The sequence below is a fragment of the Pseudomonas sp. UBA6315 genome, assembly GCF_002438125.1.
Lineage (GTDB): Bacteria > Pseudomonadota > Gammaproteobacteria > Pseudomonadales > Pseudomonadaceae > Aquipseudomonas > Aquipseudomonas faucium.
Genome location: NZ_DJTF01000028.1, coordinates 6,781 through 62,724 on the forward strand (window position 1 = coordinate 6,781; position 55,944 = coordinate 62,724).

Sequence of the window (55,944 nt, forward strand, 5' to 3'; positions counted from 1 at the left end):
CCTGGGGGAGCCGGCTTGCCGGCGATGGGGCCGGAGCAGGCGGATTCGGTCAGCCTGTTGGGGCCCCATCGCCGGCAAGCCGGCTCCCACAGGGGGGGGTAGGAGACTTCAGAGATTGCGGGGGGCCTCATTGCTGCTGGGCAAACGCCTGCTCTGCGTCCCAACCACCGCCCAGCGCGGCGATCAATTGCACACTGGCCACCAAGCGCCCCTGCAGCAGGTTCAGCACGCTGCGCTCGTTGCTCAGCGCGGTGGTCTGCACGTTCACCACATCCAGGTAGCCGATCAGCCCGGCGCGGTACTGGTTCTCGGTCAGGCGCAGCGATTCACGGGCTGCATCCAACGCTTCCTGGCGCACCCCGGCCTCGTCGGCATACACCTTCAGTTGCACCAGGTAGTTCTCCACCTCCTTGAAGCCATCGAGCACGGTCTGGCGATATTGCGCCACGGTCTGGTCATACACCGCGACGGTACGGTCCACTTCGGCGCTGCGCTTGCCGGCATCGAACAGGGTCAGGGCGAGCTGCGGGCCCACCGACCAGTAGCGGTTGGGCAACTCGATCCAGTTGCTGAAGCTGCTGCTGGAGTAGCCGCCGCTCATGCTCAGGCTCAGGTCCGGGAAGTAGGCGGCGCGGGACACGCCGATGTTGGCGTTGGCCGCCATCACGTTACGTTCGGCCGAGGCAATGTCTGGCCGCCGTTCGAGCAGTTGCGACGGCAGGCTGACGGGGATCTGCGGCAAGGCCGGGATGTTCTTGCTGTCGGCTAGGGCAAAGTCTGCCGGCGCCCGGCCCAGCAACACGGCAATGGCGTTCTCGAACTGCGCGCGCTGCCAGATCAGGTCGATCAGGTCGGCCTCGGTGCTCTTGAGCTGGGTACGCGCCTGGGCAACCGCATCCGGCCCGGCAACCCCGGCGCGGTACTGGTTTTCGTTCATCCGCAGCGAGCGCTGGTAGGCCGCCACGGTGGCCTCCAGCAGGCGCTTCTGCTCGTCGATCACGCGTAGCTGCAGGTAGTTCTGCACCAGCTCGGACTGCTGGCTGAGGCGGATGGCGGCCAGGTCGGCAAAGCTCGCTTCGGCGCTCGCCTCATTGGCGTTGAGGGTCTCGCGCAGCTTGCCCCACAGGTCGATTTCCCAGCTCACGCCCAGTTGCGTGTTGTAGGTGTTGCGAATGCCGCTGCTGTTGTTCGACAAGCTGGAACTGGAGCTGCCGGTGCCCTGGGCCGAACGGTTCTTGCTCGCGCTCAGGTCCAGGCTTGGGAACAGCGAGGCGCGGCTGCTGCGCACCAGCGCTTGGGCCTGGCGGTACTGGGCTTCGGACTGGGCGACGGTCTGGTTGCTGCGGTTGAGCTCCTCGACCAGGGCATTGAGCCCTTTGTCACCGTACACCTCCCACCAGGCGCCACGGGCAATGGCATCGGACGGGCTGGCCTGGGTCCAGCCTTCGGCCTGCTTGAACTGCGCCGGGGTGCTCAGCTCGGGGCGGTGGTAGTCCGGGCTCAAGGTACAGGCGCTGAGCAGCGCCACGCACAGCCCGGCGCCGACCAGGCGCGAGCCACGCCCGCGAGTCAGCAGCTGCAGGGCACGGTGAAGTGGGGTCTGGGCAAAAGTCATAGCGGAGTTTCCAGGGCGGCGTCGGTGCGCACGCCGCGCCAACGGTTGAATCGGTGGCGCAGGCGGTCGAGGTAGAGGTACACCACCGGCGTCGTGTAAAGGGTCAGTACCTGGCTGAAGACCAGCCCGCCAATGATGGTCAGGCCCAGCGGCTGGCGCATCTCGGCGCCCTCGGCGCTGCTGAGCAGCAGCGGCAAGGCGCCGAGGATGGCTGCCAGGGTGGTCATCAGGATCGGCCGCAGGCGCAGCAGGCAGGCGCGGCGGATCGACTCTTCCGGGGTCAGGCCCTGGTGGCGCTCCAGCTGCAGCGCCAAGTCGATCATCAGGATGGCGTTCTTCTTCACCACGCCAATCAGCAGGAACAGGCCCAGCAGCGAAATCAGGCTGAACTCCCCGCCCGTGGCGTACAAGGCCAGCAAGGCGCCAACCCCGGCCGAGGGCAAGGTGGAGAGGATGGTCAGCGGGTGGATGTAGCTTTCGTAGAGGATGCCCAGCACCAGGTACACCAGCACCAGCGCGCCGAGGATCATGAACGGCTGCCCTTCCTGGGTCTTGGCGAAGGCATTGGCGGTACCGCCGAGCTTGGCGATCACTTCCTCGGGCAGGCCGACCTTGGCCACCGCCCGCTCCACCGCGGCCATGGCCTGGTCGGTGCTGTAGCCTTCGGCAACGTCGAAGGCGATGTCTTCGGAGGCGAACTGGCCCTCGTGGCTGACCCGGTCGTTGGCCAGGCTGTTCTCGTAGTGGGCGATGGTCGACAGCGGCACCCGCGCGCCGTCGCCGGTGATCACCTGCACCTGTTCCAGGGTGCTCGGGTCCCAGGCGTACTTGGGGTTGATCTCCAGCACCACCTGGTACTGGTTGAGGCTGTCGTAGATGGTCGAGATCTGCCGCTGGCTGTAGGCGTTGTTGAGCACCGAGGTGACCATGTCCATGTCGATGCCCAGGCGCTTGGCCTGGTCGCGGTCGACCACCAGGGTCACCTGCTGGGTACCGGAGCCGTCGCGGGCGTCGATGGCGGTGAGCTCGGGCAGCGCGCGCATCGCCGCCACCACTTTCGGGAACCACTCGCGCAGGGCCGCGAGGTCGCCGCTCTGCAGGGTGTAGAGGTACTGCGAAGAAGTCTGGTCGCGACCACCGCCGCCCAATTGCAGGTCCTGGTCGGCCATCAGGAACAGCCGCCCACCCGGCACCTTGGGCATTTCCTTGCGCAGGCGCTCGATGACCTTCTGCGCGTCGAGCTTGCGCTCGCTGATCGGCTTGAGGCGCACCAGCACCATCGCGTTGTTGGTGCCGCTGTTGCCACCGATGAAGCCGGCCACGCTCTGCACCGCAGGGTCGGCGAGCAAGGCGCGGCGGTAGATTTCCATTTTCGGCTGCATCACGCTGAACGACAGGCCGTCGTCGCCGCGGATGAAGCCGATCAGCTGGCCGGTGTCCTGCTGCGGCATGAGGGTTTTGGGCACCACCACGTACAGCGCGATGTTCAGGCCAATGGTCGCCAGCAGGCTGAGCAGGGTCAGGCGCTTGTGGCGCAGGGCCCAGCCCAGGCTGGTGTCATAGGCGCCGACCATGCGCCGGTGCAGGTTGTCGCTCCAGCGCTGCAGGCGGGTCGGTTCGGCCCGGTGCGGCTTGAGCCAGCGGGCGCAGAGCATTGGCGTGAGGGTCAAGGACACCACCAGCGAGACGATGATCGCCGCAGCCAGGGTGATCGAGAACTCCTGGAACAGGCTGCGCACGATGCCGCCCATGAACAGGATCGAGACGAACACCGCCACCAGCGAGACGTTCATCGACAGCAAGGTGAAGCCAACTTCCTTGGCGCCGAGAAACGCTGCGCGCATCGGCGGCTGGCCATCCTCGATGTGCCGGGAGATGTTCTCCAGCACCACGATGGCATCGTCCACCACCAGGCCGGTGGCGAGGATCAGTGCCATCAGCGACAGGTTGTTCAGCGAGAACCCGCACAGGTACATCACCGCGAAGGTGCCCACCAGCGACACCGGCACCGCCAGGCTCGGGATCAACGAAGCGCGCAGGCTGCCGAGGAACAGGTAGACCACCAGGATCACCAGCGCCACGGCGATCAGCAAGGTGTGCTCGGCCTCCTTGAGGGTGGCCTTGATCACCGGCGAGCGGTCCATGGCCACGTTCAGCTGCACGTTGGCCGGCAGCAGCGACTGCAGCGCCGGCAACTGCGCCTTGATCTGGTCGACCGTCTCGATGATGTTGGCGCCGCTCTGGCGGTTGACCACCAGCAGCACCGCGCTCTGGTCGTTGAAGAAGCCACTGTTGTAGCGGTTCTCGACGCTGTCGGTGACGGTCGCCACGTCAGACAGGCGCAGGATCGTGCCATTGGCCTGGCGGATCACGATCGGCTCGTAGTCCTTGGCGGTTTCCAGCTGGTCGTTGGCGCGTACCTGCCAGCTGCGCTCGGGGTCTTCGACATAGCCCATGGGCCGGCGCTGGTTGGCATTGGCCACCGCCGTGCGTACTTCGTCCAGCGACAGGCTGTACTGGTTGAGCAGCTGCGGCTCCACCGCGATGCGCACCGCCGGCAGCGAACTGCCGCCGATCTGCACCTCCCCTACCCCGATGACCTGGGCCAGGCTCTGGGCCAGGATGGTGTCGGCCAGGTCGTACAGCTGGCCCTTCTGCAGCACGTCCGAGGTCAGCGACAAGACCATGATCGGTGCCTGGGACGGGTTGAACTTCTTGTACGTGGGCATGCTGCGCATGCCGCTGGGCAGCAGGTTGCGGGTGGCGTTGATGGCCGCCTGCACCTCGCGCGCCGCACCGTCGATGTCACGCCCCTGGTCGAAGCCGATGATCACCCGGGTCGAGCCCTGGTTGGAGCTGCTGGTCAGGGTGCTGACCCCGGCGATGCTGCCCAGCTTGCGCTCCAGCGGCGTGGCCACGGTGGCGGCCATGACCTCGGGGCTGGCGCCGGGCAAGTTGGCCTGCACCACGATCACCGGGAAGTCCATCTGCGGCAGCGGCGCCACCGGCAGCAGGCCGAAGCTGACGCCACCGAGCAGCATGATCGCCAGGCTCAGCAGCATGGTCGCCACCGGCCGGCGAATGAACGGGCCCGACAGGTTCATGCCTGGGCCTGCTGGGTGTCGGTGGCCGGGCGCCAGCGGCGTGCCAGGCGGTCGAAGTACAGGTAGATGACCGGGGTGGTGAACAGGGTCAGTACCTGGCTCACCAGCAACCCGCCGACCATCACCAGGCCCAGCGGCTGGCGCAGCTCGGCGCCGGAGCCGGTGGCGAGCATCAGCGGCACCGCGCCGAACAGCGCGGCCAGGGTAGTCATCAGGATCGGCCGGAAGCGCAGCAGCGCGGCCTGGTAGATGGCATCCTGCGGGCTCATGCCCTGGTGGCGCTCGGCCTCGAGGGCGAAGTCGATCATCATGATCGCGTTCTTCTTGACGATGCCGATCAGCAGGATGATGCCGATGATGGCGATCATGCCCAGGTCGTTGCCGCTGATGATCAGCGCGAGCAATGCGCCGACCGCCGCCGATGGCAGGGTCGAGAGGATGGTCACCGGGTGGATGTAGCTCTCGTAGAGCACGCCGAGCACGATGTACATGGTCACCACGGCCGCCAGAATCAGCAGCAAGGTGCTCGACAGCGACGCCTGGAACGCCTCGGCGGCGCCCTGAAACTTGGTCTGCACGCCGATCGGCATGCCGATGTCCTGCTGCACCTGCTCGATCACCTGGACCGCCTCGCCCAGGGACGCGCCATGGGCCAGGTTGAACGACATCATCACCGCCGGGAACTGGCCGATGTGCGAAATGGCCAGCTGAGCCTGGCGCTGCTCGATGCGCGCCAGCGCCGACAGGCGCACCTGGCCGCCATCGGCCGACTTGACGTGGATCGACTCCAGCGCCTGCGGGCCGATGGTGGCCGCGTCGCGTGCCTGCAGCACCACGCGGTACTGGCTGGCCTGGGTGTAGATGGTGGAAATCTGCCGCTGGCCGAACGCGTCGTACAGGGCGTTGGTGATCTGTGCCACGTTGATGCCCAGGCGGCTGGCCATGTCGCGGTCGATCACCAGGTACACCTGCAGGCCCTTGTCCTGCAGGTCACTGGCAACGTCCTGCAGTTCCGGGCGTTGCTGCAGGGCCTCGACCAGCTTGCCGCTCCATTGCGCGAGCAGGTCGGCGTCGGGCGAGGACAGGCTGAACTGGTACTGGGTACGGCTGACCCGGTCTTCGATGCTCAGGTCCTGCACCGGCTGCATGAACAGGCGGATGCCGACCAGCTTGTCCAGTTGCGGCTGCAGGCGGCCGATGACCTCGGCCGCGGTCACGTCACGCTCGCCGTGGGGCTTGAGGTTGATCAGCAGGCGGCCACTGTTGAGCGTGGCGTTGTCGCCGTCGACACCAATGTAGGACGACAAGCTCTGCACCGCCGGGTCCTGCAGGATCACCTTGCTCAGGGCCTGCTGGCGTTCGCTCATGGCGGCGAACGAGGTGGACTGCGGCGCCTCGGAAATGCCCTGGATCACGCCCGTGTCCTGGGCCGGGAAGAAGCCCTTGGGCACCGCCAGGTAGAGCACCACGGTCAGCCCCAGGCTGGCCACGGCCACCAGCAGGGTCAGCGGCTGGTGCCTGAGCACCCACTGCAGGCCACGGCCGTAATGCTCGATCAGCCAGTCGATCCAGGCGCCGCTGGCGCGGTAGAAGCGGCCCTGCTCTTCTTCCTTGGGCTCGCGCTTGAGCAGGCGCGCGCACATCATCGGCGTCAGGGTCAGCGACACCACCAGGGAAATCAGGATCGCCACCGCCAGGGTGATGGCGAACTCGCGGAACAGCCGGCCGACCACATCGGCCATGAACAGCAGCGGAATCAGCACCGCGATCAGCGAGAAGGTCAGCGAGATCAGGGTGAAGCCGATCTGCCTGGCGCCCTTGAGCGCTGCCTGCAGCGGCGTCTCGCCTTCTTCGATGTGGCGGGAGATGTTCTCCAGCATGACGATGGCATCATCGACCACGAAACCGGTGGCGATGGTCAGGGCCATCAGCGTCAGGTTGTTGATCGAGAAACCGGCCAGGTACATCACCCCGAAGGTGCCGATCAGCGACAACGGCACGGCGATCGAGGGAATTAGCGTGGCGCTGAAACGGCGCAGGAACACGAAGGTGACCATCACCACCAGGACGATGGCGATCAGCAGTTCATGCTGCACGTCCTTGACCGCGGCGCGGATGGTCTGGGTGCGGTCGGTGAGTACCGAGACATCGAGGCCGGCCGGCAGGTTGTCGGTGATCGAGGGCAGCAGTTCCTTGATGCGGTCGACCACCTCGATGACGTTGGCCCCCGGCTGGCGCTGGATGTTCAGCAACACCGCCTGGTTCTGGTTGGCCCAGGCGGCCAGGCGCTCGTTCTCGGCGCCATCGACGATTTCGGCAACGTCCCGCAGGCGCAGCGGCGCGCCGTTGTTGTAGGCCAGGATCAGGTTGGCGTACTCCTCGGGGGAGCGCAGCTGGTCGTTGGCGTCGAGCATCGACACCCGGGTCGGGCCATCGAAGTTGCCCTTGGGCTGGTTGACGTTGGAGGCACCGATCAGGGTGCGCACGTCGTCCAGGTTCAGGCCGTTGGCGGCCAGCGCATCGACGTTGACCTTGACCCGCACCGCCTGGCGTTGGCCACCGGCGATGCTGACCATGCCCACCCCGCTGATCTGCGCGAGCTTCTGCGCAACGCGGGTATCGACCAGGTCGTTGAGCTTGGGCAGCGGCATGGTCTTGCTGGAAATCGCCAGGGTCAGCACCGGCGTGTCGGCCGGGTTGACCTTGTTGTACACCGGCGGCGCCGGCAGGTCGCTGGGCAAAAGGTTGCTGGCGGCGTTGATCGCGGCCTGCACCTGCTGCTCGGCCACGTCCATGTTCATGTCCAGGCTGAAGCGCAGGGTCAACACCGAGGCGCCGCCGGAGCTGGTCGAGGCCATCTGGGTCAGGCCGGGCATCTGGCCGAACTGGCGCTCCAGCGGCGCAGTGACGGCACTGGTCATCACCTGGGGGCTGGCGCCGGGGTACAGGGTCATGACGCGGATGGTCGGGTAGTCGACCTGGGGCAGCGCGGCGACTGGCAGCAGCTTGTAGGCGATCAGGCCGGCCAGGACGATGGCCAGCATGCTCAGCGTGGTGGCGACCGGGCGAAGGATGAACAGGCGCGACAGGTTCATGCGCCCGCCTTGCCTGCTGCTTTGCCGGGTTGGGCTTCATCGGCCTGGGCCGAGCCTTTGGCGTCCTGGCCTTGCAGGTGCTGGCCGGGGGTGGTCGGCACTTGCGAGCTGTCTTCGACCACTTCCACCTTGGTGCCTTCGCGCAGGCGGTCGGTGCCTTCGAGCACCAGGCGCTCGCCGGCCTTGAGGCCTTCGACGATCACGCTGTTCTGGCCGTCGCTGGCGCCGACCTTGAGCTTGCGAATGTTGACCGTGTTCTGGTCATTGACCACATAGGCGAAGGTACCGTCATTGCCGAACTGGATCGCCGCCGCCGGGGCCAGCACCACCTGCTTGAGGGTGTCGGCCAGCAAGCGCACGTTGACGAACTGGTTGGGGAACAACGCCAGGTCCTTGTTCTCGAAGCGGCCCTTGAATTTCAGGGTGCCGGTGGTGGTGTCGATCTGGTTGTCGATGCTGCCCAGCACGCCCGTGGCCTGCATTTTATTGTCGCTGCGGTCCCACGCCTCGACCGGCAGGCTGGCGCCGCTGCGGTAGCGCTCGAGCACGGTGCTCAGCTCGGTTTCCGGCAAGGTGAAGGCCACGCTGATCGGCTCGGTCTGGGTGATCACCACCAGGGCGGTGGCGTCGTTGGCCGCCACCAGGTTGCCCAGGTCGAGCTGGCGCAGGCCCACGCGGCCATTGATCGGCGAGCGGATCTGGGTGAAGTCGAGGTTGAGCTTGGCGTCGTTGACCTGGGCCTGGTTGGTCTTGACCAGCCCCAGGAACTGCGCCACCTGGGCCTCGGCGGTGTCGAGGGTCTGCTTGGCGATGCTGTCTTCGGCGAACAGGCCCTTATAGCGCGCCAGGTCGACCTGGGCGTTCTTCAGCTGGGCCTGGTTCTGTGCCAGGGTGCCTTCGGCCTGCTGCAGGGCGATGCGGTAAGGGCGTGGGTCGATTTCTGCGAGCAGGTCGCCCGCCTTGACCTGCTGGCCTTCCTTGAAGTGGATCTTGACCAGCTCGCCGGCAACGCGGCTGCGCACGTTGACCGTGTTGAGCGCGGTGACCGTGCCCAGGGCCTTGTAATAAAGCGGGAAGTCGCCCACCCGCACCGGGTCGACACGCACTGGCACAGGGTCAGTGGAGCCGCCGAAGCCTGGGCGCCCGCCCATGCCCATGCCTTTGCTCGGGCGCCCGCCCACCGCCTCTTTATGGGCAGGCGTTGCAGGCCACAGCCACCAGGCCAGCAGGGCCACCAGCAGCAGGATCAGCAGGCCGACGAGCCAGCGACGGGGGGATCGGGAGACAGAAGCTTGCATGGGTTGAACGAACCTTGTTCGAGATGACGGCTTGGGGAGGGTGAACGATAAGCACTGGCATCGTTTTAGCAAAGGGCCTTTACCAGAGGTTTACCTTTGCCTGACGTTGCCAAGACGCTGAACTTTAAATGAAAACGGCCCGGAAAGTATTCCGGGCCGTTTCAGGGCGTTGCTTTGAGAGAGGAAGGCCTGGAGAGTTCCGCGCCAGAGCCGGCCCCTTCGCGGGGCAAGCCCGCTCCCACAAGATCACCTCAACGTTGAAGACTTGCGCGATACCTGTGGGAGCGGGCTTGCCCCGCGAAAGGGCCAGTGCAGACGAACCGTCACCGCCCGCCCCTGCACACGCCTTACTTCAGAACAGCCAGCGCTGCTTCGTAGTTCGGCTCGTCGGCGATTTCGCCAACCAGCTCGCTGTGCAGCACTTTATCGTTCTCGTCCAGCACCACTACCGCGCGGGCAGCCAGGCCAGCCAGCGGGCCGTCGGCGATGGCCACGCCGTAGGTTTCGAGGAACTCGCGACCGCGCAGGGTCGACAGGTTCTTGACGTTTTCCAGGCCTTCGGCGCCGCAGAAGCGGGCCTGGGCGAACGGCAGGTCGGCGGAGATGCACAGCACCACGGTGTTGGCCACGTCATTGGCCTGGGCGTTGAACTTGCGAACCGAGGTGGCGCAGGTCGGGGTGTCGACGCTTGGGAAGATGTTCAGCACCTTGCGCTTGCCAGCGAAGTCCTTGAGCGACTTGTCGGCAAGGCCCTCACCTACCAGCGAGAAAGCAGGCGCCTGGGCACCGGCCTGCGGCAGGTTGCCTTTGACTTGCACCGGGTTGCCTTTGAGAGTCACTTGAGCCATGGACGAAATCCTTATGCGGGGTTTGAAAAAGACCCTGAGTTAAGCATGAAGGCGGCCGGGTGCCTATGGGGGGCGATAAAATTGTTCTATTGCCAGACAATTATTGTGGACAAAAAAATGCCCGGGTGGCGACAAGCCAAACGGGCATTGCTTGCATCAGGGCGGGTATCAGGCCAGCAGGCCGTACACCACCGAGGTCAGCGCGACCAGGCCGACCACCGTGACGAACACGTTGGACAGCGCACCGCTGTACTTGCGCATCGAAGGTACGCGACGGATGGCGTACATCGGCATCAGGAACAGCAGCACCGCGATGATCGGGCCGCCGAGCGATTCGATCATGCCGAGGATGCTCGGGTTGAGCGTGGCGACGATCCAGCACACCACCAGCATCAGCGCCGCGACCACTCGGTCCAGGGCCTTGGCCCCCGGGCGCGCGCCGGTCTTGGCGATGATGCCCTTGAGGCCCTCGCTGGCACCGATGTAGTGGCCCAGGAACGACTTGGCGATGGCGACGAAGGCAATCAACGGCGCGGCGAAGGCGATGGTCGGGTTGCTGAAGTGGTTGGCCAGGTAGGACAGGATCGACAGGTTCTGCGCCTTGGCCTCGGCCAGCTGGGCGCTGTCGAGGGTCAGCACGCAGCTGAACACGAAGAACAGCACCATGGCCACCATCAGCAGGTGCGCACGGGCCAGGATCTGCCCGCTGCGCTGGTCGGCGTGCTCGCCGTAGCGGCGCTTCTGGTCGACGGCGAAGGCCGAGATGATCGGCGAGTGGTTGAACGAGAACACCATCACCGGAATCGCCAGCCACACGGTGTGCAGGAAGGCCGAGCCCGACGGCAGCTGGCTGGCGCTGTCGAGGATGCCGCCGGTCCAGTGCGGCACCAGGTACAGGCCCAGCAGCGCCAGGGCGACGATGAACGGGTAGACCAGCAGGCTCATGACCTTGACCGTGGCCTGCTCACCGCAGCGCACGATCGCCAGCAGGCCGAGGATCAGCACGAACGACAGCAGCGCCCGCGGTGGCGGGGCCATGTGCAGCTGGTGCTCCATGAAGCTGCTGACCGTGTTGGTCAGGGCCACGCTGTAGATCAGCAGGATCGGGAAGATGGCGAAGAAGTACAGCACGGTGATCAGCGCACCGGCAGTGATGCCGAAATGCTCTTCGACCACTTCGGTGATGTCGCCGCCATTGCGCCCGGAGAGCACGAAGCGGGTCAGGCCACGGTGGGCGAAGTAGGTCATGGGGAAGGCCAGCGCGGCCAGGATCAGCAGCGGCCAGAAGCCGCCAAGCCCGGCGTTGATCGGCAGAAACAGCGTGCCGGCGCCGATGGCGGTGCCAAACAGGCCAAGCATCCAGGTGGTGTCGTGACGCGACCAGCTCTGCAGCGTTGCCGGGGTCGATTCTTCAAAGCGTTGTTCAACGCTTGGGGCCTGCTCATTCATTCCGGGTGAAGCTCCACTCGCAAGACTGCAACAGGCTGAGAATGGCGAAATAGACCTTCCGCCCTACTCAACCGAATAAAGAAGGGCGCGATTGTGCGCTGATGGTTGCACTTTGGAAAGCCCCACCCGAGGGACGGTTGCACTTGTCATGACAACTGGATAAGCAAAGGGGCCGCTTCGCGCCCCAATCGCCGGCAAGCCGGCTCCCACAAACAGCCCTTGGTGCGGCGCCTGTGGGAGCCGGCTTGCCGGCGATTGGGCCACCAAGCGGCCCCTTCTTCACATCACTTCTGAACGGCGGCAAACGCCTCGGCAACCCGTTGCAGGTTGGCCGGACGCAGGCCCGACATGCACACCCGGCCGCTGTCGATCAGGTACACGCCGAACTCGTCACGCAGGCGGCGTACCTGCTCGACGCTGAAACCGGTGTAGCTGAACATGCCGCGCTGGCGCAGGAAGAACTGGAAGTCCTGGCCCGGCAGCAGCACGGCCAGGGCATCGACCAGCGCCTGGCGCATGTCGAGGATACGCTTGCGCATCACCTCCACCTCTGCCGCCCACTGCGCGTTCAGGGCGGTATCGCCCAGCACGCCGGCCACCAGCTGGGCGCCGAAGTTGGGCGGGCTGGAGTAGTTGCGGCGCACGGTCGCCTTGAGCTGGCCGAGCACGCTCTGGGTGGTGGCTTCGTCGTCGCAGACCACCGACAGGCCGCCGACGCGCTCGCCATACAGCGAGAAGATCTTCGAGAACGAGTTGCTGACCAGGCACGGTACGCCGGCACGGGCCATTTCGCGGATGGCGAAGGCATCTTCGACCAGGCCTTCACCGAAGCCCTGGTAGGCGATGTCGAGGAACGGGATCAGCTGGCGTGCCTTGACCACTTCCACCACTTGCTGCCACTGCTGCGGCTCGAGGTCGGCGCCGGTGGGGTTGTGGCAGCACGGGTGCAGCAGCACGACGCTGTTGGCCGGCAGGCTCTGCAGGGTGGCCAGCATGCCGTCGAAGTCGACGCCGCGGGTGGCCTGGTCGAAGTACGGGTAGGTGTTCACCTTGAACCCGGCACCTTCGAAGATGGCGCGGTGGTTGTCCCAGGTCGGGTTGCTGACCCAGACTTCGGACTGCGGGAAGTAGCGCTTGAGGAAGTCGGCACCGACTTTCAGCGCGCCGGAGCCGCCGACGGTCTGCACGGTGGCCACGCGCTTGCCGGTCACCGCCGGGTGCTCGGCACCGAACAGCAGCGCCTGGATCGCCTGGCGGTAGGCGGCCAGGCCTTCCATCGGCAGGTACAGCGAGGCTTCGTGGTCTACCCCTGCGATGCGTTTTTCCACCGCATCCACCGCCGCCAGCTGCGGCACCACGCCGGCCTCATCGTAGTACAGGCCGATACTCAGGTTGACCTTGTCGGCGCGCGGGTCGGCCTTGAAGGTTTCCATCAACGAGAGGATCGGGTCGCCGGCATAGGCATCGACATGTTTGAACACAGCGTGCAGCTCCTTGGATCAGGACAGTTCGGAAAGACTGCCCTGAGGATACCCGCAGTCGCGGGCGAGGAACATCACCTAATGTGCAAGGTTGTCTATGCAAGATTGCATGGGGGCCGGCTGGCCGGCGATGAGGGGGGTTCAGCCTGCCAACGCCTCAAGCTCCTGCAACTCTTGCTCGGTCACCGCCACCCCTTCGCGCTCGGCGATTTCCCGCTCCCGATAACGCCGCTCACCCGGCATCCGCGACAACCCCACCGCCTGCATCTGTTCGACCAGCTCACGGCTGCGCAAGGCAAACCGCTCGCCTTCGGCCTTGCTCGGGTCGATGACGATGATCAACTGCCCGGTCCAGGGCGTCTTCGCCCCCGGGTGCCCCGACCAGTCGAACTCCCAGGAGAAATGCCCGCCGGTCAGCGCCGCCGCCAGCAGCTCGACCATCATCGACAGCGCCGAGCCCTTGTGCCCGCCGAACGGCAGCAACGCGCCCCCTTCGAGGATGGCCTTGGGGTCGGTGGTCGGCTGGCCACTGGCGTCCACGCCCATCCCTTGCGGCAGCTGCTGCCCGGCACGCGCGGCAATTTGCACATCGCCATGGGCCATGGCGCTGGTGGCCATGTCGAAGACGATCGGGTCATGCCCGGCGCAGGGCGCGGCGAAGGCGATCGGGTTGGTGCCGAACAACGGCTTGCGCGCCCCGTGCGGCACCACGCAGGTCATGCTGTTGACCACGCTCAAGGCCACCAGGCCTTCATCGGCGAATGGCTCGACATCGGGCCACAACGCGGCGAAATGGTGCGAATTGTGGATCGCCAGCACGGCAATGCCAGCGGTGCGGGCCTTCTCCACCAGCAGGCCACGGGCGGCGGCCAGGGCTGGCTGGGCAAAGCCGCCGCCGGCATCGACGCGCACATACGCCGGCGCCACGTCGGTGACCTGCGCCAAGGCCTGGCCGTTCACCCAGCCGCTGGCCAAGGTCGAGACGTAGCCTGGAATGCGGAACACGCCATGGCTGTGGGCACCGTCGCGCTGGGCGCTGGTGCAGTTGTGGGCCAGCACGCCGGCCACGCTTTCGCTGCAGCCGTGGCGCTGCAAAATCGTTTGCAGCAGCCCCTGCAATTGGCTGAACGGCACGCGCACGATGGGGCTGTTGGAAGGTGCGGACATCTGAAGCTCCTTATTGGAATTGGAATGGCAACAGCGTTGGCAACGACAAAAACTTTCCAGCAAGTGACAGCTATCTGTCAAATATTGACTTGATGACAGAAAACATCCATTTTCTGTTTCACACCTCTGGAGTGGCAGCATGAACCAACCGATCAAGCAACGCCTGGAAAACAGCCTGCAAGGGGCCGCCGCCTCAGGCCGCAAGATCGCCAGCTACATGCTCGCCAACCTCCACGAACTGCCCTTCCAGACCTCGGCCAGCATCGCCGCCAAGCTCGGCGTCAGCGAGTCCAGTGTCGGGCGCTTCTGCCGCTCCCTCGGTTATGCCCATCTCAAGGCCCTCAAGCAAGACCTGCAGAACGACCTGGGTGACGGCCCGTGGCTGGTCGGCGACCGCCTGCAGGAATACCGCCAACAGCGCGACGACAGCGCCAGCGCCGGCAGCCTGGAGCTGGAAATCGCCGCCCTGGTGCGGGTGCACGAGTACAGCCGCAGCGCGCCCTGGCACCGCGCCGCCCAGCGCCTGGCCGAGCGGCCGCGGGTGTTCGTCGCCGGCTTTCAGACCGAGCGCGGCGTCGCCCAGTGCATGGCGCACCTGCTGCACTACCTGCGCGACGGCGTGCAGGTGGTCGATGGCAGCGCCGGGCATTTCGGCGAAGTGCTGCTGGGCCGCCCGGAAAACAGCGCCCTGGTGGTGTTCGAGGCGCGCCGCTATTCCCGCCATGCCCTGATGCTGTGCCAGAAGGCGCGCCAGGCAGGCATCCCGGTCACGCTGGTGACCGACACCTTCTGCGACTGGGCCGATGCCAACGCCGACGAGGTGTTTCGCATCCCCACCGAGTTCAATCTGTTCTGGGAATCCACCTCGGCGATGCTGTCGTGGGTGCACCTGATGGTCAACGAGGTCTGCAAGAAACTCGGGCCTGATGTTGAAAAACGCTTGGAAGCGACTGCCGCTCTACATAACGAGTTCGTCGGCTATACGGCGGGCAAACAACAATAGCAAGAGTGCAAGAGGTGCAAGATGAACAAGACCATGGCTATGGTGGGTGCGTGTGCCCTGCTGCTGGCGGGTGCGGCCAGCGCCGAGACCCTGCGCTTCGCCACCGAAGGCGCCTACCCGCCCTTCAACTATGTGGATGCCGATAACCAGCTGCACGGCTTCGACATCGACATCACCCACGCCCTGTGCGAACAGATGAAAGTCCAATGCACCCTCGTCGCCCAGGACTGGGAAGGCATCATCCCGGCGCTGATGGCACGCAAGTACGACGCCGTGGTGGCGTCGATGATCGACACCGAGGAACGGCGCAGGAAAATCGCCTTCACCGACCACTACTACCGCACCCCGCTGACCGTCGCCGTGCCCAAGGACAGCAAGATCAGCGACGCCCAGACCACCTTCAACGGCTACACCGTGGGCGCCCAGTCGTCCTCGACCCAGGCGATCTACGCCGAGGACGTGTACGCCAAGGCCGGCGCCGACGTGAAGCTGTACCCGACCCTGGACGAAGCCAACGCCGACCTCGCCGCCGGCCGCCTGGACGGGGTGATCGCCGACAAGTTCCCGCTGCACGAGTGGCTGAACAAGAACGGCCAGGCCTGCTGCAAGGTGCTGGGTGATGTGGCCGGGACCAAGGCCGACGCCGCCATTGCCGTGCGCAAGGACGACGAGGCGCTGCGCCAGCGGCTCAATACCGCACTGGCCGCGATCGTGGCCAACGGCACCTACCAGAAGATCGCCAGCAAGTACTTCGACTTCGACATCTACAACTGACTATCGGCCCCATCGCCGACCAACCGGCGCCCACGGGCGCTTTGTGGGCGCCGGCTTGCCGGCGATGGGGCCAGGCCCGTCAACCCAAGGGGTAATGTCATGCTCGACCAATTGTCCTTGCTGTCCTTCGCCAGTGGTGGCTGGGGCCAGGCGCTGCTGGCCGGCGCCCTGGTGACCGTGTCACTGGCCCTCGCCTGCCTGCCCATCGGCCTGCCCCTGGGCCTGGCCGTGGCCCTGGCGGCGCGCTCGAAGAAAAAACTCGCCCGCGCCTGGGCCACCACCTTCTCCACCGTATTCCGTGGCCTGCCCGAGCTGCTGACGCTGCTGATCATCTACTACGGCTGCCAGATCGCCGCGCAGAAACTGCTGGCCGCCATGGGCTATGAGGGCGAGTTCCTGATCAACACCTTCCTCGCCGCCATGGCCGCCTTCAGCCTGGTGTTCGCCGCGTTCTCCAGCGAAATCTGGCTGGCCGCCTTCAAGACCCTGCCCAAGGGCCAGCTCGAAGCCTGCGCCGCCCTGGGCCTGGGCAAGCGCACGGCGTTCTTCAAGGTGGTGCTGCCCCAGCTCACCCGCATCGCCTTGCCTGGGCTCTCCAACAACTGGCTGTCGCTGCTCAAGGACACCTCGCTGGTGTCGACCATCTCGCTGGTCGACCTGATGCGCCAGACCAACCTGGCCGTCAGCGTGACTAAGGAGCCGATGTTCTTCTACGGCGTCGCCTGCCTGGGCTACCTGCTGTTCTCGGCGCTGTCGGGGCGGGTGTTTGCCTACCTCGAACGGCGCAGCAACCGCCACCTCTTGGGAGCACGCACATGAGTGCCGAACAACTGCTGGCCCTGGTGCTGGACCCCGACCTGCTGGAACGCTACGGCCCGCGCTTCGTCGATGGCTTGCTGGTGACCGCAAAGCTGGTGGCGATCTCCTTCACTCTGGGCGCCGTGCTCGGCCTGCTGCTGGCCCTGGCACGCCTGTCGCGCCACCTGCTGCTGCAGCGCCTGGCGGCCGGCTACATCTACTTCTTCCGCGGCTCGCCGCTGCTGGCCCAGCTGTTTCTGCTGTACTACGGCCTTGGCTCGCTCAAGGGCTTCTGGCAGGACGTGGGGCTGTGGTGGTTTTTCCGCGATGCGTGGTTCTGCACCTTGCTGGCCTTCACCCTGAACACCGCCGCCTACCAGGCCGAGATCTTCCGCGCCAGCCTGATGGCGGTGGCCCCGGGGCAGCATGAAGCGGCCCGGGCGCTGAACCTCAAGCGCTCGACCACCTTCTTCAAGGTGATCCTGCCGCAATCGCTGCTGGTGGCCATCGGCCCGCTCGGCAACGAACTGATCCTGATGATCAAGGCCAGCGCCATCGCCTCGCTGGTGACCATCTACGACCTGATGGGCGTGACCAAGCTGGCCTTCTCGCGCAGCTTCGACTTCCAGATCTACCTGTGGGCCGCGGTGCTCTACCTGGTGATCGTGGAGGTGGTGCGGCGCCTGCTCAAACACCTGGAAGCCCGCCTGGGCCGCCACCTGAACTGAACGAAGGATGACATCCATGCATTGCCAGACCCTAGTCCTCGGCGCCGGCATCGTTGGCGTCAGCACGGCCCTGCACCTGCAGGCACGCGGGCGCCAGGTGATCCTCATCGACCGCGACGCGCCCGGCAGCGGCACCAGCCATGGCAACGCCGGGCTGATCGAGCGCTCCAGCGTCATTCCCTACGCCTTCCCACGCCAGTTCAGCGCCCTGCTGCGCTATGGCCTGAACCGCCAGCCGGATGTGCGCTACAGCCTGCGCCACCTGCCCAAGGCCGCGCCCTGGCTGCTTCGCTACTGGCAGCAATCGGCGCCCGGGCGCCTGGCCGGCGCCGCCGCCGACATGCTGCCGCTGGTGCAGCGCTGCGTGGAAGAGCACGACGCCCTGATCGAGGCGGCGGGCCTGCAGGGGCTGGTGCGGGCCAAGGGCTGGATCGAGGTGTACCGCGACCCTGCCCTGTTCGACAAGGCCAAGGCCGAGCTCAAGGGCCTGGCCCGCTATGGCCTGCAGTACGAAATCCTCGAGCGCAGCCAGCTGCAGGGGCGCGAGCACCAGCTCGACAGCGCCGTGGTCGGTGGCATCCATTGGCTGGACCCGAAAACCGTCAGCGACCCCGGCGCCCTCACCCGTGGCTACGCTGCGCTGTTCGCCCAGCGCGGCGGGCAGTTCCTCCACGGTGACGCGCGCAGCCTGCGCCAGGCCGAGGGCACATGGTGCGTCGACACCCAACGCGGGCCGATCAGCGCCGATGAAGTGGTGGCCTGCCTGGGCCCGCAATCGGCCGAGCTCTACCAGCACCTGGGCTACCAGTTCCCGCTGGGGATCAAGCGCGGCTACCACATGCACTACGCCACCCAAGGCGGCGCGCAACTGCAGCATTCGATCTGCGACACCCAGGGCGGCTACGTGCTGGCGCCCATGGCGCGCGGCGTGCGCCTGACCACCGGGATCGAGTTTGCCGCCAGCGACGCGCCGGGCAACGAAATCCAGCTCGCTCGCTGCGAGGCCCTGGCCCGCAAGCTGTTCCCGGCCCTGGGCGAGCGCCTCGACGACAAGCCCTGGCTGGGCCGGCGCCCGTGCCTGCCGGACATGCGCCCGATCATCGGCCCGGCGCCGCGGCACAAGGGCCTGTGGTTCAACTTCGGCCATGCCCACCACGGCCTGACCCTGGGCCCGGTCAGCGGCCGCCTGCTGGCCGAATTGCTGACCGGCGAGCGCCCTTTCACCGACCCTGCGCCCTACAGCGCGGCACGTTTCGACTGAAACCTTGCGGGAGAACAACAACATGACCGCCCCTCTCAGCGTTGCCAGCCTTGCCCCTGAACCCGACCCACGCCCGGTCCTGATCCGGATCGAAGGCCTGAACAAGCACTATGGCGCCTTCCATGTGCTGCACGACATCGACCTGCAGGTGCGCGAAGGCGAGCGCATTGTCCTGTGCGGGCCTTCCGGCTCGGGCAAGTCGACCTTGATCCGCTGCATCAACCGCCTGGAAATCGCCCAGCAGGGCAGCATCCAGGTCGCCGGTATCGACCTTTCGGCCACCACGCGCCAGGCCGCCCAGGTGCGCAGCGAGATCGGCATGGTGTTCCAGCATTTCAACCTGTTCCCGCACATGAGCGTGCTCGACAACTGCCTGCTGGCGCCCACCAGCGTGCGCGGCCTGTCGCGCAAGGATGCCGAGGAACGCGCGCGCATGTACCTGAGCAAGGTCGGCATCGAGAGCCAGGCGCACAAGTACCCCAGCCAGCTCTCCGGCGGCCAGCAGCAGCGCGTGGCGATCGCCCGGGCGCTGTGCATGAAGCCGCGGATCATGCTGTTCGACGAGCCGACCTCGGCGCTGGACCCGGAAATGGTCGCCGAGGTACTGGATGTGCTGGTGCAGCTGGCAGGCACGGGCATGACCATGCTTTGCGTTACCCACGAGATGGGCTTTGCCCGGCAGGTGGCGGAGCGCGTGCTGTTCCTGGAAGGTGGGCAGATCATCGAGGACAGCCCGCCAGAGGTATTCTTCAACCAGCCGCGCACGGCGCGGGCCAAAGGGTTCCTGGCGCAGATTCTTCACTGATTTCACTGGCCTCATCGCCGGCAAGCCGGCTCCCACAGGTCTTGCGGGGGGCGGCTTGCCGGCGATGGGGCCGCAAGGCCCCCTTCATTGCACCGCTGCAATGAACCAACTGCGTCGTTAAATATTATTGACCTCACCCCCTGGCAAACCCTTGCCGCCTCAGGCTCGCAAGGGTTTCAGCCCCTTGAAATCGGCGCAAAACCCCTCCCCACGGCCCCTTCAGCCGTTTGACATATCGAACGGCTCTGGCAAGCTATCTCCAAGCCCCGACCGGAATCGTCGCCTCTGACGAGCCGGCAGTGCTCGGGGCTTCAGGTGACACACCAGGCCCTGAGCCGTGCGCCTGCACAACAACGGTAGGTCGAACCTGCCATAAGGTGACATATGTCCAACAGCAACATTGGCAACAAGCAACCCTCCCTGCGCAAACCCGTCGTCCTGATGACCATGGGCAGCCAAGAGCGCAAAGGCCATGACTACCAGGTCATGACCCACAAATACATCACCCCGCTGGTCGAGTTCTCCGATTGCGTCCCGGTACTGGTGCCCACCTGCTGTGGCGTCGAAGACCTCGAGACCTATCTGGACATGGCCGACGGCGTGTACCTGACCGGTGCCGGCAGCAACATCGAGCCGAGCCTGTACGGCCAGGAAAACCAGACCCCTGGCAAAGGCCAGGACGTCAACCGCGACCTGTTCGATATCCCGCTGGTCAAGGCAGCGCTCAAGCGCGGCCTGCCCATCTTCGGCATCTGCCGTGGCATGCAGGAAATCAACGTGGCGCTGGGTGGCGACATCTACCAGAAGGTCTACGCAGAGCCTGGCTTCAACGACCACCGGGAAAACCCGGAAGACCCGGTCGAGGTGCAGTACGCCCAGGTTCACAGCGTGAAGATCAAGCCAGGCAGCTGGCTGCGTGACACCCTCGGCACCGACGAGATTCGCGTGAACTCGCTGCATGGCCAGGGCCTGCGCAACCTCGGCGCCGGCATCGAGCCAATCGCCCACGCCGAAGACGGCCTGGTCGAGGCGATCCACGCGCCAAGCATCTCGCCGTTCCTGTTCGCGGTGCAGTGGCACCCGGAATGGCAAGCCGCGAAGAACCCTGACTCGATCAAGATCTTCCAGGCCTTCGGCGACGCCTGCCGCGCCCAGGTGCGCAAGGCCCAGGTCAAGCGCCAACACGCCGCCTGACCCCAAGCTTCGTTAGTTTTGATCGCGGGGCGGCGCAACGTCGCCCCCGCTTCCCCGGTCACCCTCTGCTGGTCCCAGAACACTTCCCGTGGATGCGGGCGGCGGGCTTGTGCCTGTCTCCGCGATCGTTTTTTCCTTCCCTATCCTCCAAAGAGGCGATAGCCGTTCTGGCACTTCGCTTTTGGATCGCCACCACGATTGCGGCAAAATACTGGCCCCCAGCCTGCGCAAGCAGAGGCAAACTCCTTTCATCTTCAGATGCTTAGGACAGCAACATGCGGGTATTTCTAGCAACGATGGCCGGCTGCATGCTGGTCTCGACCGCTTTCGGCGCCCACGCCAGGACGCTGAGCCAGAATGATCGCCAGGTCTGTAACTGGGGTTCGCAGATCGCCGCCGAGGCCCAGCAGGCCAAGCTTTCCGGGGTTACCCTGTACGCCACGCGTAACAAGCTGCAGGCGCGCAAGTTCGCCAAGCCATGGATGCGCATGACCGCCTTCGGCATTACCGAGCAGACCTACAACAGCCGCTCGCAACTGAAGCCGCCCGCGATCAAGCAGACTTACTATGAACAGTGCGTTCAGCATGCAATTGCCAAACGTTAAATCCTTTTGAATCAGCTAGTTAGCAGGCTTTGCTAACACTTATTCTAGTTACCGCCATGGCGCGCCATCTTTGAAGCGCGCTTGCAGCCACTCCTTGAACGCCCCCATGGCCGCCGTATTCAGGCGTGCCGTGGGGCGTACAAGGTAGATGCCCGCTGCCACATCCAGCTGCCATTGCGGCAATACCCGCACCAGGCGCCCGGCGGCAATGTCCTCGACCATCAGCCAGTCGCCGCCAGCAAGAATCCCTACACCACGCCGCGCCGCTTCCAGCAGGGCCTCGTTGTCGTTTGCGCGCAACGAGCCACTGATCTTGACACTCACGCCTTCGTTTCCACGGGTGAGTCGCCATTCAGGAAACGACCGTAAACCACTGAAACCTAAACAATTATGCTGCGAGAGCTGTGCGGGAAATTCGGGCTCTCCCGCGCGCGCCAAATACTGCGGCGAGGCGCACAGAATGCGCAGGTGGTCGCACAGCCGAGTGGCCACCAGGCGGTTGTCGGCCAGTTCACCGATGCGGATGGCGGCATCGAAGCCCTCGCCCACCAGGTCGACGAAGCGGTCTGCGTACTCGGCCTCGACCGTCACCTGCGGGTAGGCCAGCACGAAATCGGCCAGCATACCGCTCAGCCAGCGCCGGCCCATGGCCGCCGGCAATGCCAGGCGCATGCGCCCGCGCACCGCCGCCGCACCCTCGGCAGCCTCCTGCTCTGCCTCGGCGATCAGGCGGTTGGCCTCGCGCACTCGCGTCACCAGCCGCTCGCCCTCGTCGGTGAAGCGCAGTTGCCGGGTAGTGCGCTCCACCAGGCGGATGCCCAGGCGCTGCTCCAGGGCGCCGAGGCGCCTGGACAGCACCGTGGGGTGGCGCTGCAGCTGGCGCCCGGCAGCGGCAAACGAGCCCTGCTCGTGCAGGGCCAGCAAGGTGGCGAGTTCATCGGCGCGGCGGCTGTCAAAGGCGTCCATGGCAAGGCTCGGTGGCGAGATCGGCAATCAGGCGGTGAGCACCAGCGCCCCTTGCGACAGGCCTTGCTCCAGGTCCCCATGGGCCCTGGCCGCCTCGGCCAATGGGTAACGGCGCCACACCGTGGGCCGGATGATACCCTCGGTGACCGCCGCCAGCACATCGCAGGCGCGCTGCTGGTACTCTTCGGTGGTCGCGGTGTGCGCGGCCAGCGAAGGCCGCGTCAGGTACAGCGAGCCCTTGGCATTGAGGGTGGCCACCTCGACAGGCGCCGGCGCACCCGAGGTGCCGCCGAACGACACCAGCAGCCCACGCGGGCGCAAGCTGTCGAGCGAAGCCTGCAGCGAGTCCTTGCCCACGCAGTCGTACACCACATCGACGCCCTGCCCCTGGGTCAGTTCACGCACCTGGCCGGCCAGGGTGGCGGCGTCGAATACCAGCACATGCTGGCACCCCGCCGCTTGCGCCCGGGCAACGCTTTGCGGCCGCGAAACCACGCCAATCACGGTCGCCCCCAGATGGCACGCCCACGGCGCCAGCAACTGGCCAAGCGCGCCAGCGGCGCCATAAAGCAGAATCTGGGTGCCCGGCCCGACCGGGTAGGTGGTCTTGAGCAGGTACTGCGCGGTAATCCCTTTGAACAGCACCGCCGCCGCCGCTTCCTCGCTCAACCCCTGCGGCAGCTTCACCAAGCGCTCTGCCGGATACAGGCGGCCGCTGGCGTAAGCCCCGACCGGGCCAGTGGCGTAGCCTACCCGGTCACCTGGCTGCACGTTGAGCACGCCCTCGCCCACCGCGATGACCCGCCCGGCGCCTTCCAGCCCCAGGCCCGAAGGCAACGCCAGTGGCGCGCCGCCTTTGCGCTGCAGAATGTCGAGAGGGTTGACGCCGATGGCGCGCTGTTCCAGCCAGACCTGGCCGGGGCCAGGCTGTTGGGCCTGCAGCGCTTGCAGCTGCAGGACGTCGGCGCCGCCGGTGGCGCTGAGGACGATACGGGTGGCCATGTTCGATTCCTTGAGAGTGGGTAGACCCGCTCAGGCTAATTAGCAGCCAGGAATCGAACAATCAGGCTGGGTGCAGATGATACCTGCACCCGGTGAAGCAGTTGCTCAGCAGCCGGTGAGTGCCACCGGCCGGCGCTCGCCGGCAAAGAACAGCGGGCGCAGGCGCACGCCGATGACGTTGCCGCAATAGGCCGCCAGCAGCCACAACCAGCCATGCACGCTGCCGGAGGCGATGCCACTGAAGTACGCGCCGATATTGCAGCCATAGGCCAGGCGCGAGCCATAACCCAGCAGCAGGCCACCGATCACCGCAGCGACCAGCGACGGCAGCGGAATCTTCAGGCTCGGTGCGAAGCGCCCGGCCAGGCCTGCCGCCAGCAATGCGCCGAGCACGATGCCGATGTCCATGACCGTGGTGATGTCCTGCCACAGCGGCGAGGCCAGCGCCTTGGCATTGGCTGGCGCCTGCCAGAACACCCAGCTGGAGACATCCAAGCCGAAGCTGGACAGGGCCTTGGCGCCCCACAGCGCGAAGGCCGAGGTGATGCCCCAAGGCCGCCCGGCCAGGGCCAGGGTGGCGTAGTTGAGCAGCGCCAGGGCGATGGCGCCCCACAGCAGGGGCCAGGGGCCGCGCAGGAAGCGGCGCAGGCCCTGATGCTCGCTGCTGGCCGGCGCTTCCAGGGCGCCATGGCGGCGCTTTTCCAGGACCACGGTGGCCCAGGCGATCAGGGCGAACACCGCGACGCTCGCCAGCAAGGCCGGCGCAACGCCCCAGGCCTGGACGATCGAGGTGGCCGGGAACGATGGCAGGGCGAACCACCAGTCGGCATGGTGGGTGGCGGTGACCGAGCCGATGATGAAGAACAACAGGGTCACCAGCATCCGTGCATTGCCACCGCCGACGGTGAACAGCGTGCCCGAGGCGCAGCCGCCGCCCAGCTGCATGCCGATGCCGAAGATGAAGGCGCCGAACACCACCGACACCCCGGCCGGCGCCACCAGCCCGGTGACCGGGTTGCCGAACAGGTTGCCTGCCGCCAGTGCCGGGAAGAACAGCAGCACGGCCAGGGTCAGCATGACCATCTGCGCGCGCAGGCCGGCGCCGCGGCGTTCATTGATGAACACGCGCCAGGCCGAGGTGAAGCCGAAGGCGGCGTGGTAGAGCGTCAGGCCCAGGGCGGCGCCGACGATCAGCAGCAAGACCTGCTTGAAACCGGCATTGAGGTTGAGGAACCAGGCGCCGGCCAACAGCAGGGCCAGGGCGATCAAGGGTGCGCCCAGGCGGCGCGGTGCGGGTGTGGCAGTGGCGGAAAGACCCATTGGAGTGCTCGGATACAGTGAAACGGGCGGCGATTATAGCGCCGTGGGTCTCTTTTGTGCCTGTTCTGGCCTCATCGCCGGCAAGCCGGCTCCCACAAGGTTCGGTGCGCTAGCTGTGGGAGCCGGCTTGCCGGCGATGGGGCCAACATATCTGTTAGGCTGATAACACCTTCGCCAAAGCCACCAGGCCATTCGCCCCATGGATGAACTGCGCAAGATCGACCTCAACCTGCTGCTGGCCCTGCATGCCCTGCTCAGCGAACGGCACGTCACCCGCGCCGCACTGCGCCTGCACCGCAGCCAGCCGGCGGTGAGCCATGCCCTGGCACAACTGCGCGCGCATTTCGACGACCCGCTGCTGATTCGCCAGAACGGCCAGATGGCCCTGAGCGCCCGCGCCCAGGCCCTGGCCAAGCCGCTGCAGGATGCCCTGGGCAGCCTCAACGGCCTGCTCGCCACCCCGCGCTTCGACCCGGCCCTGGCGCAGCGGCGCTTTCGCCTGTCGTTGTCCGACTATTCCTCGCGCATCATCCTGCCGCCGCTGGTGCGCCACCTACGCCGGGTGGCGCCGGGGGTCGACCTGGCCATCAGCCAGGCCAGCCGCGAGACCATGCTCGCGCAGCTGCTCGATGGCGAACTCGACCTGGCGCTGGGCATCTTCCCCGAACTGCCGCCGGCCATTACCGCGCAAACCCTGTTCGAGGACAGTTTCATCAGCGTCGCCGACCGCCAGGTACTGCCCGCCAAGGGCGGCCTGACGCTGGACGACTGGCTGGCCCGCCCGCATGTGCTGATGGCCATGCGCCCCGATGCCCACGACGAAATCGAACGTGCCCTGGCCGAGCGCGGCTTGCGCCGGCGCATCGCCTTGGCGTTGCCACACTGGAGCTCGGCGGTGGAGGTGCTCGCCGGCACCGACCTGGTGCTGACCGTGGCCAGGCGCGCCGTCGGCCCGTTGCGCCCGTACAAGACGCTGCGCGCGTTCACCCCGCCGCTGCCCATCCCTGCCCTGGCCTACCAACAGGCCTGGCACACGCGAAAGGACAGCGACCCCGGCCACCGCTGGTTGCGCGAGGCCGTGTGGGCGTGTAGCCAACCCGGGCAGTAATCAGCCTTCCGGCTGCTTGGCCACGACTGCGCCACTGCCTGCCGGGCTCGACGCCCAGGTACCCTGCACCAGGAACACCCCCGCCAGGATCAGCACCACACCTGCCACCCTGGCCAGGTTGATCGGCTTGCTGGGCACGCCCATCAGGCCGAAGTGGTCGACCACCACCGGGGTGATGATCTGCCCCGCCACCACCAGCACCAGGAAACCTGCGGTCCCCAGGCGCGGGATCAATGCCGCGGCAGCCGCCACGTAGAAGGCGCCCAGCACACCACCGATCCACAGCCACCAGGGGCCTTGCAGGGCCTTGCCCAGGTCGGGCATGGGCACCCGCAGGATCAGCAGCGCGGCGATCACCACCAGGGAGCTGACCGTCAGCGAGGTGAACGCCCCCCACAGCCAGTGCCCCAGGGCACGGCCGACAGTGGCATTGGCAGCCGCCTGAAATGGCAACACGGCCCCCGCGAACAGGGCCATGAGCAGCGGAAGAAAACTGAGCAGGAGGGTCTTGTTGGACATGGATGCACTCATCGCAAGAACGGATGAGTGCATCATGGGTGAATTGACAGGGTGAATGGAAATCGAAACGGTGCACCCTGCTTATTCGTCAGATGAATAGCCGCGCTTAGCGCGAGGTTTCCACCCTCAGCACTTCGGTATAGATCGCATCGACGGTCTGGCCAACCTTGAGGTTTTTCATGCGTGCCTGCAGGTCTGGGTTCTCGACCTTCACCACCTGCAACTTGCCTTCAGGCGGCAGCAGGCTCACTTCGTGGGTCTTCAGGTCGATCTTCTTGATCTGCGAAGTCACCTTGACCTGGCGGAACGCCTCGCCGCCCGGGTTCGGGTTGTCCTTGGTGGCGCGAATGGTGCCGGACTCTTCGCTGGCCTTGGTCGCCCCGCCAACGTCGGTGTTGAGCACATAGGCCACCGCGCGGGTGACATAGATGTCGACCTGGTCGCCCACCTTGAGGTTGGGCAAGGCCTTGGCCTTCTCCGTCAGCTGAAAGGTCACAGGCTTGTCGTGCGGCCCCTTGACCGTCACCTGGCGGTTGGCCTGGTCGATGGCCGTGACCTCGGTTTTGACATGGCTTTCCAGTGCTTCGCTGGCAATCGGAATATCCGCCGCCTGCACGCTGATGCTGGCAGTGGCGACCAAGCTTGCAAGTGCAACGGCACGTGCGAGTGTGCAAAGAGAATTCATAGGCCTGCTTCCCTGTGTTCAAGACCGGAGTCGTGTGCGTGAGAAGTTCACGCGCAAACAAGCATAGTCGCTGATCCGCGCCTGGCATTGATCTGCCGCAGGCTGCGTGGCAGCTGATCGCTGCGCTGCCACGCAGCCTGCGCCAGGCTCAGCGGTTGCGGGTGACCCGCCACACGGTGTTGGCCAGGTCATCGGCGATGATCAACGCCCCGCGTGGGTCGACCGTGACGCCCACCGGCCGGCCGCGGGTCTTGCCGTCCTCACCCCGGAAGCCGGTGGCGAAGTCGACTGGTTCGCCGGCCGGCTTGCCGTTGCTGAACGGCACGAAGATCACCTTGTAGCCCACCGGGTTCGGCCGGTTCCAGCTGCCGTGCTCGCCCACGAACACGCCGTCGGCAAAGCGCTCGCCCATGGCCGGCAGGGAGAAGCCCACGCCCAGCGCGGCCACGTGCGACCCCAGGCTGTAGTCGGGCTTGATCGCGGCGGCCACCTTGGCCGGGTTCTGCGGTTTGACCCGCTCATCGACGTTCTGCCCCCAGTAGCTGTAGGGCCAGCCATAGGAGGCGCCGTCGCGCACCGAGGTCAGGTAGTCCGGCACCAGGTCCGGGCCCAGCTCGTCACGCTCGTTGACCACCGCCCACAGCTGCCCGCTGCCCGGCTGGATCGCCAGAGCCGTGGGGTTGCGCAGGCCGGTGGCGTAGGGCCGGTGCGCGCCGCTGGTGGCGTCGACCTGCCAGACCATGGCCCGGTCCACCTCGGCCTCCATGCCGCGCTCGGTGATGTTGCTGTTGGAGCCGATGCCCACGTACAGGTAGCGCCCGTCGGGGCTGATGGCCAACGACTTGGTCCAGTGGTGGTTGATCTCGCCGGGCAGGTCGGTGACCTTGGTCGGCGCGCCGCTGGCCTTGGTCTGGCCCTCCTGGTAGTCGAAGCGCACCAGCGCATCCTGGCTGGCCACGTACAGCTTGCCGCCTGCGAAGGCCAGGCCATAGGGCGCATTGAGGTTTTCGGCGAAGACGGTCTGCAGCTCGTAGGTGCCATCGCCATCGGCATCGCGCAGCAAGGTCAGGCGATTGCCGCCTTTGACCGAGGTGTTGCCCTTGGCCTTGATCTGGCTGGCGATGACGTCCTTGGGCTTGAGTTTCGCGGCATTGCCGCCGCGCCCCTCGGCCACCAGGATGTCGCCGTTGGGCAGCACCAGGCTCTGGCGCGGGATCTTCAGGTCGGTGGCGATGGCCGTGATGCTGTAGCCCTCGGGCACGCTGGGCTTGTGCTCGCCCCACTGCGCCGGCTGGGCAATCTTCATGCTCGGCAGCAGGCCGCGTTCCGGGGCCGGCAATTTCGGGTCCGGGCCGAGCGCCTGGGTGGCCTCGCCGTCACCGCCACAGGCGCTCAGCAACAGCGCCACGCTCAACACGGGCAACGCCTGCAAAGGCTTCATGCCACACCTCCCGAACGCAGGTTGCTCATGCCCAGCCACGCGGCGACGCAGGCCAGCACGGTGACGATCAGCGACAGCACCAGGCCCGCTGGCATCACGGCCCAGGCATCCTTGGCGTGCTCGAAGGCGTTGACCAGCCCCAGCACCCAGGTCACCAGCAACAGCAAAAAATACAACGTCGGGCGGCCAGCCTTGCGCGGGGCACGAACCAGGTTGACCAACGCGAACAACAGCGCCAGGCCGCAGAACACCAGCCCGCCAGCGATCAGCCAGGCGGCGAAGTTGCTCCACTGGATCTGGTAGCTCTTGAAGTAGGCGATGTCACTCAACAAGGCGCCGAGGAACAGCGGCACCGTACCGGCCAGCAGAATCGCATGCAGTGGGCTGGGCGTGCATCGGTAGAGGGTTTGCTCGGTAGCGGTCACGGCGCCTCCTTATCAGTCAGTGACCCGGAACTGATGGCGTGGGCGCGGTTGCCCGGTCCATCAGGCCTGCGCAGGGGTGCGCTTAGCAACGGATCGCCAAGTCATCCGATAAGTTCACCGCTTGGCTTGATTGACTTATCCTGAAAGCATTAACCCTCCCCCTGGCAGAGGCACTGGCATGACCGCTCGCACCGCTCCCCCCTACGCGCAATGGGCCGCGCATGCCCTGCTCGCCCTGGCCCTGGTGCTGGCGGCCGGGTGTTCGAGCAAGAGCAGCAAGGCGCGCCAGTACGCGGCGGCGCCTGGCTCCAACTGCTTTGCCAAGGCGGTGCCGACCACGGGCGAAGGGGGGCTGGCCTGGGGCAATACGCTGAGCATTGCCAGGCAGAAGTCGATGAACAACTGCATTCGCTATGCGGGGCGCTCGGGCGGTACGCCGAACACCTGCCAGGTGGTCATGGCCAAGTGCAAGAACTAGCCCGCCTAAGGGTTTGCCTGTGGCGGCCTCATCGCCGGCAAGCCGGCTCCCACACACCGCCGCCAGGCCGGCTCCTACAGTTGAGGTGGGAGCCGGCTTGCCGGCGATGAGGCCCGCCAGGTCGCCTCAGACCGCCTTGGCCCGCGCAGCGTGCAGCTTCTTGTAGCTCTCGATCAGGCGCAGATGGCGATCCAGGCCTTCGAGCTTCATGCTGGTCGGGGTCAGGCCATGGAAGCGCACGCTGCCGTCCACCGAGCCCAGCACCGCATCCATGCGCGGGTTGCCGAACATGCGGCGGAAGTTGGCCTCGTAATCTGCCATTTCCAGCTCATCGTCCAACTGCACTTCCAGCACCACGTTCAGCGCCTGGTAGAACAGGCCGCGCTCGACGGTGTTGTCGTTGAACTGCAAGAACGCCTCGACCAGCTCCTTGGCATCTTCGAAACGCTTCAACGCCAGGCAAATCAGCAGCTTCAGCTCAAGGATGGTGAGCTGGCCCCAGACCGTGTTGTCGTCGAACTCCACGCCAATCAGCGTGGTGATGGTGGTGTAGTCATCCACCTCGCAGTTGTCCAGGCGCTTGAGCAACGCGCGCAGGGCGCGGTTGTCGAGGCTGTGCAGGTTGAGGATATCGGCGCGGAAACCCAGGGCGCGGTTGGTGTTGTCCCAGATCAGGTCCTCGACCGGGTAGATCTCCGAATAGCCCGGCACCAGGATGCGGCAGGCGGTGGCGCCGAGGTTGTCGTACACGGCCATGTACACCTCCTTGTCCAGGCTCTCGAGGATACCGAACAGGGTCGCGGCTTCCTGGCTGTTGGAGTCTTCGCCGTGGCCGGAGAAGTCCCACTCGACGAACTCGAAGTCGGCCTTGGCACTGAAGAAGCGCCACGACACCACACCGCTGGAGTCGATGAAGTGCTCGACGAAGTTGTTCGGCTCGGTCAGCGCGTGGCTTTCGAAGGTCGGCTGCGGCAGGTCGTTCAGGCCCTCGAAGCTGCGCCCTTGCAGCAGCTCGGTCAGGCTGCGCTCCAGCGCCACTTCGAAGCTTGGATGGGCGCCGAACGAGGCGAACACGCCGCCAGTGCGCGGGTTCATCAAGGTCACGCACATCACCGGGAACTCACCGCCCAGCGAGGCATCCTTGACCAGCACCGGGAAGCCCTGCTCTTCAAGGCCCTGGATGCCGGCGAGGATGCCCGGGTACTTGGCCAGCACTTGCTGCGGCACGTCCGGCAGGGCCAGCTCGCCCTCGAGGATCTCGCGCTTGACCGCCCGCTCGAAGATTTCCGACAGGCACTGCACCTGGGCTTCGGCCAGGGTGTTGCCGGCGCTCATGCCGTTGCTGAGGAACAGGTTCTCGATCAGGTTGGACGGGAAGTACACCACCTGCTCATCGGACTGGCGCACGAACGGCAGCGAACAGATGCCGCGCTCGGTGTTGCCCGAGTTGGTGTCGTACAGGTGCGAGCCGCGCAGCTCGCCGTCCGGGTTGTAGATTTCCAGGCAGTACTCATCGAGGATCTCGGCCGGCAGCGCGTCTTTGGGGCCGGGCTTGAACCACTGCTCGTTGGGGTAATGCACGAACGGCGCGTTGGCGATCTCTTCGCCCCAGAACTGGTCGTTGTAGAAGAAGTTGCAGTTCAACCGCTCGATGAACTCGCCCAGCGCCGAGGCCAGCGCGGCCTCCTTGGTCGAGCCCTTGCCGTTGGTGAAGCACATCGGCGACTGCGCGTCGCGCACGTGCAGCGACCAGACGTTGGGCACGATGTTGCGCCACGAGGCGATCTCGATCTTCATGCCGAGCCCTGCGAGGATGCCGGACATGTTGGCGATGGTCTGCTCCAGCGGCAGGTCCTTGCCGGGGATGTAGGTGCTGGTGTCGGCCACCGGCATCAGCAGGCCCTGGGCATCGGCGTCGAGGTTGTCGACCTGTTCGATGATGAATTCGGGGCCGGTCTGCACCACCTTCTTCACCGTGCAGCGGTCGATGGAACGCAGGATGCCCTGGCGGTCCTTCTCGCCGATGTCTTCGGGCAGCTCGACCTGGATCTTGAAGATCTGGTTGTAGCGGTTCTCGGGGTCGACGATGTTGTTCTGCGACAGGCGGATATTTTCGGTGGGGATATCGCGGGTCTGGCAGTACAGCTTGACGAAGTACGCCGCGCACAGCGCCGAGGAGGCAAGGAAATAGTCGAACGGCCCCGGCGCCGAGCCATCGCCCTTGTAGCGGATCGGCTGGTCGGCGATCACCGTGAAGTCGTCGAACTTGGCTTCAAGACGAAGGTTGTCGAGAAAATTGACCTTGATTTCCATGCGGGATTACCGTGATTTGAGCGTGCAAAACGAAATTTGGCCGGCATTATCCGGGTTTTTCCGCTGGAAGTCCTGTTTGTCGGCACCGCGGGCCTCAAGCGCGCTGCAGCCTCTGCGGGAGCCGGCTTGCCGACGATGGGGCCGCCACCCATTTGCGCATTCCGCCGGATTGCTTGCCTGATCCTCTGAACCTGCAGCCCCCGCCAGACGAATGGTTTCAGCTGTGTGCTAGCGTTTCTAGATTGGGGGACAACGTATTCCCCAGGCGACGACAACCGATGATCAGCAGGTGAGCCATGGAACTTCGAATCAATCAGCAGACCTACCAGGTCGAGGCTGAAGCCGACACGCCCCTGCTGTGGGTGCTGCGCGACGACCTGGGCATGACCGGCACCAAGTACGGCTGCGGCCTGGCCCAGTGCGGCGCGTGTTCGGTGCTGGTGGACGGCAACGTGGTGCGCGCCTGCGTCACCCCGGTGGCAGGCGTGGTCGGGCGCGAGGTGACCACCATCGAAGCCATCGAGGCCGACGCCGTGGGCAAGCGCGTGGTGGCCGCCTGGGTCGAACATCAGGTGGCCCAGTGCGGCTACTGCCAGTCCGGCCAGGTGATGGCGGCCACGGCGCTGCTCAAGCACAGCGCCAGCCCCAGCGACGAGCAGATTGCCGCGGCGATGGTCAACCTGTGCCGCTGCGGCACCTACAACGCCATCCATGCCGCCGTGCACGCACTGGCCCAAGGGGAGAAGGCCTGATGAACGCGCCCTTCGATACCCCCGCCAGCCTGCTCGACCTGCCCGTGGGCGAAGCCGTCAACCTGTCGCGCCGACGCTTCGTAGCCGGCACCGCGATCGGTGCGCTGGTCCTGGGCTTCGGGCTGCCCCTGGGCAGCGCCCGGGTGCAGGCGGCCACCGCCAGCGCCACCGAACGCGGCACCCAGGTGCCGGCGTTCCTGGAAATCCGCCCGGACAGCAGCGTGCGCCTGCTGTGCCCGTTCATGGAGGGCGGGCAAGGCACCTACACCGCCATGGCGCAGATCGTCGGCGAAGAACTGGACGCCGACCCGGCCACCTTCCTGGTCGACAGCGCCCCGCCCGGTGAAGCCTACGTGGTGATGGAAAACGGCATGCGCATCACCGGCGGCAGCATGTCGGTGCGCATGAGCTACCCGAACATGCGCCGCCTCGGCGCCCTGTGCCGGGCCATGCTGATGCAGGCGGCCGCCGATCAATGGGGCGTGCCGCTGGGCGAGCTGAGCACCGAACCTGGCAAGGTGCTGCACAGCGCCTCGGGCCGCGCGCTGGCCTACGGCGAACTGGCCGGGCGCGCCATGGACCTGCCGGTGCCGGACCCTGCCAGCGTCAAGCTGCGCGACCCCAGCCAGTTCCGCTGGATCGGCAAGCCGGTGCGGCGCGTGGACGCCTACGACAAGTCCACCGGCAAGGCCCTGTACACCATCGACATCAAGCTCGACGGCATGCTCCACGCCGCCGTGCAGCACGCCCCGCGCCTGGGCATGACGGTGGGCAGCGTGCGCAACCAGGACCAGGTGCAGGGCCTGCCGGGCGTGCACTCGGTGCACCAGCTGCCCGGCGCCGTGGCGGTGGTGGCCGAACGCTGGTGGCATGCCAAGCGCGCCGTCGAAGCGCTGCAGGTCGACTGGCAGGAACCGGCCGCAGACAGCCAGGTGCGCGCCATGCCGGCAGACTTTTCCAGCGACGCCTGGCGCGATCACCTCGCGGCCCAGCAAGGCCCGGCCCGCGACGATGAACACGAAGGGGATGTGCAAGGCGCGCTGGCCAATGCCAAGACCAAGGTCGAGGCCACCTACCACAACCAGTACCTCAACCACGCCCAGCTGGAGCCGCCCTCGGCGCTGGCGCGCTTCAACCCCGATGGCTCGCTGGAGGTGTGGCTGCCGAACCAGGCACCGGACATGTTCCGCGACGACATCGCCAAGCGCACGGGCCTGGCCCCTGCGCAGATCACCCTGCACTCACCGCTGCTCGGCGGCTTCTTCGGCCGCCACTTCCTGTATGACTCGGCCAACCCCTACCCGCAGGCCATCGCCCTGGCCAAGGCCGTGGGCCGGCCAGTGAAGCTCATATGGAGCCGCGAGGAGGAGTTTCTGCGCGATGTGCTGCGCCCAGTGGCCGTGGTCAAGTTCCGCGCAGGCCTGGATGCCGACGGCCTGCCCGTGGCCCTGGAAGCGGTGAGCGCCACCGAGGGCCCGACCGAAGCCCTGGCCGGCAAGCAAGGCGAAAAGATCGACCCCACCGCCCTCGAAGGCCTGTCGGGCAAGGCCTACGCCATTGCCAACAAGCGCATCGCGCAGATCTACGTGAAAGGCCCGGCGATGCTCGGCTACTGGCGTTCGGTCGGCAACTCGCTGAACGACTTCTTCTACGAGGCATTTCTCGACGAGCTGGCCGACAAGGGCGGCAAGGACCCCTTCGAGCTGCGCCTGCACCTGCTGCGCGACAACCCCCGGCTGACCACCCTGCTCAATGCGGTCGGTGAGCTCTCCGGTGGCTGGAAGCGCGGCCCGTTCACCGCCGAGGACGGCAGCAAGCGCGCCCGCGGCGTGGCCATGGCCTCGCCGTTCGGCTCCCAGGCGGCGGTGATTGCCGAGGTGTCGATCGAACAGGGCCAGGTCAAGGTGCACGACATCTGGCAGGCCATCGACCCCGGCAGCATCGTCAACCCGGCGATCATCGAAGCCCAGGTCAACGGCGCCGTGGCCCTGGGCCTGTCGCAGACGCTGGTCGAGGAGGCGGTGTACCTGGACGGCAAGCCGCGTGCGCGCAACTACGACCTGTACCCGATCCTGCCGGCTTCGCGCATGGCCCGGGTGCATGTACGCATCGTCGAAAGCGGCGAGAAGATGGGCGGCATCGGCGAGCCGCCGCTGCCTGCGGTGGCGCCGGCGGTGGCCAATGCGGTGGCGCACCTTACCGGCCAGCGCATCCGCAGCCTGCCCCTGAGCCGCTACACCTTCAGCTGACCGGACAAGGACGGCCCCATGACCCAACGCCGATTGGCAACGACCCTGGGCTGGCTGGCAGTGCCCTGCCTGCTCGCCGCAGGCCTGCTGGCCTGGTACGTGACCCGCGAGCCCGACTCGCCCTTTGCCGCCGAACAGGCCGCCAGCGCCGACCCGGCGCTGGTCAGCCGTGGCGAGTATGTGGCCAGGCTCAGCGATTGCGTGGCCTGCCACAGCCTGCCCGGCGCCAAGCCGTTTGCCGGCGGGCTGCAGATGGCCACCCCGCTGGGCGCGATCCATGCCACCAACGTCACCCCTGACCGCGCCACCGGCATCGGCGCCTACAGCCTGGCCGACTTCGACCGCGCGGTTCGCCATGGCGTGGCCCCGGGCGGCAAGCGCCTGTACCCGGCCATGCCCTACCCCTCCTACGCCAAGCTCAGCGATGACGATGTGCGCGCCTTGTATGCCTTCTTCATGCACGGCGTGCAGCCCGCGCAGCAGGCCAACATCCCCAGCGACATCCCCTGGCCGTTGAACCTGCGCTGGCCCATCGCCCTGTGGAACGGCCTGTTCGCCCCCACCACACCCTACGCTGGCAAGCCTGGCCAGGACGCGCTGTGGAACCGCGGCGCCTACATCGTCCAGGGCCCGGGCCACTGCGGCAGCTGCCATACCCCGCGTGGCCTGGCGTTCAACGAAAAGGCCCTGGACGAAGCCGGCGCGCCCTTCCTCGCCGGCGCCTTGCTCGACGGCTGGTACGCGCCCAGCTTGCGCACCGACCACAACACCGGCCTGGGCCGCTGGAGCGAGGCGCAGATCGTGCAGTTTCTCAAGACTGGGCGTAACCAGCACGCGGTGGTGTTCGGTTCGATGACCGAGGCGTTCAACAACTCCACCCAGTTCATGGCCGATGACGACCTGGCGGCGATCGCCCGCTACCTCAAGTCGCTGCCGGGCGACCCGGGGCGCGACGGCACGCCCTGGCAGTACCAGGCAAACGCCGGCGAGCGCCTGGACCGCCCCGGCGCGCACACCTACCTGACCCGCTGCGCCACCTGCCATGGCCTGGACGGCAAGGGCCAGCGCGAATGGATGCCGCCGCTGGCCGGCGCCACCTCGGCCTTGGCCAAGGAAGATGCCTCGGCCATCAACATCACCCTCAATGGCTCGCAACGCATCGTCGCGGCGGGGCTGCCGGATGCCTACCGCATGCCGGCCTTCCGCGAGCAGTTGTCGGACCAGGAGATTGCCGAGGTGCTGAGCTTCGTGCGCAGCACCTGGGGCAACCATGGCGGCGCGGTGCAGGCCAAGGCCGTCGGCAAGCTGCGCGGGCATACCGACCCCGCCAGCAGCAGCCCGATCATCCTGCACATGCGCTGAGCCCGCAGCCGGCCAGCGCCCGGGTCATTGCAGGGACGGGCAAGCGCTTCTGCCCGGCACCGCCGCCGCCCGCACGGCTTCGGCGAGCTTGCGCAGGTTGGCCTGCTGGGCGTTGACCAGGCTGTTGATGCTGTTGTCGGCCGGCGTCTGCACCGCGGTGCGGCAGGTCAGCTCGGCCTCGCCCGGGCGTTTCAGGCGCCACAGCGTGTCCAGCGCGGCGTATTGCCCGGGCACGCTGTCAAAGCGCTGCACATCCACCCTGAGCAGCGCCTTGGCACCGGCAGCCGGGCCACCCAACAAGTCCTGCAGGGCACTGCGGAACTCGTCGACCAGGTTGGCGCCCCACCACTCGGTTTCCAGAATCGCCAGGCCACTGGCACCTTGGCGCACCACCAATTGCGGGCGGTCCACCTGCGGCGGCAGCACCACCCGGCCAACCAGCACCGGCTGGCCGCCGCTCTTCACCGGCTGGGCCGGCACCAGGGTGTGGTAGTTGTTCGGCGTACTGCTGCAGCCCCACAGCAGCGTGAGCACAGCGGCCCCACACAGGTTGCGCATTCGATGCATCGGGTGGCACTCCTCTGGCCTGCGCCCTCAGGGTTTCAGGTTGTCTGCACCGGCCGCCTTCGGCCGGCCACGAATCAGCGATTCGGGGTGGCGGCCCAGGTAGTCCGACAGGTCGCGCAAGGAGCGCGACATGCGTTCCAGCTCGTCCAGCGTCTCGCCCAGCCGTTCGCGTTGCGGCGAGTCCTCGGAGATCGCCGCGTTGGCGGTCTGCAAGGTCTTGTGGATCTCGTCCAGGGTGGTTTTCACCCCAGGCAAGGTCTGGCCATTGAACTGCTTGAGGTTGGCGCGCAGGTCACGCAGGCTGCCGTCGAGGTTGTTGGCGATGCTCTCCAGCGGCAACTTGCTGATACGGGCGATGAAGTGCTGCAGCTGTTCCTGGAGCTTTTCCAGGCTGCCCGGCAGCGTGGGGATGACGATGGGTTCGGCCGCCATGTCGAAGGTGACCTTGGGCGCATCGGGGTAGAAGTCCAGGGAGATGAACATCTGCCCGGTGATCAGGTTGCCGCTGCGCGCCTGGGCACGCAGGCCGTGCTCGACGAAGGTGCCGATCAGGCGCCGGGCGCCGGCCATGTCGCCTGGGGTCTGCTTGAACACGCCGAGCATCTTCTGGTGCACCGGGCCCAGGCGCTGCGGGTAGATCACCGCATCGACCACCACCGGGAAGCTCTGCTTGACCGGGTCGTAGTCGAGCTGGATCGAGGTGACCTTGCCGAATTCCACCCCCTTGAACTCCACCGGCGCGCCCACCGACAGGCCGCGCATGGCCTGGTCGAAGCGCAGCTGCAGGTACTGGGCCTGGCCGTTGGGCGGCGACAGCGCCGTTTCGCGGTCGGCGAACAGCTGGAACTGCGCCTGGTCCTGGGCGGGGTGGGCGTCGGGGGCGAAGTCGGGCGAGCCGAATGCCAGCCCGCCCACCAGGATCGACGACAGCGACTCGGTATCGACCTTCAGGCCATTGGCGCCGATCTGCATGTCGACGCCGCTGGCGTTCCAGAAGCGCGTGTCGTCGGTGACGAAGGCATCGTAGGGCGCCTGCACGAACACGCCGATTTCCACGCCCTTGCCATCCTCCTGCAGATTGAAGGACACCACCTCGCCCACCGGGATCTTGCGGTAGTAGATCGACGAGCCGATATCCAGCGAACCCAGGTCACTGGCGCTGAGCTTGAAGCGCTTGCCCTTCTCGCCATAGGTGATCGGCGGCGGCAGGTCCAGGCCGGTGAAGTTTTTTGCCGGCGCCTTCGATTCACCGGCATCGGCGCCGATGAAGCTGCCCGACAACAGCGTATCCACCCCGGAAATGCCCCCGGCGCCAATCCGCGGGCGCACCACCCAGTAGCGCGCGCCTTCGGTGGCGAACGACTTGGCATCGTTGGACAGCTGCACCTTGACCAGCACGCTCTTGTGGTCCTCGGCCAGGTCCACCGTGGTCACCTCGCCAATCACCACGCTGCGGTACTTGACCTGGGTCTTGTGCGCCACCAGGCCTTCGCCGGAAGGAAACGAAATCGAGATCACCGGCCCTTGCTGCATCCAGTTGCGCACCACCAGCGAAGCGCCGACCAGGATCGCCAGGATCGGCACGATCCACACCAGCGATACATTCCAGCGCCGGGTACGAATCTGCGCCTGCCCTGGGCCTTCTCGGTTGTCACTCGCTTGCGCCATCGGTGCCGCCTCCGTCGTTGCCAGGGTCGTCCCAGATCAAGCGTGGGTCGAAGCTCATTGCCGAAAACATGGTCAGCACCACCACCATGCCGAAAAACAGGATGCCCGGGCGCGGCTCGATGGTGCCCAGGCCGCGCAACTGCACCAGGGCAGCCACCAGCGCCACCACGATCACATCGAGCATCGACCAGTAGCCGATCAGCTCCACGGCGCGGTACAGCTGCGAGCGCTGCCGGCGCGCCCAGCGCGAGCCGCTCTGGGCGGTGAACAGCAGCAGGCCGAGGGAAAAGAACTTCACCGCCGGCACGCCGATGCTGGCGATGAAGATGATTAGGGCGATGTCCCAGGCGCCGGCTTCCCAGAACTCCAGCACCCCGCCACCGATGGTGCTGTCGCTGCCGCTGCCGAGCATTTCGGTGTGCATGACCGGCAGCAGGTTGGCCGGGATGTAGAACACCAGCGCCGCCAGCAGAAAGGCCCAGCCGCGGCTGATGGCGTTGCTCTTGCGCGGGTGCAGCGGCGCACCGCAGCGGTTGCAGGTGTGCGCGCCGTCGCGCAGGTCACAGGCCTGGCCGCAGCCGTGGCACAGGCACAGGCCCAGGTCCTCGGCCTGCAGCGGTGTTCTCATACCAGCTCCCACAGGTCGCGGATGTCGCGCCCGGCGATATAGATGATGAGCATGCTCAGTGCGGCCAGGGCGATCAGGCCGATGCCGGGGATCACATCGAGCAGGCCGGCCAGCTTGATCACGGCCACCAGCGCGCCCAGCAGGCAGACTTCCAGCATGCTCCAGGGCCGCAGGCCCTCCAGGCAGCGCATGCACAGGGCGAACCCGGGCGCCCGGCGGCCGGCCAGGGCGAAGCTCAATAGCCAGCACAACAAGGCGATCTGCAGCACGGGGGCGAAGATCACGGCCAGGGCCATCACCAGGGCGATGAAGGTGATGCTACCGCTGCTCAGGATCAGCACCGAATCCCACAGGGTGGCCGAGTTGGTCAGCCCCTGCATGCCGATGGTCATCATCGGGTAGAGGTTGGCGAACACCAGCAGCACCGCGCCGGTGACGCTCAGTGCCAGGCGCTGCTGCACGCTGAGGCTGGTATGGCGGTACAGCACACCGCCGCAGCGCGGGCACAGCGCACGCTGGTGCCGCTGCACGGGCGCACGCGCGTACACCGCATCGCAGTATTCGCAGATGACCAGGTTGCCGGGCCGGTTCATGCTCATGTGGTTTCCCTGAGGACAGTCTTGTAACAAGCAGTCATTCCAGGCCTTCCTGCACGCTGACAGGTGCAAGCCTAGTAGGAAAATGTACTTGTGCAGGGAAGGAACACGAATTGCGGGCGGGGATGGCAAAACGGCGAGGCCAGGGCATCGACCTGATCATCGATACCCTGCCCTCGCCGTGCGGGCGAAGCGCGGATCAGCTGCGGATGCGTGCCAGGGTGCGTTCGGCCGCCGTCTGGAAGACCCGGCGCAGGCCGTCGGTCTGGGCCTGGGAGAGGCCCTTGGCACAGGTCACCCCTTGCAGGAAGCCGATGCCCCAGTTGCGGGCCTCTTCCAGTTGCTGGCGGTCTTCGGCGTCAGCGATGTCGCCCAGGTGCAGGGCGGCGTGGTGTTCGTAGCGGTCTTCCAGCGCCAGGTCGCGCAATGCTTTGAGCGCGATCTTGAATTCGGCAGCGGCAACATCGTCCAGGCCCAGGTGCTCGAATTGCAGCAGGCTCAGACGGTCGGTGGCGGTCATCGGCGAATCTCCGTTTCTCAATCAGGGCAGCAGGGCAAGAACATCACCAGCCAAGCGTCGACGCCTCCAGGTGGCGGACGATGATGGTAGCGGTAACAGCTTGTATACCATAGGTGAAGCCTCTGGCCCTAGTGGTGGGCGCCGTCCGGTCGGCTTTGCGTGCGCGGGTGCCTTTCGTCGTCATCACTAAATTTAAATTGAATTTAAGTTAAAACTGACCCAGTCTCGGCACATCCCTACAAGGAAACCAGACCATGGCGACTACCCAGCGTGAACCCCGCAAGGATGGCGAAGCCACCCGTGCCCGCATCCTGCAGGCAGCCGGTGAACTGTTCGCCGCCGTCGGCTACGCCGAAGCCAGCAACAAGGCGGTGGCGGCCAAGGCCGAGGTCGACCTGGCGTCGATCAACTATCACTTCGGCAGCCGCAACGGCCTTTACCTGGCGGTGCTCGATGAGGCCCGCCGGCGGTTCCTGGACATCGCCGACCTGCAGCGCATCACCCTTGGCCAGCAGCCGGCAACGCAACGGCTGCGCGAGCTGATCGAACTGGTGGTCAGCAAGGCCACCCAGGTGCGCAACAACTGGCACCTGCGCGTGCTGGCCGCCGAAGTGCTGGCGCCCAGCCCGCATGGCCAGGCCCACCTGCAGGCCGGCACGCCGCTGAAGCTGGCACTGCTCAAGGGGCTGTTCAGCGAGATCACCGCCATCCCGCTGGAGGCGCCCGCACTGACCCGCTGCATCCTCTGCGTCACGGCGCCCTGGGCGATGCTGCTGATCGGCCCGCGCGGCACCTCCAGCGCCCTGCACGAGATTCTCGGCATGCCGGCCGACGAGGTGAGCGACCACCTGTACCACTTCGCGCTGGCCGGCCTTGAGGCCACCGGGCGCCAGTACGCCCAGGGCGAGGCCCACTGAACATGAACGCACGCACCTCCCAATCCACCCTGGCGCCGGTCACCGACGACGCGCCCAAGGCTTCCATCCCCTGGCTGCTCGGCGCCTTGATGCTGGTGATGTTCCTCGCCGCCCTCGACCAGACCATCGTCTCCACTGCCCTGCCCACCATCGTCAGCGACCTGGGCGGCCTGCGCTGGCTGTCCTGGGTGGTCACCGCCTACCTGCTGGCCTCGACCGTGGTGGTGCCGCTGTATGGCAAGTTCGGCGACCTGTATGGGCGCAAGCGCGTGCTGCAGATCGCCATTGCCCTGTTCCTGCTCGGCTCGGCCCTGTGCGGCCTGGCCCAGGACATGACCCAGCTGATCCTGTTCCGCGCCTTGCAAGGGCTGGGCGGTGGCGGCCTGATGGTGGTGGCGATGGCCGCCATCGGCGATGTCATCCCGCCCGCCGAGCGGGGCCGCTACCAGGGCCTGTTCGGCGGCGTGTTTGGCCTGGCGACCGTGGTCGGGCCGCTGATTGGCGGTTTTCTGGTCGAGCACCTGTCCTGGCACTGGATCTTCTTCATCAACCTGCCGCTTGGCCTGCTGGCGGTGCTGGTCATCGGCGGCGTGTTCCGCCCGCATGTGGCGCCGGTCAAGCACGTGGTGGACTACATCGGCGCGTTCTTCCTCACCGTGACCCTGGGCTCGCTGGTGCTGATCACCAGCCTTGGCGGCAGCCTGGTGCCCTTGGCGTCGCTGGACATCCTGTGCCTGGCGCTGTTCGCAGTCATCGGCCTGGCCGGTTTCATCTTCGAGCAACGCCGCGCCGCCGAGCCGATCATGCCGCTGCACCTGTTCCGCCACCGCACCTTCGTGCTGGCCGGGCTGATCGGCCTGATCGTCGGCGTGTCGCTGTTCGGTTCGGTGACCTTCCTGCCGCTGTACATGCAGGTGGTCAAGGACGCCACGCCAACCAGCGCCGGCTTGCAGATGCTGCCGTTGATGGGCGGCCTGCTGGTGGTGTCGGCCATTACTGGGCGGTTGATCAGCCGCTGGGGGCGCTACCGCATCTTCCCGATCGTCGGCACCTTGCTGCAGGTGATTGCCCTGGGGCTGTTGAGCCGGCTCGAGCTGGACACGCCAAAGCTGCTGTTGAACCTGTACATGGGCCTGTTGGGCGCAGGCCTGGGCATGGTCATGCAGGTGCTGATCCTGGCGGTGCAGAACAGCGTCGAACGGCGCCACATGGGCGTGGCCACCTCGGGCGCGACCCTGTTCCGCTCGATTGGCGGCTCGGTCGGCGTGTCGGTGTTCGGCGCGCTGTTCTCCCATTCGCTGCTCAACAGCCTGTCCGGCGATTTCGCCGCCACCCCCGGCGGCCCCGCGAGCCTGTCACCCACGGCCGTGCACGCACTGGCCGCGCCGCTGCAGCAGGCCTACCTGCAGGCGTTTTCCGGGGCGATGCATGGGGTGTTCCTGGTGGCAGCGGTTGTCACCAGCGTGGCGTTCGCGCTGTCCTGGCTGTTGCGTGAGGTGCCGCTGCGTTCGGCAGCTACCCCGTGACCCAACTATTCTGAGTGATGCGGTTTCTATCCAGTGGAGGTGTGCCATGCGTACGCGCTCGTGGCGTTACCTGCTGGTGCTGCTTTTGGCAGCGCCGGCAGTCCAGGCCCAGTCGGTGGTACCGCTCAAGGGCCAGAGCAGCCAGCAGATGCAGCTGGATATCAATGATTGCAACACCGTGGCCAACAACGCCGCCAACAGTGCCGGCGGCAGCACCAGCCCGCATGTTGGTGGCCGGGTCAAAGGCGCGGCCGCGGGCGCTGCGGCGGGTGCTGTAGGTGCCCAGGTGCGCGGCAACCAGCACGAAGCGATCTACGATCGCGCCAGCGACGATGCCAAGCAGCAGTATCGCCAGAACCGCGCCGGCGAAGTGGCCGCCGCCGGGGCCGTGGTCGGCGGCGCGCGCCAGCGCCAGGAGCGCCGCCAGGACCGGCGCGACCAGGGCCAGGCACAGAACTCGGCATACGCCAGTGCCAACAGCGGCTGCCTGCAGGGGCGTGGGTACCAGGTCAACCCCTAAGGCCTGTGTGCTGACTTGTGTTTGTGTGGGAGCGAGCTTGCCCCGCGAAAGGGCCGGCCCAGGCAATGGTAGTGAATGGCCAGGGCTTTGCCCTGGTTCGCGGGGCAAGCCCGCTCCCACAGGTCCCTCCTATGACCCTCCTAGGACCCCCCTATGACCCTCCTATGACCCTCCTTCCAGACAGGCCAGCCAAGTGCAGGTGGCATCATGTACCTGGCGCAGGCGCTGGTGATCAGCACGCCCCCGCGAGGGCGTTTCGACACTGATCTGCACCTGCGCTGGCAACGCCGCCAGCAACGCGGCCAATGGCAGTTGCCCCTGCCCCGGCAACAACCGCCCCTCCCGGGCCTCCTCGATGATCTGCGCATCCACCGGCGCCTGCCACGGCGCATCGCACAGTTGCACGCTGCGCAGGTAAGCCGCAGGCACCTGGGCAATGTCTGCCACCCCACCCCCTGAACGAAACAGGTGCAAGGCATCGAGCAACACACCTGCGTTGCCCTGCCCGGCTGCAGTTACCACGCCCGCCGCGTGCTGCAGCGTGGCCACCGGCCGCCAGCGCATGAACTCGAGGTCCACACGCAGCCCGTAGCCACGGGCCAGCTCGCACAACGCCGCGAAATGCTGGGTCAGCCGCGCATCATCCGGGTCGTCCCCGGACACCGTGAGGCTCTGCGCGCCAAGCTCGGCACCTGCGGCGAGCAAGGCGTGGAGCTCGGCAACCCGCACCTCGGGTGTCAGCGCAACGAATTCGATATCGGCAACCCGCACGCCCTCGCCCGCCATCACCCGTTTGAGCTCCCCCAGCGCCTGGCTGCCCGGCACCAGCGAGTAAGCCTGCGCCCCCGGTTGTACCGGGTGCAGGCGCAGCCCGACGGCGCCGAAGCCTGCCCGGCCGGCCTCGCGCACCAGCGCCGCGGGGGCCAGGTCCAAGGCCGTCAGGTGCGCTACCGCCAGGGTTTTCAATAGGTCGCCCTGCCGCCGCTGAGGTCGAACACGAAACCGGTGGTGAAGCTGCATTCCGGCCCGGCAATCCAGGCCACCATGTTGGCGATCTCTTCGGCCTTGAGAAACCGCCCCATGGGGATCTTGGCCTTGCTGGCGGCGATGTGCTCTGCGGTCATCTCGGCCATCAGCGGGGTTTCGACCATGGCCGGGGCGATGCAGTTGAGCAGCACGCCGTCCTGCGCCAGCTCCTTGGCCGCCGCCTTGGTGAAGGCGATGACCCCAGCCTTGGCCGCGGAGTATCCCGAGATGTACTGCACCCCGTCCTTGCCCGCCATCGAAGCGATGTTGACGATGCGCCCGAAACCACGCTCGCGCATGTGCGCGATTGCCGTGCGACAGCAATAGAAGACGCTGTTCAGGTCAACGGCGATGACCTTCTCCCAGGCCTCAGGCGGGTATTCCCAGCACGGCAGCACCGGGCCGTTGATGCCGGCATTGTTGACCAGGATCTCGACCTGCCCCAAGCGCTCCAGCACCTGGGCGAACGCCGCCTGCACCGAGGCCAGCGAGGCCACGTCCAGCGCCTGGCGCAGCACCGGCTCGAAGCCATTGGCGGTGCTGTCCCAGCCATCGACCGCCAGGTCCCAGATCACCACCTGGGCGCCTGCGCTGTGCAGCCGCTGGGCGATGGCCAGGCCGATGCCGCGCATGCCGCCGGTGACGATTGCAGTTTGCCCTTGCAGGGTTTGGCTCATTGTCTTGCTCCATTTTCGACACAGGGGAGATCCGGCAGGCGACGCAGGTCGCGCACCATGAACAGGTAGCACAGCGCACCCAGCGCCGTGATGGTGGCCACGAAGGCCAGGGCCCAGACGAACGAGCCCGTGGCGCTGACGATCAGGCCAATGGTCAGCGGGGTGACGATGCCGGCGGCGTTGGCGAACAGGTTGAACAGCCCGCCACTGAGGCCCAGCAGCCCCTTGGGGGCGATATCGGAAACGATCATCCAGGCCAGCGCCGACATGCCCTGGGCAAAGTAGGCGACACAGAGGATGGCGATCACCCAGGCATCGGACTGCACGTAGTTGGCCAGCACGATCACCGACGCGCTCAGCAGGCCGGCGATCACCGGCAGCTTGCGCGCCAGGTTCAGCGAGTAGCCACGGCGCAGCAAGGCGTCCGACAGCCAGCCGCCGGCCAGGGTACCCAGGGACGCGGCGATGAAAGGCAGTACCGCGACCCAGCCGACCTTGAGCCAGGGCATGTGCCGCTCGGTGACCAGGTAGGTGGGGAACCAGGTCAGGAAGAACACGTTGGTCGAGTTGCAGGCGAACTGCCCCAGGCAGATGCCCAGCATGTTGCGGTGCCTGAGCAGCGCCGGGATCTGCGACCAGCGAAACACCGTGGCCTTCTGCCCGCCATCGACCACCCCACCGCCGGCGGCGATGTAGTCGAGCTCGGCGCGGTTGGCAGAGGTGGATTGATGCGGCTCATGGTACTTGCGCCACCACACGAGGCCATACAGCACCCCCAGAAGGCCCACCGCCATCAGCAGAAAGCGCCAGCCGTAGGCGTGCAGCAGCCAGAACAGCAAGGGCGTGAGAAACGCCAGGCCCGTGTACTCGGCAAAGGTGTAGATGCCCGTGGCCCGGGCCCGCTCGCTCTGCGGGAACCAGGTCGCCACCACGCGGCTGTTGGTGGGGAAGCACGGCGCTTCGGTCACGCCCACCAGAAAGCGCATGCCCAGCAGCGACAAGAAGCCCTGGGCCAGGCCTTGCAGGCCGGTGAACAACGACCACAGGGTCAGCGCCAGCCAGTAGGTGAACTTGGTGCCGAGGCGGTCGATGAGGATGCCGCCGGGTATCTGCGCGGCGGCGTAGGTCCAGGAGAACGCCGAGAAGATCACCCCCATCAACGCCGCGTTCAAACCCAGGTCGGCGCTGATGCTGGGGGCTGCGATGCCCATCACGCTGCGGTCCAGGTAGTTGATCATGGTGCCGCCAGAGATCAACGCCAGGATCATGAAGCGGGTGCGGGTCCTTTGTTGCAGGCGTGCGGGCGTGTCTAGCACGCCTTGGCCAAGGTGCTGTTCGACAGTCATGACAAATGCTCTGTTGTTATTGGAATGGCAAATGCGCGCAGGTCAGGCGAAGCCGAACAGGCGCCTGGGCGTGTCCCACAGGACTTTGCGGCGTAACCGATCGTCGGGCATCAGGCGCTCGGCCAGCTTCAGCAGCGGGCCGTAGTCGACCCGCACAGGTTGGCGGATGAACGGCCAGTCCGAACCCCACACGCAGGTCTCGGCGCCGAAGGCATCGAGCAGCGCCTGCACGTAGGCGCTGCTCTGCGCGTGCAGGGCATGGGCGGCGGCGAACTTCTGCATGCCGGAGAGTTTCACGTAGACCCGGCCAAGCCGGGCCAGCCCGAGCAAGGCCTGAAAGCCCGCCTGCTGCACCCCGGCGGCGGCGTTCGGGCGCCCGCAGTGGTCGATCAGCACGCGCACTGGGCTGCGCAAGATCAGGCCCTGCAAGTCGACCAGCTGGTCATCGCAGACCTGGATCTGCGCGAACAGGCCAAGTTCTGCCAGCCTGGCCAGCAGCGGTTCGGCCTCCTGCAACCTGGACAGGCCATGCATCGCGGGGTTGAACGCCACGCCCACCACCCCTTGCTCACGCAGCGCGGCCAGTTGCTCCAGGCTGATGTGACGATCGACCACCGCCACGCCCTTGAAGCGCCCCGCCCCGCTGGCCAGCGCATGGAGGAGGCAGCGGTTGTCGGTGTGGTAGCCGCTGTTGGGCCCCACCAGCAAGGCGTGGCGCACGCCGTAGGCGTCCATCACCTGGTTGAACTGCTCGAGCGGCGCCACCTCCTGGCCAACCGGTGCATAGGGCGCATCCGGGTGGTAGGGAAAGCGTGCAGGGTCAAACAAATGGTTATGGCAATCGATCTTCGGTTCATCAAAGATGTTCAAGGGCGCCTCCTTCAAGCGTCACTGCGCTTGCCTGCAGAACTTGTTATCGTTCGCCGTCCAGGCGATTCACCTGGGCTCACGATACTGCGGGGGCGTGCATTGCGCTCATACACAGATGGCCAGGACCATAACCGGAGGTAATACCCATGCAGCCCGGCAAAGCAGGCGCCGACGCCAGCACGATGCTGTTCAAATTGCGGCACATGGAAGTGTTTCGCGCGGTCATGCTGACCGGCTCGATCAGCGCCGCCGCCAAGCTGCTGTATGTCTCGCAGCCGGCGGTGAGCAAGTTGATCGGCTACATCGAGGGGCGGCTGAGCTACCGCCTGTTCGAGCGCATCAACAACCGCCTGGTCCCCACCGAGGAGGCGCAGGTGCTGTTTCGCGAGGTCGAGCGGGTGTACCAGGCGGCGCTGCAGGTCAATGAATGCGCGCTGTCACTGGCAGCCGGCAGCCACCGCAAGCTGCGCCTGTGCTGCAGCGCTTCGTTGTCGACGGTGGTGATCCCCATGGCCCTGGCCCAGCTCAAGCGCGAGTCGCCCGCGCTGCAGATCGAGTGGCAGACCACGCTGATGGGCGAGATGCCCAACCAGATCCTGTCGAAGAAGGTCGACCTGGCGATCGCCGCCCTGCCGGTGGTTCACGATCACCTGCATTCGCAGCCCTTCATGCGTGGGCGCATGGTGGCGGTGATGCCCCCTGAGCATGTGCTCGCACAGCAGCCCACGCTAAGCCTGCACCAGTTGCAGGGCCATGCCCTGTTGCTGTTTCGCCCGGACATGCCGTTCGGCCAGCTGCTGGCCGAGGCGATCGCGCAGCAAGGGCTGCAGCTCGAGTCGCTGCTGTCGTTCACCAACGCCAACGAAGCCGTGGCCCTGGTCAAGCAAGGCATGGGCGTTACCCTGATCGACGAGTTCGTGGCCCAGGACAGCGGCCTGGCGGTGGTGCCTTTGGCCGAGGACATTCATTTCGACATCAGCTTCGTCCACTCACGCTTCGAGCCGCCGTCGCAGGCGGCGCTGCAGCTGATGCGCGTGCTGCAGGAGCAGGCGCTCAAGCTGGGGCGGCATATCGAGGCAGGCAGCATTCGTGCCGCCTGATCGTCAGCCTTGCAGTTCGGCGAGGATCTCGGCGCGGGTGGTGACATTGCCGAAGTGGTGCTTCCACAGCTCGATGCCCATTTTCCCCGAGCGGTCCAGCGACGAGCCGACGGTGAGGTCGGTGATCAGGGTCGGCATCAACCCGGCGTCGAACAGGGCGAAGCCTGCGGCCAGCACACAGGTTTCGGTCTGCAGGCCACACACCAGTACCCGCTGCGCGCCCAGCTGGCGCAGGTGTTCGAGGGTTTCTGCGGTCTGCCCGTAGCCGTGCTTGACGAACACTCTGTCGGCTTCGACCAGGCTCTCGTCCTGGGCCGCGGGGTGCCAGCCGAGCTGTTTCTGGAAGGGCGTGGCCTGTTCGTCGTGCAGCTCGATCGAGGCGATGGTCGGGATGGTCGCCGACAACGCCCGGATGCCATCGACCAGCCATTCGGGCGGGCTGAAGGTGGACTGGACATCGACGATGAGAAGAACCTGCCGCATGAGCGCTCCGAGGCCTGGATAAGGGCACGGAGTATAACGCCCCTGGCCGCCGATGACTGCATCGGGCCAGCACCGGGTGATGCTGGGGCGAGCATTTAAGTTACGGTTTTCTAGAACTTTTTCCGCTTTGCTGGTCTATGTGAACAGGCCCTTGGCCTAACGCCCCATAGTCAGCAGAGGTTGTCTTCGCTCATGAAAATCCATGTCCCACGGATAGTGCTGGTTGGCCTGTTCGCGTTCGCGGCAATGGGCTCGGCATCTGCAACACCGATGAAAGCTTCGACCCCTGCGCGGGCCACCGAGGCCGTTGCCGCGAGGGCTGCCGAGAACCCCTGGCCGAACCTGGCCAGCGTTGCGGTGGAGCAGCCGGCGACCTTGCTGGCCCATGATGACCGTTACTGGCACGACGGCCGCCGGCACGACCGCGACGACTGGCACCGGGAAAACTGGCGCCGCGAGCAATGGCGCCGCGAGCAGGCACGGCGCGACTATGAACGGCGCCGCGATTGGCAGCGCCAGCATGAGCGCGCCATGCGCCATCGCTATGAAGCCGATCATCACTACTACCGCCGCTGATTTTCAAAGACCAACCCGGCGATCCCTGTGATTCCTGTGATTCCTGTGGTCCCTGTGATTCCTGTGGGAGCCGGCTTGCCGGCGATGGGGCCAGAGCAGGCAAATTGGCTAGCCTGGCGGGCCCTATCGCCGGCAAGCCGGCTCCCACAGGTCATATCAGGGCTCCCACAGGTCACATCAGGGCTTCTACAGGTCCAGATCCGCGCTTCTACAGGTCCAGCGTCAACGTCGGTGTCAACGCCCGCGAAACACACAGCATCATCACCTCCCCCCACGCCCGCTCCGCCTCACTGAGCAACAGGTCGCGGTGCTCCGGCACGCCATCCAGCACGCGTGTCTCGCACATGCCGCACACGCCCTGCTCGCAGGAAGACGCCACCTCATGCCCCGCTGCCCGCAACGCTGCCATGATGCTGCAGCCCGCAGGCACCTGCACCTGCGCACCGCTGCGGGCGAGGATCACCGTCAGCGCCTCGGCGTCGGCCGCAAGCGGCGCCGGCTGTGGTGCGAAGCGCTCAAGGTGCAGGCGTTGCTGCAAACCCGCCTCGGCAAACCGCGCCGTCAAGGCATCCAGCAGCGCCGCCGGGCCGCAGCTGTAGACCTGGCGCCCGGCCCGGGCAGCGGCCACCACCGCGTCCAGGTCAAGCAGCCCGACCTCGTCCATCGGCAGCACCTCCACCCGCCCTGCGCCCATGGCCTGCAGCTCGTCGATGAAGGCCATCGAACGCCGCGAGCGGCCGCCATACAGCATCTGCCAATCGGCACCGGCACGCTGGGCCGCCTGGGCCATGGCCATGATCGGCGTGATGCCGATGCCGCCGGCGACGAACAGGTAAGCCTCCCCCTCCTGCAGCGCAAAGGCGTTGCGCGGGCCGCGTATGGCCAACTGCTGGCCCAGGCGCAGGGCCCCGTGCACCTCGCGCGAACCGCCCCGGCCGTTGGCTTCGAGCAGCACGGCAATGCGCAGCACATGGCGCTGCGCCGGGTCGCCGCACAGCGAATACTGGCGCACCCGCCCACTGGGCAGCAGCAGGTCGATATGCGCCCCCGCCGTCCAGGCCGGCAATGGCGCGCCATCGGCGGCGCGCAGCTCCAGCGAGACCACGCCCTCGGCCTCCAGCCGCAGGCCGCTGACCTGCACGCTCAGCGCCTGGCCCTGGGCACTCACGGCAACGCCCTCGGCTCGTCCACCAGGCGTACCGGCGCCTGCTGGCCGCGCTCGATGAACTCACGGAAGGCCCGCCGGTAGTTCAAGGTGTACAGGTCCGAAGGCACCGAGTGCTCGACCGCCTTGGCGTCCCAGTCGATCTCGGCCGGGGTGATGGTCGCGGCCACCGGCAGGTCTTCCAGGTACAGCAGCTCCTCGATGCGCAGGCACTCCTGCAGATCGCCGCCCTTGTACCCACGGTCGTTGGCCACCGCCCAGAAGATCTTCACCTGGTCATACGCCACCGGGCACGGGAAGCCGGCCACCACACGCTTGCCCAGGCGCTCGTAGTCATAGGTGATGGCCACCAGGCCCGGGGCGACGATGTGGAAGTGCATCATGCAGTCACCGTCGTTGGCCCATTCGCCCTCGCAGGCCTGCAGCGGGCGGTCCATCCAGATGTCCAGGCCTTCGCGGCGCACGTTCAGCGGTTCGACCACCGGGTTGACGTGGCCCATCATGCCGCGGTGGATGTACGAGAAATGCGCGACGTCGCCGAAGTTTTCCACGGCCACGGCCACCCCGGTGGGCGAGTCCAGCGGCTCGGCAGCCAGCCATTCAAGCGCCAGCTCACGCCACTCGGCCAGGTCATACAGCTCGAACGACGGCGCTTCCAGGGCCGTCCATACGTGCCCGTAGCGCTCCTGGCAGGGGTAGGTGTGCAGCGCCGCGCCCTGGGGAATCTTGCACTGATCCTCCAGCGATGGCACATGGCTGCACTTGCCGCTGTCGCCGGCAAAGCGCCAGCCGTGGTACGGGCAGCCGATGCTGTCGCCGTGCACCTCGCCCAGCGAGAGGTCGGCGCCGCGGTGCGGGCAGCGCGCGTGCTGGACCACGGCCTGGCCGGCGGCGGTGCGCCACACCACCAGTTTCTCGCCCAGCAAGGTGGCCGATTGCGGGCTGGCCAGGTCGGCCGAACGGGCCACCGGGAACCACTGGCGGCGCATGGCCTGCTCGGCGCGTTGGCGCTGGGTTGCTTGAGTCGTCATGGGGTTGTCCTCACAGGTTGTGCTTTTGTCAGATGCCGACCACCAGCGCCCCGCCGTTGACGGGGATGGCCTGGCCAGTGATGAAGGCCGCTTCGTCCGAGGCCAGGAAGGCCACCACGGCGGCGATTTCTTCCGGGTGCACCAGGCGGCCGAGGGGGATGGCGGCCTGCTCGGCCGCGATGTACTGCTCGGGCACCATGCGCGTCAGGATCGCCCCCGGGGTGATGGCATTGACCAGGATGCCCTCGCCGACGAACTCCTTTGCCAGGGTCTTCATCAGCCCCAGCTGGGCCGCCTTGCTGACCATGTAGCCGTAGGAGTGGCCATCGGGCACCTGGCCCCATTGCGAGTTGATGAAGATCACCCGCGCCGCCGCACTGCGCCGCAGGTGCACCAGGGCCGCACGGGTCAGGTACAGCGGCGCGTTGACGTTGATCGCCAGCAGCCGCTCGAAGTTGGCATCGTCGGTGGCTTCAAGGCCGGTCATCGAGTAGATCAGCCCGGCGTTGTGCACCAGGATGTCGAGCCCGCCCAGCTGCTCGGCAACCTGCGCCACACAGTGCTCGGCCAGGGCGCGGTCGGTGATGTCGCAGGCCAGGGCAATCGCCCGGCCACCCTGCTCGGCAATTTCCGCCGCCGTGGCGCGGGCCACGTCGGCATCGATATCGACCACCGCCACGGCGGCGCCGCGCCGGGCCAGCAGCCGGACATGGGCGCGGCCGGCGCCACGCCCGGCGCCGGTGACCAGCGCCACGCGGCCATCCAGGGCGCGGGCTTCGGGTGCCAGCGCCAGTACCGAAGCCGGCGCCAGGCGCGCCGGGTTGTTGTGGGTCATGGGCATGCTTGAGCCTCCGGTTCAGACGGTCTTGTGCGGTTCGGTGATGTAGAGCATGTTGCCGTCCGGGTCGAACATCGGCCGGTAGCGGTAGTGGGTGCCGTTGGGGTGCTGCCATTCGATCGGTGCGTCGGTCACCCACTCGACCTTGCCGTGCAGGTAGGCCATGGCCTCATCCAGGCATTCGACTTCGAAGGCGAAAGAGTCCAGCCCCGGCTTGTCGGCAAGGTTCACCGCCGTGCGCCGCACCACCGGCGCCGGGTTGTGGGTGTGGAACAGGTACAGGGTGACGTTGCCCATTTCGATCGCCGCCCAGCGCTCTTCGGCGACGTAGGGCAGGAAGAAGCCCAGGCCCAGGGTGCCGTGGTAGAAGTCGACCAGGCGTTGTACGTCGTGGGAGAGGATGTCCATGTTGTCGAGGCGTTTGAGTTGAAGCATGGCGAGGTTTCCTGTGGGTCGAAGGTTTACAGGTGGCGGCACGGGCCGCCTGGCAAGGCGCACAGGGTGCCGTTGGCGACGTCGAGGGTGATGCTGGCCAGGGTTGCGTACTGCCCTGCCGTTGGCAGCGCCGGGTCTGGGTGGCAGCACAGCGCGCCGGTGCTGCCCAGGTGGCTGTTCAGGGCCTGCAGCAGGTCGCCGGCATCCAGGCCCGGGCGGTTGCCGAGGCGGCGCAGCAACTGGTCGTGGCGCACCAGAGTGTCCGGGTAGCTGCCGGGCTCGGTATCGAACTCGCGGGCGGGGCTTGAGAGGAAGTGGTTGGTGTGCACCAGCAGGCCATCGGCGCCGGGGAACACCAGGCCGGGGCCACCGGGGTGGATTTCCACAGACACCGCGCAGCTGGCACGTTCGGCCGCCGCGACCAGGGTCAGTGAGCTGGAAGCCGACACCGGCGCCCGCTGGCACAGCTGCAGGGCCTGGTTGATGTCGCTGCAACTGTCGAGGATCCAGCGCGACAGCACATGCACCGGCACGCCGATGTCGGCGCCATCGTCGGCGTGGTGCAGGATGTTGAAGTGCACGCCCAGCCCCCGGTTGTTGACCCCAGGCTTGCCGACGATGCCGTACTCGGTGACGGTGGTGGTCAGCCGGCCATCGTCATGGGGAATTTCCCAGGTCAGCCACTGCTCGGCGAACTCGGCGTACCAGTCCCAGGTCTGCGCGGTGACCGGCGCACCCCAGGGGTCGATTTGGACCACCGTGGAGCATTCGCCGCGCAGGCGCGCCCCTAGCACGGCGAGCACCTCGGTGCGGGCATTGATTGCGCCGATCAGCGCCGGGGCGATGCCGGCGCCCTCGGCGATGCCGAGCATTTCTGCATGCAGCGGTGGCGCGAACAGCGCCACCTGTTCAAGGCAGCGGTTGCCCATCGCCTGCAGGTCGAAGGGCGCCTTGGCAACCCGGGCAAACAGCCCCTCATAGGCCTGCACGGTGGCGCGCACCTTGGCGGCGAAGCTTTCGCCGAATTCGCGGCCACGCTCGGCCGGCTGCAGGCGGGTGGAGCGGAACACCGTGCTCATGCGCGCACCTGCTGCAGTTGTGGGGCGACCTGTGCGGCCACCTCATCGAGGCGGGCAAACCACACATCGCCATCGCTGGCCATGCGCTCGACCAGGCGCTCGAGTTGCTCGAAGCGTGCCGCCCGGCCAATCACCTCCGGGTGCAGGGTGAAGCTGGTGTGGCGGCCATCCCGGCGCGCCGACTCGTACTCGGCCAGCCAGCCGTCGAACAGCACCCGGGGCGCGGTGAAGTTGCCGCCGTTGTCGATGCTCCAGCCGAACATCGGCCAGTCGTCCAGCGACCAGTGCACCGGCAGTTCGAGGATCGACGCGCCGTTGCAGTGTTCGAAGTACGGGCGGTCGTCGCCCATGCAGCTGGAGTCGTAGGCAAAGCCGTTGGCCAGCACCAGTTCGAAGGTTTCCGGGGTCAGCTCCCAGGACGAGGAGCGATAACCGGCAGGCTTGGGCGCCCCGGCCTTGGCCAGTGCGGCGAGGCCCAGCGCCATCTCGTCGGCTTGCTGGGCGGCACTGACCTTGTCGCTGCGCAGGTGCATATGGCCGTGATGGCCGATTTCGTGGCCCTCCTTGAGCAGCATCTCCACCAGGTGCGGGTGCTGCTCGGCGGTGTAGCCCGGGACGAAGAAGGTCGCGCAGATCTTGTGCCGGCGCAGCAGTTCGAGAATGCGCGGCACGCCACGGGTCACGCCGAAGCGCCCTTCCGACAGGCTGGTCAGGCGCCGGGCGTAGCTTGGGCTGTCGCCCAGCAGGCCGGCTTCGGCGTCGACGTCGAAGGTCAGGGAAACGGCCACAGGGCTGTTTTTCGGCCAGCACAGGCGGCCGGAGTCATCTGCACGCATCAGGTGCACTCCTCTACGGGGGTTGTCAGCGAAGAAGTTGGGGGTTGCGCGTCAGCGCGGGCTCGCGGCGGCGATGGCCTTGCGCTCTTGCAGCCGGCGCAGGCGGTACAGGGCTTGGGAAATGGCCAGCACGGCGACGGCGATCAGCACTTCCTTGAGGCCGCCGTAGCCGGTGATCGAGGCGCTGGTCACGCCCACCAGCAGGATCACCGCGTCGAAGGCGGCCAGGGCCATGGCGACCGCGACCCAGCCACGGCCCAGGCGAATCGGCCGGGGTTGCTGCGGGCGGTCCAGGCGCAGTGCCACATAGCCCGCCACCGCCAGGCAGTGGGCCAGGATGTAGCCGATGTTGCCGGCGACGATCACCGCCAGCGGGTTGCCCACCAACAGCACCAGGGCCACGTTGATGAACAGCTGCACGGTCACCGCCCGGGCCGGCACACCGGCCTTGTTGAGTTCGCCGAACTGGCGCACGGTCAGGCCATCGAGCGCGCTCTGGTACAGCGCCCGGCCGGCATCGGCGGTGCCCATCACCGACAGCACCAGGATGCCGGCGATCAGCACCCAGGTGACCAGCGCCGCGCCGCCGCCCAGCAGCACCTGGGCCGCCGCCTGCAGGAAGCCGTAGGGCTGCTCGGCCATCACCTGCTCGCCGAGCAGGCCAGCCAGGCCCAAGGGGGCCAGGGTGAACACGAGCAGCAGGATCAGCGCGGCAATGCGCAGGGCTTTGCGGGTGTCGGCCACGGTGTCGCGAAACTCGGGGATGAACGAGGCCGCCGCCTCCACCGCGTAGGCCGACCAGGCCATGATGAACAGCCACGCCAGCACCGTGCGCAGGCCGTGCAGGCCGCTGCCGGTGTGCCAGGTGAAGCTGGCGGTGCTCCACGCCGGGCTGGTCAGGAAGCTGGTGCCGAACAGCAGCACCGGCACCATCAGCAGCACGCCGGCAACGGTGAGGATGACCATGGTGAAACGCAGCTGGACCATGCTCAGCGCCCAGCTGAACAGCGCCACCCCCAGGGCGATGGCCTGGGGCAGGCCCAGTTGCAGCGGGCCCAGGTCGTAGTGGGCGGTGACGTCGGGCCAGAACTGCTGGGACAGGATCTGCGCCACTGCCAGGCCCCAGATGGCCGGTGCGGTGGCCCAGGCGAACCAGTAGGCGTAGGTGGCCAGCGGGCCGAGGCATGGCAGGCGTGCGGCCCAGGCCTCGTTGGCGTACAGGGCGATGCCACCGGACTTGTTGGCGAACATGGCGCCCATTTCCGAATACAGCCAGTTGTGCAACACCGCCACGGCGGCGATCGACGCCCACAGGGCGATGGCAGCCCAGGCGCCGATGGCGCCGATCGAGTAGCCAAGGCCTACGAACAACGCCGCCGGCAAGCTCAGGGTGATCGCCACCCCGTCCCACCAGCGGATGGATTTAACCAGCTGCGCCGTCGGCGCGGTGCCTGCAATGGCCTGGTGCATCGTCTCGCCCTCTGTTTTTGTTATGGGTCTCGATGAGCAGATCCTACGTCATGATTCTGCGCATGTGTATATTTTTATTTCATATGAGTGCGCATTGCGCAACATGAAAAGATATTTTCTACGCAATGTGCAGTTTCGGGGCGTGGCGCGCCAAGACCGTGCGCGGGGTGCGGCAGGCTCTAGGGCGAAGGTTTGCAGTACGCGGGAGGGAGGATTGGCGCAGGG

Annotated in this window: 51 protein-coding genes; 18 read left to right on the top strand and 33 right to left on the bottom strand. The window is 66.6% G+C overall.

What is annotated here, in order from left to right; translation table 11 throughout:
* Positions 1-127: 127 nt before the first annotated feature.
* From B3E94_RS02970 to B3E94_RS03005, 8 genes are all read right to left on the bottom strand, one after another.
* Positions 128-1,615, bottom strand: coding sequence for an efflux transporter outer membrane subunit (locus B3E94_RS02970; protein WP_286912262.1), 1,488 nt, complete (start codon positions 1,613-1,615; stop codon positions 128-130).
* Entirely contained in the window at positions 1,612-4,719 is a 3,108-nt protein-coding gene (locus tag B3E94_RS02975; RefSeq protein ID WP_176510793.1) for an efflux RND transporter permease subunit, read from the bottom strand. Before B3E94_RS02975 ends, B3E94_RS02970 begins: the two co-directional genes overlap by 4 nt.
* Positions 4,716-7,814: an MdtB/MuxB family multidrug efflux RND transporter permease subunit gene (locus tag B3E94_RS02980; RefSeq protein ID WP_236235733.1), complete on the bottom strand. Its 3,099-nt coding sequence runs from the start codon at positions 7,812-7,814 to the stop codon at positions 4,716-4,718. The genes B3E94_RS02975 and B3E94_RS02980 overlap by 4 nt, the downstream gene beginning before the upstream one ends.
* Positions 7,811-9,112, bottom strand: coding sequence for an MdtA/MuxA family multidrug efflux RND transporter periplasmic adaptor subunit (locus B3E94_RS02985; protein WP_176510791.1), 1,302 nt, complete (start codon positions 9,110-9,112; stop codon positions 7,811-7,813). Before B3E94_RS02985 ends, B3E94_RS02980 begins: the two co-directional genes overlap by 4 nt.
* A 347-nt stretch (positions 9,113-9,459) precedes the next feature.
* Positions 9,460-9,960, bottom strand: a complete 501-nt coding sequence (gene tpx / locus B3E94_RS02990; RefSeq protein ID WP_286912263.1) for a thiol peroxidase — start codon at positions 9,958-9,960, stop codon at positions 9,460-9,462.
* Between the two features lie 168 nt (positions 9,961-10,128).
* Complete coding sequence (locus B3E94_RS02995) at positions 10,129-11,409, bottom strand: HAAAP family serine/threonine permease (RefSeq protein ID WP_286912264.1); 1,281 nt, start codon at positions 11,407-11,409, stop codon at positions 10,129-10,131.
* Between the two features lie 284 nt (positions 11,410-11,693).
* Positions 11,694-12,890 (bottom strand): aromatic amino acid transaminase, encoded by a 1,197-nt coding sequence (locus B3E94_RS03000; RefSeq protein WP_286912265.1) that lies wholly within the window; start codon positions 12,888-12,890, stop codon positions 11,694-11,696.
* 141 nt (positions 12,891-13,031) lie between these two features.
* Entirely contained in the window at positions 13,032-14,057 is a 1,026-nt protein-coding gene (locus B3E94_RS03005; RefSeq protein ID WP_286912266.1) for an Ldh family oxidoreductase, read from the bottom strand.
* 139 nt (positions 14,058-14,196) lie between these two features.
* Between B3E94_RS03005 and B3E94_RS03010 the strand changes: the two genes are divergently transcribed.
* The 8 genes from B3E94_RS03010 (at position 14,197) to B3E94_RS03045 (ending at position 21,225) form a co-directional block, all read left to right on the top strand.
* A complete protein-coding gene (locus tag B3E94_RS03010) occupies positions 14,197-15,060 on the top strand; it encodes a MurR/RpiR family transcriptional regulator (RefSeq protein WP_286912267.1) in 864 nt (287 codons plus the stop codon).
* Positions 15,061-15,081: 21 nt separating this feature from the next.
* On the top strand, positions 15,082-15,834 hold the full coding sequence (locus tag B3E94_RS03015) for a transporter substrate-binding domain-containing protein (RefSeq protein WP_236235738.1): 753 nt from the start codon (positions 15,082-15,084) through the stop codon (positions 15,832-15,834).
* A gap of 99 nt (positions 15,835-15,933) precedes the next feature.
* Complete coding sequence (locus tag B3E94_RS03020; protein WP_236235739.1) at positions 15,934-16,653, top strand: ABC transporter permease; 720 nt, start codon at positions 15,934-15,936, stop codon at positions 16,651-16,653.
* A complete protein-coding gene (locus B3E94_RS03025; RefSeq protein ID WP_286912268.1) occupies positions 16,650-17,360 on the top strand; it encodes an ABC transporter permease in 711 nt (236 codons plus the stop codon). The genes B3E94_RS03020 and B3E94_RS03025 overlap by 4 nt, the downstream gene beginning before the upstream one ends.
* A gap of 16 nt (positions 17,361-17,376) precedes the next feature.
* Positions 17,377-18,621 (top strand): NAD(P)/FAD-dependent oxidoreductase, encoded by a 1,245-nt coding sequence (locus tag B3E94_RS03030; protein WP_286912269.1) that lies wholly within the window; start codon positions 17,377-17,379, stop codon positions 18,619-18,621.
* A gap of 22 nt (positions 18,622-18,643) precedes the next feature.
* Entirely contained in the window at positions 18,644-19,426 is a 783-nt protein-coding gene (locus tag B3E94_RS03035; RefSeq protein WP_176510781.1) for an amino acid ABC transporter ATP-binding protein, read from the top strand.
* Between the two features lie 384 nt (positions 19,427-19,810).
* Positions 19,811-20,620 carry a gamma-glutamyl-gamma-aminobutyrate hydrolase family protein gene (locus tag B3E94_RS03040; protein ID WP_176517981.1) on the top strand — a complete coding sequence of 270 codons (810 nt, stop codon included), beginning with the start codon at positions 19,811-19,813 and terminating at the stop codon, positions 20,618-20,620.
* A 275-nt stretch (positions 20,621-20,895) separates the two neighbouring features.
* Entirely contained in the window at positions 20,896-21,225 is a 330-nt protein-coding gene (locus tag B3E94_RS03045; protein ID WP_236193318.1) for a hypothetical protein, read from the top strand.
* Positions 21,226-21,273: 48 nt separating this feature from the next.
* Here B3E94_RS03045 and B3E94_RS03050 read toward each other — a convergent pair whose 3' ends face one another.
* From B3E94_RS03050 to B3E94_RS03060, 3 genes are all read right to left on the bottom strand, one after another.
* Complete coding sequence (locus B3E94_RS03050; RefSeq protein WP_286912271.1) at positions 21,274-22,191, bottom strand: LysR family transcriptional regulator; 918 nt, start codon at positions 22,189-22,191, stop codon at positions 21,274-21,276.
* A gap of 27 nt (positions 22,192-22,218) precedes the next feature.
* Positions 22,219-23,193, bottom strand: a complete 975-nt coding sequence (locus B3E94_RS03055) for a quinone oxidoreductase family protein (protein WP_286912272.1) — start codon at positions 23,191-23,193, stop codon at positions 22,219-22,221.
* A gap of 105 nt (positions 23,194-23,298) precedes the next feature.
* Positions 23,299-24,513 carry a YeeE/YedE family protein gene (locus B3E94_RS03060; protein ID WP_286912273.1) on the bottom strand — a complete coding sequence of 405 codons (1,215 nt, stop codon included), beginning with the start codon at positions 24,511-24,513 and terminating at the stop codon, positions 23,299-23,301.
* A gap of 199 nt (positions 24,514-24,712) precedes the next feature.
* Between B3E94_RS03060 and B3E94_RS03065 the strand changes: the two genes are divergently transcribed.
* A complete protein-coding gene (locus B3E94_RS03065; protein ID WP_286912274.1) occupies positions 24,713-25,621 on the top strand; it encodes a LysR family transcriptional regulator in 909 nt (302 codons plus the stop codon).
* Here B3E94_RS03065 and B3E94_RS03070 read toward each other — a convergent pair whose 3' ends face one another.
* From B3E94_RS03070 to B3E94_RS03085, 4 genes are all read right to left on the bottom strand, one after another.
* Positions 25,622-26,140, bottom strand: a complete 519-nt coding sequence (locus B3E94_RS03070) for a DMT family transporter (RefSeq protein ID WP_286912276.1) — start codon at positions 26,138-26,140, stop codon at positions 25,622-25,624.
* Between the two features lie 106 nt (positions 26,141-26,246).
* Positions 26,247-26,825: a hypothetical protein gene (locus B3E94_RS03075; protein WP_176516443.1), complete on the bottom strand. Its 579-nt coding sequence runs from the start codon at positions 26,823-26,825 to the stop codon at positions 26,247-26,249.
* A 148-nt stretch (positions 26,826-26,973) separates the two neighbouring features.
* A complete protein-coding gene (locus B3E94_RS03080; RefSeq protein WP_286912277.1) occupies positions 26,974-28,266 on the bottom strand; it encodes a PQQ-dependent sugar dehydrogenase in 1,293 nt (430 codons plus the stop codon).
* Positions 28,263-28,691: a DUF2231 domain-containing protein gene (locus B3E94_RS03085; RefSeq protein WP_286912278.1), complete on the bottom strand. Its 429-nt coding sequence runs from the start codon at positions 28,689-28,691 to the stop codon at positions 28,263-28,265. Before B3E94_RS03085 ends, B3E94_RS03080 begins: the two co-directional genes overlap by 4 nt.
* 178 nt (positions 28,692-28,869) lie before the next feature.
* Between B3E94_RS03085 and B3E94_RS03090 the strand changes: the two genes are divergently transcribed.
* Positions 28,870-29,169 (top strand): hypothetical protein, encoded by a 300-nt coding sequence (locus tag B3E94_RS03090; protein WP_286912280.1) that lies wholly within the window; start codon positions 28,870-28,872, stop codon positions 29,167-29,169.
* A gap of 126 nt (positions 29,170-29,295) precedes the next feature.
* On the opposite strand, the gene B3E94_RS03095 is transcribed toward B3E94_RS03090, so the two are convergent.
* A complete protein-coding gene (locus B3E94_RS03095; RefSeq protein ID WP_286912281.1) occupies positions 29,296-31,482 on the bottom strand; it encodes an OsmC domain/YcaO domain-containing protein in 2,187 nt (728 codons plus the stop codon).
* A gap of 296 nt (positions 31,483-31,778) precedes the next feature.
* Between B3E94_RS03095 and B3E94_RS03100 the strand changes: the two genes are divergently transcribed.
* The 3 genes from B3E94_RS03100 to B3E94_RS03110 are packed head-to-tail and all read left to right on the top strand — an operon-like array spanning position 31,779 to position 35,845.
* Positions 31,779-32,234, top strand: coding sequence for a (2Fe-2S)-binding protein (locus B3E94_RS03100; protein ID WP_176516433.1), 456 nt, complete (start codon positions 31,779-31,781; stop codon positions 32,232-32,234).
* Positions 32,234-34,483, top strand: coding sequence for a xanthine dehydrogenase family protein molybdopterin-binding subunit (locus tag B3E94_RS03105; protein ID WP_286912283.1), 2,250 nt, complete (start codon positions 32,234-32,236; stop codon positions 34,481-34,483). Before B3E94_RS03100 ends, B3E94_RS03105 begins: the two co-directional genes overlap by 1 nt.
* 18 nt (positions 34,484-34,501) lie before the next feature.
* Positions 34,502-35,845 (top strand): c-type cytochrome, encoded by a 1,344-nt coding sequence (locus B3E94_RS03110; RefSeq protein WP_286912284.1) that lies wholly within the window; start codon positions 34,502-34,504, stop codon positions 35,843-35,845.
* A 24-nt stretch (positions 35,846-35,869) separates the two neighbouring features.
* Here B3E94_RS03110 and B3E94_RS03115 read toward each other — a convergent pair whose 3' ends face one another.
* The 5 genes from B3E94_RS03115 to B3E94_RS03135 all read right to left on the bottom strand — a co-directional run bounded on the left by B3E94_RS03115 (position 35,870) and on the right by B3E94_RS03135 (position 39,824).
* Positions 35,870-36,412 carry a PqiC family protein gene (locus tag B3E94_RS03115; protein ID WP_286912285.1) on the bottom strand — a complete coding sequence of 181 codons (543 nt, stop codon included), beginning with the start codon at positions 36,410-36,412 and terminating at the stop codon, positions 35,870-35,872.
* 27 nt (positions 36,413-36,439) lie between these two features.
* Positions 36,440-38,080 carry an intermembrane transport protein PqiB gene (locus tag B3E94_RS03120; RefSeq protein ID WP_176516425.1) on the bottom strand — a complete coding sequence of 547 codons (1,641 nt, stop codon included), beginning with the start codon at positions 38,078-38,080 and terminating at the stop codon, positions 36,440-36,442.
* Positions 38,064-38,708 (bottom strand): paraquat-inducible protein A, encoded by a 645-nt coding sequence (locus B3E94_RS03125; protein WP_286912286.1) that lies wholly within the window; start codon positions 38,706-38,708, stop codon positions 38,064-38,066. Before B3E94_RS03125 ends, B3E94_RS03120 begins: the two co-directional genes overlap by 17 nt.
* A complete protein-coding gene (locus B3E94_RS03130) occupies positions 38,705-39,301 on the bottom strand; it encodes a paraquat-inducible protein A (protein WP_286912332.1) in 597 nt (198 codons plus the stop codon). The genes B3E94_RS03125 and B3E94_RS03130 overlap by 4 nt, the downstream gene beginning before the upstream one ends.
* 202 nt (positions 39,302-39,503) lie before the next feature.
* Positions 39,504-39,824, bottom strand: a complete 321-nt coding sequence (locus B3E94_RS03135; protein ID WP_176516421.1) for a hypothetical protein — start codon at positions 39,822-39,824, stop codon at positions 39,504-39,506.
* Between the two features lie 254 nt (positions 39,825-40,078).
* Here B3E94_RS03135 and B3E94_RS03140 point away from each other — a divergent pair, with 254 nt between their 5' ends.
* The 3 genes from B3E94_RS03140 to B3E94_RS03150 are packed head-to-tail and all read left to right on the top strand — an operon-like array spanning position 40,079 to position 42,787.
* Positions 40,079-40,741: a TetR/AcrR family transcriptional regulator gene (locus B3E94_RS03140; RefSeq protein ID WP_286912287.1), complete on the top strand. Its 663-nt coding sequence runs from the start codon at positions 40,079-40,081 to the stop codon at positions 40,739-40,741.
* 2 nt (positions 40,742-40,743) lie between these two features.
* Positions 40,744-42,267, top strand: coding sequence for an MDR family MFS transporter (locus B3E94_RS03145; protein ID WP_286912289.1), 1,524 nt, complete (start codon positions 40,744-40,746; stop codon positions 42,265-42,267).
* A gap of 46 nt (positions 42,268-42,313) precedes the next feature.
* Positions 42,314-42,787, top strand: a complete 474-nt coding sequence (locus tag B3E94_RS03150) for a YMGG-like glycine zipper-containing protein (protein WP_286912290.1) — start codon at positions 42,314-42,316, stop codon at positions 42,785-42,787.
* 162 nt (positions 42,788-42,949) lie between these two features.
* Here B3E94_RS03150 and B3E94_RS03155 read toward each other — a convergent pair whose 3' ends face one another.
* Genes B3E94_RS03155 through B3E94_RS03170 form a run of 4 tightly spaced genes read right to left on the bottom strand, consistent with a single transcriptional unit; the run spans position 42,950 to position 46,706 of the window.
* Positions 42,950-43,753 carry a sugar phosphate isomerase/epimerase family protein gene (locus B3E94_RS03155; RefSeq protein ID WP_286912292.1) on the bottom strand — a complete coding sequence of 268 codons (804 nt, stop codon included), beginning with the start codon at positions 43,751-43,753 and terminating at the stop codon, positions 42,950-42,952.
* Complete coding sequence (locus tag B3E94_RS03160; protein WP_286912293.1) at positions 43,750-44,490, bottom strand: SDR family NAD(P)-dependent oxidoreductase; 741 nt, start codon at positions 44,488-44,490, stop codon at positions 43,750-43,752. Before B3E94_RS03160 ends, B3E94_RS03155 begins: the two co-directional genes overlap by 4 nt.
* Entirely contained in the window at positions 44,487-45,836 is a 1,350-nt protein-coding gene (locus tag B3E94_RS03165) for an MFS transporter (protein WP_176516410.1), read from the bottom strand. Before B3E94_RS03165 ends, B3E94_RS03160 begins: the two co-directional genes overlap by 4 nt.
* Positions 45,837-45,878: 42 nt before the next feature.
* Positions 45,879-46,706, bottom strand: a complete 828-nt coding sequence (locus tag B3E94_RS03170) for an amidohydrolase family protein (RefSeq protein ID WP_286912294.1) — start codon at positions 46,704-46,706, stop codon at positions 45,879-45,881.
* Positions 46,707-46,852: 146 nt separating this feature from the next.
* Here B3E94_RS03170 and B3E94_RS03175 point away from each other — a divergent pair, with 146 nt between their 5' ends.
* The gene (locus B3E94_RS03175; protein ID WP_286912295.1) at positions 46,853-47,806 is read left to right on the top strand and encodes a LysR family transcriptional regulator; all 954 of its coding nucleotides are present in this window, start codon (positions 46,853-46,855) and stop codon (positions 47,804-47,806) included.
* A 3-nt stretch (positions 47,807-47,809) separates the two neighbouring features.
* Here B3E94_RS03175 and B3E94_RS03180 read toward each other — a convergent pair whose 3' ends face one another.
* Positions 47,810-48,289, bottom strand: coding sequence for an isochorismatase family protein (locus tag B3E94_RS03180; protein ID WP_176516403.1), 480 nt, complete (start codon positions 48,287-48,289; stop codon positions 47,810-47,812).
* Positions 48,290-48,559: 270 nt separating this feature from the next.
* Here B3E94_RS03180 and B3E94_RS03185 point away from each other — a divergent pair, with 270 nt between their 5' ends.
* Positions 48,560-48,865, top strand: coding sequence for a hypothetical protein (locus B3E94_RS03185; protein ID WP_313394785.1), 306 nt, complete (start codon positions 48,560-48,562; stop codon positions 48,863-48,865).
* Between the two features lie 208 nt (positions 48,866-49,073).
* On the opposite strand, the gene B3E94_RS03190 is transcribed toward B3E94_RS03185, so the two are convergent.
* From B3E94_RS03190 to B3E94_RS03220, 7 genes are read right to left on the bottom strand one after another with little or no spacing between them, the layout of a single operon-like run.
* Positions 49,074-50,033: a PDR/VanB family oxidoreductase gene (locus B3E94_RS03190; RefSeq protein WP_286912298.1), complete on the bottom strand. Its 960-nt coding sequence runs from the start codon at positions 50,031-50,033 to the stop codon at positions 49,074-49,076.
* Entirely contained in the window at positions 50,030-51,061 is a 1,032-nt protein-coding gene (locus B3E94_RS03195; protein WP_286912299.1) for an aromatic ring-hydroxylating oxygenase subunit alpha, read from the bottom strand. The genes B3E94_RS03190 and B3E94_RS03195 overlap by 4 nt, the downstream gene beginning before the upstream one ends.
* Before the next feature lie 28 nt (positions 51,062-51,089).
* The gene (locus B3E94_RS03200; protein WP_286912300.1) at positions 51,090-51,902 is read right to left on the bottom strand and encodes an SDR family NAD(P)-dependent oxidoreductase; all 813 of its coding nucleotides are present in this window, start codon (positions 51,900-51,902) and stop codon (positions 51,090-51,092) included.
* A 15-nt stretch (positions 51,903-51,917) separates the two neighbouring features.
* A complete protein-coding gene (locus B3E94_RS03205; protein ID WP_286912301.1) occupies positions 51,918-52,334 on the bottom strand; it encodes a VOC family protein in 417 nt (138 codons plus the stop codon).
* Between the two features lie 26 nt (positions 52,335-52,360).
* Positions 52,361-53,413, bottom strand: coding sequence for a C45 family autoproteolytic acyltransferase/hydolase (locus tag B3E94_RS03210; protein WP_286912303.1), 1,053 nt, complete (start codon positions 53,411-53,413; stop codon positions 52,361-52,363).
* Complete coding sequence (locus B3E94_RS03215) at positions 53,410-54,249, bottom strand: polysaccharide deacetylase family protein (protein WP_286912304.1); 840 nt, start codon at positions 54,247-54,249, stop codon at positions 53,410-53,412. Before B3E94_RS03215 ends, B3E94_RS03210 begins: the two co-directional genes overlap by 4 nt.
* Before the next feature lie 51 nt (positions 54,250-54,300).
* Positions 54,301-55,719: an APC family permease gene (locus B3E94_RS03220; protein WP_286912305.1), complete on the bottom strand. Its 1,419-nt coding sequence runs from the start codon at positions 55,717-55,719 to the stop codon at positions 54,301-54,303.
* Positions 55,720-55,944: the final 225 nt, after the last annotated feature.

Excerpts from the sequence above, each read along its gene's own strand:
- B3E94_RS02970 (WP_286912262.1), bottom strand. The coding sequence starts at position 1,615 with ATGACTTTTGCCCAGACCCCACTTCACCGTGCCCTGCAGCTGCTGACT.
- B3E94_RS02975 (WP_176510793.1), bottom strand. The coding sequence starts at position 4,719 with ATGAACCTGTCGGGCCCGTTCATTCGCCGGCCGGTGGCGACCATGCTG.
- B3E94_RS02980 (WP_236235733.1), bottom strand. The coding sequence starts at position 7,814 with ATGAACCTGTCGCGCCTGTTCATCCTTCGCCCGGTCGCCACCACGCTG.
- B3E94_RS02985 (WP_176510791.1), bottom strand. The coding sequence starts at position 9,112 with ATGCAAGCTTCTGTCTCCCGATCCCCCCGTCGCTGGCTCGTCGGCCTG.
- tpx (WP_286912263.1), bottom strand. The coding sequence starts at position 9,960 with ATGGCTCAAGTGACTCTCAAAGGCAACCCGGTGCAAGTCAAAGGCAAC.
- B3E94_RS02995 (WP_286912264.1), bottom strand. The coding sequence starts at position 11,409 with ATGAATGAGCAGGCCCCAAGCGTTGAACAACGCTTTGAAGAATCGACC.
- B3E94_RS03005 (WP_286912266.1), bottom strand. The coding sequence starts at position 14,057 with ATGTCCGCACCTTCCAACAGCCCCATCGTGCGCGTGCCGTTCAGCCAA.
- B3E94_RS03010 (WP_286912267.1), top strand. The coding sequence starts at position 14,197 with ATGAACCAACCGATCAAGCAACGCCTGGAAAACAGCCTGCAAGGGGCC.
- B3E94_RS03015 (WP_236235738.1), top strand. The coding sequence starts at position 15,082 with ATGAACAAGACCATGGCTATGGTGGGTGCGTGTGCCCTGCTGCTGGCG.
- B3E94_RS03020 (WP_236235739.1), top strand. The coding sequence starts at position 15,934 with ATGCTCGACCAATTGTCCTTGCTGTCCTTCGCCAGTGGTGGCTGGGGC.
- B3E94_RS03025 (WP_286912268.1), top strand. The coding sequence starts at position 16,650 with ATGAGTGCCGAACAACTGCTGGCCCTGGTGCTGGACCCCGACCTGCTG.
- B3E94_RS03030 (WP_286912269.1), top strand. The coding sequence starts at position 17,377 with ATGCATTGCCAGACCCTAGTCCTCGGCGCCGGCATCGTTGGCGTCAGC.
- B3E94_RS03035 (WP_176510781.1), top strand. The coding sequence starts at position 18,644 with ATGACCGCCCCTCTCAGCGTTGCCAGCCTTGCCCCTGAACCCGACCCA.
- B3E94_RS03040 (WP_176517981.1), top strand. The coding sequence starts at position 19,811 with ATGTCCAACAGCAACATTGGCAACAAGCAACCCTCCCTGCGCAAACCC.
- B3E94_RS03045 (WP_236193318.1), top strand. The coding sequence starts at position 20,896 with ATGCGGGTATTTCTAGCAACGATGGCCGGCTGCATGCTGGTCTCGACC.
- B3E94_RS03050 (WP_286912271.1), bottom strand. The coding sequence starts at position 22,191 with ATGGACGCCTTTGACAGCCGCCGCGCCGATGAACTCGCCACCTTGCTG.
- B3E94_RS03055 (WP_286912272.1), bottom strand. The coding sequence starts at position 23,193 with ATGGCCACCCGTATCGTCCTCAGCGCCACCGGCGGCGCCGACGTCCTG.
- B3E94_RS03060 (WP_286912273.1), bottom strand. The coding sequence starts at position 24,513 with ATGGGTCTTTCCGCCACTGCCACACCCGCACCGCGCCGCCTGGGCGCA.
- B3E94_RS03065 (WP_286912274.1), top strand. The coding sequence starts at position 24,713 with ATGGATGAACTGCGCAAGATCGACCTCAACCTGCTGCTGGCCCTGCAT.
- B3E94_RS03070 (WP_286912276.1), bottom strand. The coding sequence starts at position 26,140 with ATGTCCAACAAGACCCTCCTGCTCAGTTTTCTTCCGCTGCTCATGGCC.
- B3E94_RS03075 (WP_176516443.1), bottom strand. The coding sequence starts at position 26,825 with ATGAATTCTCTTTGCACACTCGCACGTGCCGTTGCACTTGCAAGCTTG.
- B3E94_RS03080 (WP_286912277.1), bottom strand. The coding sequence starts at position 28,266 with ATGAAGCCTTTGCAGGCGTTGCCCGTGTTGAGCGTGGCGCTGTTGCTG.
- B3E94_RS03090 (WP_286912280.1), top strand. The coding sequence starts at position 28,870 with ATGACCGCTCGCACCGCTCCCCCCTACGCGCAATGGGCCGCGCATGCC.
- B3E94_RS03095 (WP_286912281.1), bottom strand. The coding sequence starts at position 31,482 with ATGGAAATCAAGGTCAATTTTCTCGACAACCTTCGTCTTGAAGCCAAG.
- B3E94_RS03100 (WP_176516433.1), top strand. The coding sequence starts at position 31,779 with ATGGAACTTCGAATCAATCAGCAGACCTACCAGGTCGAGGCTGAAGCC.
- B3E94_RS03105 (WP_286912283.1), top strand. The coding sequence starts at position 32,234 with ATGAACGCGCCCTTCGATACCCCCGCCAGCCTGCTCGACCTGCCCGTG.
- B3E94_RS03110 (WP_286912284.1), top strand. The coding sequence starts at position 34,502 with ATGACCCAACGCCGATTGGCAACGACCCTGGGCTGGCTGGCAGTGCCC.
- B3E94_RS03115 (WP_286912285.1), bottom strand. The coding sequence starts at position 36,412 with ATGCATCGAATGCGCAACCTGTGTGGGGCCGCTGTGCTCACGCTGCTG.
- B3E94_RS03120 (WP_176516425.1), bottom strand. The coding sequence starts at position 38,080 with ATGGCGCAAGCGAGTGACAACCGAGAAGGCCCAGGGCAGGCGCAGATT.
- B3E94_RS03125 (WP_286912286.1), bottom strand. The coding sequence starts at position 38,708 with ATGAGAACACCGCTGCAGGCCGAGGACCTGGGCCTGTGCCTGTGCCAC.
- B3E94_RS03130 (WP_286912332.1), bottom strand. The coding sequence starts at position 39,301 with ATGAACCGGCCCGGCAACCTGGTCATCTGCGAATACTGCGATGCGGTG.
- B3E94_RS03135 (WP_176516421.1), bottom strand. The coding sequence starts at position 39,824 with ATGACCGCCACCGACCGTCTGAGCCTGCTGCAATTCGAGCACCTGGGC.
- B3E94_RS03140 (WP_286912287.1), top strand. The coding sequence starts at position 40,079 with ATGGCGACTACCCAGCGTGAACCCCGCAAGGATGGCGAAGCCACCCGT.
- B3E94_RS03145 (WP_286912289.1), top strand. The coding sequence starts at position 40,744 with ATGAACGCACGCACCTCCCAATCCACCCTGGCGCCGGTCACCGACGAC.
- B3E94_RS03150 (WP_286912290.1), top strand. The coding sequence starts at position 42,314 with ATGCGTACGCGCTCGTGGCGTTACCTGCTGGTGCTGCTTTTGGCAGCG.
- B3E94_RS03160 (WP_286912293.1), bottom strand. The coding sequence starts at position 44,490 with ATGAGCCAAACCCTGCAAGGGCAAACTGCAATCGTCACCGGCGGCATG.
- B3E94_RS03165 (WP_176516410.1), bottom strand. The coding sequence starts at position 45,836 with ATGACTGTCGAACAGCACCTTGGCCAAGGCGTGCTAGACACGCCCGCA.
- B3E94_RS03175 (WP_286912295.1), top strand. The coding sequence starts at position 46,853 with ATGCAGCCCGGCAAAGCAGGCGCCGACGCCAGCACGATGCTGTTCAAA.
- B3E94_RS03180 (WP_176516403.1), bottom strand. The coding sequence starts at position 48,289 with ATGCGGCAGGTTCTTCTCATCGTCGATGTCCAGTCCACCTTCAGCCCG.
- B3E94_RS03185 (WP_313394785.1), top strand. The coding sequence starts at position 48,560 with ATGAAAGCTTCGACCCCTGCGCGGGCCACCGAGGCCGTTGCCGCGAGG.
- B3E94_RS03195 (WP_286912299.1), bottom strand. The coding sequence starts at position 51,061 with ATGACGACTCAAGCAACCCAGCGCCAACGCGCCGAGCAGGCCATGCGC.
- B3E94_RS03200 (WP_286912300.1), bottom strand. The coding sequence starts at position 51,902 with ATGCCCATGACCCACAACAACCCGGCGCGCCTGGCGCCGGCTTCGGTA.
- B3E94_RS03205 (WP_286912301.1), bottom strand. The coding sequence starts at position 52,334 with ATGCTTCAACTCAAACGCCTCGACAACATGGACATCCTCTCCCACGAC.
- B3E94_RS03210 (WP_286912303.1), bottom strand. The coding sequence starts at position 53,413 with ATGAGCACGGTGTTCCGCTCCACCCGCCTGCAGCCGGCCGAGCGTGGC.
- B3E94_RS03215 (WP_286912304.1), bottom strand. The coding sequence starts at position 54,249 with ATGCGTGCAGATGACTCCGGCCGCCTGTGCTGGCCGAAAAACAGCCCT.
- B3E94_RS03220 (WP_286912305.1), bottom strand. The coding sequence starts at position 55,719 with ATGCACCAGGCCATTGCAGGCACCGCGCCGACGGCGCAGCTGGTTAAA.